Origin of the sequence: Psychrobacter immobilis (assembly GCF_904846285.1) — a bacterium.
Lineage (GTDB): Bacteria > Pseudomonadota > Gammaproteobacteria > Pseudomonadales > Moraxellaceae > Psychrobacter > Psychrobacter immobilis_D.
Genome location: NZ_CAJHAD010000009.1, coordinates 1 through 57,671, shown reverse-complemented (window position 1 = coordinate 57,671; position 57,671 = coordinate 1). Strand labels below are relative to the sequence as shown.

The window sequence follows — 57,671 nt, the reverse complement described above, 5'->3', positions numbered from 1 at the left end:
TCGGGAATCAACCCAAAGAATAGACTCATAAGTATACTCGCCCCTATCCTGCAACGACTTCAAAATCGTGAGTCACATTGACCCCGCCCTGTACCAACATCCGACTGGCTGAGCAGTATTTTTCTGCCGACAGTTTGATTGCCTTTTCTACTTGGCTTTCTTTGACATCTTGTCCTGTTACTACGAAATGCATATGAATGTCAGTATAAACCGCTGGCACGGTTTCGGCACGTTGAGCGGTCAACTCACAACGCACGTCAGTCACTTCTTGGCGCGACTTCTGCAAAATTGCCACCACATCATAACTGGCACAGCCACCTAGCCCTAATAAAATTAGCTCCATTGGACTGGCGCCTTTTTCTTTATCGGCATCAATTTGGACGTTATGCCCTGATGGTGACACACCCATAAAGGCTTTGTTTTCTTGCCACGTGACGCTTGCTTTTGACTCTGACATCTTAAATATTCCTTGTTTTAATTGGTACGATTTTGAATTCGCACGCTTCTTAATTCACATGATTTTTAATTTGTATGCTGACGGTTTTTTATTTTTTGAAAAACAATGTCTTTTAGAAAAACAACTTCTTTTGGTAGTGTAGCATAAGCCAAAACGAGATTTATAACGCCTTGCTGTTGTTAAACTTTTATAGAACACTTTAGCGTCTATTTTTTATAAAAGACCATTTCACACCGAATCTGATTATTAAGTATTTATCTTGATAGCATTATTCAAAATCATAATTTTTATAAAATCTAGCAAAAATGACTTACAAAAGTCTGCCTATAAACCACTGATTTTAAAGCATTAATCTTGTGAAACATTTTATAGCAAAATACTGTTACACATTTGGGTTGTTTCTTGGTTTAATAACGGTAATGAATCTTATTTTGTCATGGTACCGATAACAATCACCCTATAATAACTATGATTATTGTCACTGTACCTTGTCGAAATAAGCTATTTTTAAAATTTTAAAAGGGTTTAGTCATGATAGATGCAGACGGCTTTCGCGCCAATGTCGGCATCATCTTGGCAAATACACAAGGGCAGGTTCTGTGGGCAAAACGTATTGGTCACAACGCTTGGCAGTTCCCTCAAGGCGGCATCGACCGCGGGGAGACGCCGATGGATGCGATGTATCGCGAGCTCTGGGAAGAGGTCGGTTTACATCCGCGTCATGTGGATCTACTGGCGGTCACGCAAGATTGGTTGCGCTACCGCCTGCCGAAACGCTATGTGCGTCATGGGCAGTATCCTTTGTGTATTGGGCAAAAACAGAAATGGTTTTTGCTGCGCTTAGATGAGCAGAACACTCAACATATCCGCTTTGATGAGGGTAAACCAGAATTTGACCATTGGCAATGGGTCAGCTACTGGTATCCACTCGGACAAGTGATTCATTTTAAACGCGGGGTATACCGTCGCGCCTTGCAAGAATTGGTGCGCGAATTACCCCTTAAACAAGAACTGATTATTCCAGAACAAAACAACCATTTGTTGGTGGAATAATAAGCTAGAGTTTTTTTAATAGAAAATATAAAAGAGCCTGTATCAATAGATACAGGCTTTTTCGTATTTATAATTGCTAAAATTATGGTTTGATAGCGATTTTTAAAACGCCATCACGCTGATGCATAAATAAATCATATGCTTCTACAATATCGTCTAGCGCATAAGTATGAGTCACCATCTCTGATAGATCCACACGACCTGACTCAATGACATTCAGCAAACGACGCATGCGCTCTTTACCGCCCGGACATAGAGCCGTACGAATCGTATGATCGCCAAGACCAGCAGCGAAATTCGCTATTGGAATGACTAAATCCTCAGAATAAACACCCAGACTTGAAAAAGTTCCACCCGGTTTTAATATCTTGATGCATTGATTAAAGGTAGCTTGCAAACCTAACGCCTCGATACTGCTATCGACGCCACGCCCACCAGTGATTTTCATGATTTCATCAACCACATCAACTTCTGTGAAATTAAGCGTAATGTCCGCTCCTAATTTCTTCGCCATCGCTAGACGCTGATTGTTACCATCAACAGCGATAATCAGTGACGCACCTTTGAGCCTTGCCCCAGCAGTAGCACATAAGCCAATAGGCCCTTGTGCAAAGATAGCGACAACATCACCGATCTGAATATTAGCGTTTTCTGCACCCTTGAAGCCTGTCGACATAATGTCAGGACACATCAGCACTTGCTCATCAGTCAGTCCATCTGGCACTGGACATAGATTGGCCTGTGCATCAGGCACTAGCACATACTCTGCTTGCGTACCATCAATGTGATTACCAAAGCGCCAACCGCCGGTCGCTTTATAACCATGACAAGAGCATTTGCCATCGGCATCAAGATAGCCACCATCTTGTGAGGGAAAGCCATCTTGGCTAGCATAAGAGGTAAATGTTGGACAAATCGCGCCAGCGATGACTCGTTGTCCTTCTTTATAACCCATCACTGCACTACCTAGCTTCTCAATAATACCTACCGGTTCATGACCAATCGTCAACCCTTTTGCAACAGCATACTCACCTTTAAAAATATGAATATCGGTACCACAAATCGTCGTGGTGGTAATTTTTAGTAAAGCATCGTTCGGGCCGACATCAGGAATTTTCTTATCAACAATTTCAATTTTACCTGGCTCAACGAATATTAATGATTTCATCATAGTCATATCGTACTCCTTGTTAAACTGACCTCTGATTAGAGGATAGTAGGCATTCTTAATGGCGCTTAAATGACCTATATATCCAGTGTATGTCATCAGAGTCACTATTAACAGATAAATCCCTAACTATATTAGGGATTTATAATTGCCTCTATAATGAGGCTTAAATAATGACTAGAACAGCTTAGCCATAAGTCAGAGTGATATGACAATAGATAAATTACTGGTATTCTCGACTCTGTAGTTGAGCACGGAAGATAGGTTCGGCATCGATAGGACTTGGAGATTGAGTTAAAGTCAGAATACTTTGGGTGCGAGTACCGTATGTCGGGATGGTAGCATCCATGCTAAACAAAGTAATAGACTCGATATAAATAGAAGATAGTGCTCGCTCAATCTGCTTACCGACACCCGTTTCGGGTAATTTATTTTCTGGCGCTGGCGTTTTATCAGACATCACTGCAAAGGCCGCTTCTTGCCAATATTCAGGAGCGCTATTTTCAGCAATCAACGGTATGACTTCTTGTCTTAAACGGCCACGTAGGCGTTCGGTTTTAAACCACGCTTCTTCTGGTTGACCATTGGATAGCACATACAATCCAGCGTATAGCGGCGTCGGTGCATGACCACGATTATTGACAATCACCGCTTGCGCCGCATCACCAATAATAAGATTAAAACCTGCGTAATCTTGCAGGCTGATTTGCCGAGCAAACTCTATCGGGCTTAGCGTACTGGTCAAGAAATCTGTGACCAATTCACCGCGTGAGCGTTCGTCATTACTTGCCTGCACACTATCACGAAAGTTTAATACCGCCGCCCAACGTCCGTTTTGTTTATAAAAACCCTTCTGCTGCTGTTGGTGAATACCCAGCCACGTACCGCCGCTTTGCTTATCGCGCCCTGCATAAATAGGCTTATCTGACCACTGATGTAGTGGCTCTGTCGGACGCTGCAAAAACTCATCACGATTGGACAATAAAACCAAAGGCAGTTCATCAAATAACTGCCAAGCAATGGCGACGATACACATAGTTTTCCTTTTATATGATTAGTATGGGTTTCTTATTTAGCATGTGGCTATGATTTAGTATTCAAAGCTACTTATTAATTACTATTAATTGGTATTTAACTGTTTATCCGCAGGGTAACTGATTTTATACGTCGACTGCACTACCTGAGATTGTTTACTTGGTAAATCAAACTCCCACGCGACCATACCTTTATTATCATTCCAATCTTTTGTGCTAATCACTGGTGTATGTGTTGCGCTTACCTTAATACTGTCATCACTACTCACAGGCTCTGCGCCTAACACTTGCAAGCGCACGCTACGATTGTGCTGATTGGTAAATTGATAGGCTTGAGTGATGGTTTTGGTTTGTTGACGATTAAATACGCCTTTATCACCTTTTTTATCTTCATGAGTCAGCTGTTTCACAAGCAGGCTTGGATCAATACCAAAACCAATGCCCTGCTCTTTTAGGCTCTGATAATCATAGCGCGACTGTCCGACATAGTTATCATCGCGGTATAGCTGCAACGAGCCATCCGCCCAAGCAGGCGTCAAAAACGGCGCAGACGCATACCAATAAGCGGCTGTCTCGGCACTAGGCGTGCTGCGTAGCCATAGCTTACTAGTGCCAGATTGTTCATCGATAATAGTGCGTACGCGCCTGCCATCACTAGGAATACTGACACGCTGCGGCAGGCGATACTCAGTGATACCATTTTTATTTTGACTGCTCACCGTAAAGCTCGGTAGCGGTGGCATACTTTCTCCCGATGCACCGCCGCCATAACTGTCTCTCGCAGAAACGACTATTGGAGCTGCCTCCATCATAGGCGATGCATAACGGCTTAACTTAGCTTGCTCTTCGTCATATAATGACAAACGTTCGACTCTTGGTAGCTGGCTAGTCGTCGTTTGATTGGGATTAACGGTGCTTAAAATAACTGGCACATTGCTCCAGTTCTCTCCCGTTTGTTGAGCGATGACGGCAGAGGCGGTGATATTCAGCTGCTTGCTGTCTGTATTTAAGCGCGCTTGATAGGTTGGCTCCCAACTGGCACCGCGCACCTGATAATGCAGTTTAACGGTGCTTGGCATGCGACTGGCAGTGCGTACACTGACTTGGGTCACACTATTCTGTTTTGAGGTAGTACTGCCCGCCAGCAGCTGATTCAGCCCATCTTTCGCGTGCGCCTCTCGCTGCTGTAGCTCGACAATCCTTTTATTAATACTTGCCGCTTGCGTCTCTAAATCACGCGCATTATTGGCAAGGGTGGCAGTCGTATTGATTTGCGTGACCTTGGTCAAATTCTGCAAATAGGCTTTGGTTAAACGTGCTGCTTCTAATTCAGCGCTTATGTCGGCTAAGTTACTCTGCTGGCTTTTTACTGTAGCATCGCCTTGATATTGGCATTGTGCTGCTTGCTCAGCGCTTAACGTTTCGATACTGACTTCGCCAATATTCACGTTACCAGCAGCTTGAACACTGATACTATCTGGTTCGATGGTTGGCGATAAGCAAGAAAAAACCAATGTCTGCTCGCCGCTACCGCTAATTGGCAAAGTACGCGTTACACTGGCTAAGCCTTGGTAAATAGTGATGTTCTCAATATTGCTCACCGCCGCTTGTGCGCCTATAGGAACCCACAGCGTTAAGCCTGAAGCTACTACACCTAGCAAAGATAATGTCGATAAATATGGCTGCATAAAGGTTCCTTAAAAATTGAAGCGCTTTTTTTATCTTATCGGTTTTTGCCACGCTTTGCTATTCATTCAATGAACCATTCACTTATCCATTTATTTATCCATAAAATTATCATAGTGTTCGCAAGGGACGAATTTTGCTATTATGAGCTACATTCCATTATCAATAATATGATGCTCTTATGATGATTCACCCTCAGTATAATCCCGTAGCGCTATCTTTGGGTCCAGTGGAAGTGCACTGGTATGGCTTAATGTACCTACTGGCCTTTGCCGCCGCTTATGGTCTGGCTTGGTATCGCAGCACCAAACGCGACAATTGGACCACTGATATGGTCTCTGACTTGGTCTTTTATGGGGCGCTTGGTGTCATTTTAGGCGGTCGTATCGGTTATGTACTGTTTTATCAGTTCGGCGAGCTAATGCAAAACCCTGCGTATTTGTTACGAGTTTGGGAAGGCGGTATGTCTTTCCACGGTGGTTTTATCGGCGTCATGCTAGGTATGTGGTTCTTCGCGCGTAAATATAAGAAGACCACTTTTCAAGTGTTCGATTTTATCGTGCCCTGCGTGCCAACTGGTTTATTATTCGGTCGTATCGGTAACTATATCAATGGTGAATTGTGGGGGCGCGTCTCAGATGGTGGCTATAACTGGTTGACCTATTTCCCGCAAGCCGCTGCCTTTGATACGCAACAACTACAGACTAATCCTGAGCTACAAGAGTTAATGCTTGAGGTAAATGGGCAGTATTTGCTACCCCGTCACCCATCACAGCTATACGAAGCCTTTGCCGAAGGTCTGCTGCTATTTATCTTTTTATGGTGGTATTCATCAAAACCGCGCCCACGTATGGCAGCATCTGCGGTGTTCTTATTAGGCTACGGTATCAGCCGCTTTATAATCGAGTTCTTCCGTCAGCCCGATGCCGACCAAGGATTCATCCTGTTAGGCTGGATGACTAAAGGGCAACTCTTAAGCGCACCGATGATTATCGCCGGCTTAATCATGCTGATTTATGCTTATAAGCGCGGTATTTATGATTGGGGTAAGCAGTCAGCTTATTAATCCTTACTTAGCATCAATGTCTTTATTAAAAGCGATATAAAGAATTATATTAAAGATACGTTTTCACAGCGTAAAAGAGCAATTTTATGAGCAGTCATTACCACAACAGTAAAAATGAGCGAGCCTATTTAGACTTGCTACAACACGTCCTTAGTCAGGGCACCGAAAAAGGCGATCGTACTGGCACCGGTACGCTGAGCCACTTTGGCGCGCAGCTACGTTTTGACTTAGCAGATGGATTTCCATTATTAACCACTAAGAAAGTCCATTTTAAATCTATCGTCTATGAGCTATTTTGGTTTTTAAGTGGTAGCACCCACGTTGATTATCTGCAAGAAAATGGCGTGCGTATTTGGAATGAATGGGCAACGGCAGAGCAAACGGCACGCTTTAACCGTCCTGCTGGTGATTTAGGGCCAGTTTACGGTCATCAATGGCGCAATTATGGCGCTACTAAAGACGAAAATGGTATCTACAATAACGATGGTATCGATCAAATCAGCCAAGTCATTGAGCAAATAAAGAATAATCCCAATTCACGACGCTTAATCGTTTCTGGTTGGAATCCCGCTGAAGCGGAGCAAGTCGCTTTGCCGCCTTGTCATACTTTATTTCAATTTTTCGTTGCGGATAATAAGTTGTCATGCCAGCTCTATCAACGCTCAGCAGATTTATTCCTAGGTGTTCCCTTTAATATTGCCAGCTACGCTTTGCTTACCCATATGGTCGCACAAGTTTGTGGGTTAGAAGTAGGTGAGTTTGTCTGGACAGGCGGCGATTGCCATATTTACCAAAACCATCGTGAGCAAGTTGAATTACAGCTGACACGCGAGCTTTATACCTTGCCAACCTTGACCCTGAATCCTAATGTGACCGATATTTTTGCCTTTAACTATGATGATATCAGCGTCGATGGTTATGAGTCGCATCCTGCTATTAAAGCCAAGGTTGCAGTCTAATTTTCTATCGCTTTAATATTAAAAGACAATGAAAAGGATGTGTTATGAGTTATGCCAACACCGAAGTTGCCCAGATTGTGGCTATCAGTAGCAATCGCTGTATCGGCAAAGGGAATGAGCTACCGTGGCATATCTCAGCAGATTTGCAGCATTTTAAAAGCATGACGACTAAGCAAAATGACGGCGCGATACAAGGTATCGTCATCATGGGTCGTAAGACTTTTGAGTCAATGGGCAGCCGACCACTGCCAAAACGTATCAGCTTTATCATCACTACCCAACTAGACTATGCTGAGCAAAAAGGCTTGGTAGGTAGTGAAAAAGCTTATGTGATGCACAATTTAGACGATGCGCTCACTCAAGCAGCTAGCCTTGCGCATGGCGCGCATCTTGATACGATTTGGGTCATCGGTGGCGAGCGAGTGTTTAAAGAAGCGATGATGTATACCGACCGTGTCGAGCTGACGCATGTCGATACTGACATTATGGATGGCGATGCCTTTTATCCTGAGCTACCAAATGAGTTTGTAGTCGCAGAAAAATCTGAGCAAGTTCACGATGAGAAAAGCGGGCTAGATTTTAAGTTTGTGACTTATAAAAGAAAAGGCTAATTTCATTTAATTTTTATAACCTATTATTTAAAAGGAGAAGACACTTATGGAAAATTAAAAAAGCTCAGCAAAATTAATTACTGAGCTTAAAAAACTTTTATATAAGACAACTATGGAGACAAACTCCATTATTAGCTAAATATAAAGTTTTGGTTTACCTGTAGGAAGGTCCATATACTTTATAGCAAATGCTAATAAATGTCTACGTCTCCATATTTGTGAAATTATTATCATAATTATGGAGGTCATAATGACCATTTATTGTCGTTATCCTAAAGCTGTGCATGTTCGTTGGTATTTGCGCTATCGATTTAATCGTTGGGAGCGCGTTTGCGAGCACTGTCGCAGCTACCCAAACCAACAGTTAACTTTTGATTTCTAACGATTAGAGAATCTTAACTGTTCAATATTATTAATTTTAAAATGACAACAGTCTTATGGCTGTTGTCATTTTTTTATGAAAAATCTGCTTATTCATGCAGCACTTTATAAACCGTTTTCGCTAACATCGGACCAATTCCCTGCACGCCAGCCAGCTCTTGCTGTGACGCCCCAAGCAATTGCTGCATACCGCCAAAGTGATTGAGCAAATCACGACGGCGCTTTTCACCCAGCCCTGGAATTACTTCTAGTACTGACGATGAACGGCGCTTATCACGCTTCTTACGGTGCGCAGTGATGGCAAAACGATGCGCTTCATCACGAATATGCATTAATAAATGCAGCGCTTTACTGTCCATCGGCAAATCAAGCGGCTCATGATCGATAAAATGCAACACTTCCAAGCCAGCCTTACGCCCCTCACCTTTTGCCACACTAATGAGCAAGGTATCATTAAGAATACCCAACTCCGTCAGTACCTCTTTAGCGATACCCAGCTGACCTTTACCACCATCAATGAGCAACAGATCAGGCAGCGGCTGCTTCTTATAGCGGCGTGTCAGCACTTGTTTCATCGCCGCATAGTCATCACCGCCGACAATGTCATGAATCGCATACTGACGGTAATCACGGCGACGTGAGCCACCTTGATCAAAGACCACGCAGCTACCAATGGTCGCCTCGCCCATCGTATGCGAGATATCAAAACACTCTATGCGATCAATGGTTCGATCAGTCACGTCAGCTAAGACGTCTTTCAGCGCACTAAAGCGCGCATGTAATTCTAGATAATCGCCAAGCTTGGTTTTTAGCGCATTGTTGGTATTTAATTTAGCCAAGTCTAACCATTCAGCGCGGTGCTCACGGACGCTGGTTTTGATGACGACTTTACTACCAAAATGGCTCGCCAGTGCTTCACTGACCGCGACCTGATCTGGTAATTCATGACTCAACATGATTTCGGCTGGCAAGTCATCGGTTACCTGAAAGTAAAACGAGGTGATAAATGCTGATAAATTATCTGCAAGAGGCTCGCTGCTATCGACGTCGGGAAAATAGTTTTTGCCGCCGAGCACGCGCCCGCCACGGACGGTCAACACGTTAACACAGGTCATGCCTGCTTGACTGGCAATCGCAATCACGTCGGCCTCGCCTTGCACGGTATAAACGGCTTGCTTCGCTTGCACTTCGCGCAGCATGGAGAGCTGATCACGATAGAAGACCGCTTTTTCAAAATCTAGTTCCTCAGCAGAAGCTTCCATTTTTTCAATCAGCGTACTATGAATATCGCTAGAATCGCCCTTTAGGAAACGAATGGTGTTATTGACATCTTCTGCGTACTCGTCGGCTGACACCAAACCAACACAGGGTGCACGGCAACGCTTGATTTGATACTCCAGACAAGGGCGCTTACGTTGCTTAAAAAAAGTATTGGTACATTGGCGCATCTGAAACATTTTTTGCATTAAGACTAATGTTTCTTTTGCCGCATGAGCAGAAGGGAAAGGACCAAAAAAGCGACCCTTTTGATGGTTGCCCTTACCGCGCCCATAAGCCAATCTTGGATAAGGTTTATCGGCTGAAATAAACACATAAAGGTAGGATTTATCATCACGCAGTAGCACGTTATAAGGCGGACGATATTCTTTAATCAGGTTTTGCTCAAGTAGCAGCGCTTCCGTTTCACTACGGGTAATAATGGTTTCGATATTATGAATGCGCGCTACTAACGCTCGCGTCTTTGGATGGTCAATAGTCTTGGCAAAGTAGCTGTTGACGCGACTTTTAAGCGATTTGGCTTTACCGACATATAAAATATCGCCATTTTTACCGAGCATTTTATATACCCCTGGCAAATTTGGCAGGCGCTGGATTAAATGCTTAAGACGGGCTTTTTTATCGTCGACGGGACTCGATGCGGAGACATTGACCATAGAATTTCTGACTCTTAAATTAAGGCTTTAAAATTAGCACACATTAAAAATGTGAGTAATATCATCATTTATGGGGCAACAACCAGCATTTTGCAATGCTAATAATTAGCTTAGCAATAGACATAAAAAAGGCCAGCATCGAGGCTGGCTTTTTTTAGCAAACTTTAAAAATCTAGTGACGGAAATTTGGCAATAACGCTGGAATACCTGGCAACATACCGACGATTGCCATAACCCCCGTTAATATCACAAAAGTGACCACAGGAATAATCCAGCGGCTCATTTTGGTCAGATTAGCACTGCGCTCTTTTGAGCCAATTAAACCTAAGTTATCTAGTACTAAGGTAATCGACCAACCAAAGGCTGGATTGACCAAGGCTGAGGCAAAAACGACAATGGCCGCAGACTGGGTGGTTTTACCTTCGCGTGTCATCTCCATCCCTGCTTCAAGCAGCGGAATAAAGACACCGACAATCAACGCCACGCACATTACTGGTTCCCAAATGGCCAAATCCATGGGATAACCCCAAACACCGGCAATAATACAAAACAGCGCCGTTAAAATCGCACCGGCTGGAATAGGACGTTTGGCAATCGCTGCCGGCACAATATACGTGCCCCATGACGATGCAAAGTTCGCGCCGCCCAATAAAGAGCCTGCTACCTGACGAATAGATGCACTGGTCATAGTATCATCGATATCCATCAGCACGCGCTCAGTACGTTTCGGATAGCTAATTTTTTGAAAGACCTGATGACCTAAAAAGTCTGGTGACCACATAGCAACTGCCAATACCGCAAATGGCAGCACTACAATAAAGCTTTCAATCGTTGGCAAGCCTAACATCCAACCCGTATTTTCGCCCCACCAATACATCGGGTTCATATGCGGTAGACCGGGTGCCGTTTTAAAGGCGAAGGGCGCTCCCATAGCAAATGCAACTCCGCCGCCTAACAGACAGCTCAGTGGCACAGCTAGCCAACGCTTTTGGTAATTCTCTAAGACCGCATATAAGATAATCGTCAGTAGAATCACTACAAAAGCAATATGCGACATGCCAATACCTTCAGCCCACGTAAATAGGTTTTTAACTTGGGAAGTGGTACCAATAAAGCCTAAATACAGCAGTAAGCCGCCGCACACGCCTTTACTGGTCAAGTTTGCTAGCAGACTGCCGCCTTTACTGATGGCAAGTAACAAGCCAAAAGCACCGATTAGCAGACCAAAGGCCATCGGGTGACCGCCAGCAGCAACGACGATAGGAATGAGCGGAATCAGCGGACCGTGCGTACCGGCAAGGTTAGCAGTTGGTAGCAGAAAACCCGAGAATAAAATGATAAAAAATGAAACGATTAGCAGCTCATAGCGGACGTTTTCTAGGACAAAGGCATCACCTAAACCAAGCGGGCCGGCAAAGGTTGCCGCAATAGCGCCCACCATCACCACTTTACCAATGGTCGCCGCCATCGCTGGAATCGTATCTTCATACTCAAAACGATAATCACGGAACGGCAAGTTTGGACGCCAGCGTTTCGGCTGCATGATTTGTAGTTCATGATTGAGATAAGCATTACGATTTTTAAAACTAGAATTGGGCTTATGTAAATCTACATAGCTGCCTTGCAAATCTTTATCAGAAGGGATTGGTTGCTGCGGGTTGGACCCTGAGGCGGGAAGCTGTGTACTACTCATCACATTTCCTTATGTCGACTGAGATTTGAGCAGTTTTATTTACCCTAATACGGCGTAAAATAATACAGTGTAAATAAAGTCACTCAAAACAAAATGCCGCTATTGTAAGGTATCAGTAGGGATAATGCGAGGCCTTAACGATTAAAAGATACTATCCGTATCGTTATTAAAAGTATTTTTTATGACTCAGTGGTCGATAGCTAGAAAATAGTAATGAATACCCTTAAGAGATAAGCGTTATGATACTAATGGCCCTATCGTTACGCTTTAAAGCTGGTGAGCTTAGGTGTTTTTCACTATGATAAATGTCTTTTTATGGCTTATTGCTTGATAGCCATACCTTACAAACAACCATGCTTGCTGTCATATTCAACTTAATACAATAAAAACACGTTATACGATAAAAATAATCCATACGATAAAATGAGCAAAACCGAAAAATCAATAGGAAATATCAATGAGTTTACTGCCAAAAAAACTTGAAACACTAAGACGTAATGCCAAAAAGAACATCATGCCATTACTTACCCCTTATTTGCTTAAAATGCGTATTAATACTTATGCACCCTACATCGGTGCCGGTATCAAGATCGAGCATATCAATCTCGATCAAGGCTTGTGCGTCGTCAGCATGGGGCTAAACAGCTTAAATAAGAATATCGTCGGTACTCAGTTTGGTGGCAGTCTATATTCGATGGTTGATCCGTTTTATATGCTGATGCTCATGCACCAATTGGGAAGCAGCTATGTGGTCTGGGATAAAAGCTCACACATTGAGTTTGTGGCACCGGGCAACAGCAAAGTCACCGCCCGTATGAAAATCCCTAGTGATGAAATCAAAACCATTCAGGATTTAGCGAAAGACGGTGAGCCAGTATTTCGTGAATATAAGGTTGATATCGTCGATGAGCAACAAAAAATCATCGCTACCGTAACCAAAACTATTTACATTCGCCTGCGTAAATACAGTAAATCTAAAGACCAAATCAACCGTATAGACAATTTAGAAAGCTAACGTTAAGCTTAAAGCGTTCAACTAAAATAAAGCCCCACATACAAAAACCCCAATCTGGCAGTCGCACAGATTGGGGTTTTGTCTTTTTTGGTACTACCCGCTTATTTATATGATAAACCTATGAATAAGGGCTTGTATCTGATTGCTCTTTATTGCCGAATCGCATAATAGACGGCTCAGCAATAAAGTATATTTAAGCACAATGCTTAAAACCAGATACTGGATATAATCTAAGCGTCAGCTTTTGGCTTAACAACTTTAGGTGCACGCGGAGCAAGCTTCTCGCGGATACGTGCTGATTTACCAGAGCGCTCACGTAAGTAGTATAGTTTCGCACGGCGAACTGCGCCACGGCGTTTCACTTCAATGCTATCAATGATTGGTGAATGCAATTGGAATGCACGCTCAACACCAACACCGCTTGAGATTTTACGTACGGTAAACGCTGAGTTTAAACCGCGGTTACGCTTAGCAATTACAACGCCTTCAAAAGCCTGTAAACGCTCACGCTCACCTTCACGTACTTTTACTTGAACCACAACGGTATCGCCGGGTGCAAAGCTTGGGCGCTCAATCAATTGAGCATTTTCGATGACCTGAACCAATGGATGCTTGTTGCTCATGAGAGTTATCTCCTCACATTAGATAATAGAGGCTTGACGCATATCACCTGTTTGTAATAATTAATCATAGCTATTATTAATATCTTTGATTAATAATAACTACAACGTAAATGGGTTATGACAAACGGCCATTATGCTATGACTCGTTTTATTACTGCTCAAAATTTTATTTCTTAACTGTTTATTTTTTCAACCGCTATTAACGCTGCTTTTTATCTGCTTTAGCCAATGCTTTGAGCCATTTCGCTTGCTCTACCGTTGGGGTAAACGCTTGCCATAAATCTGGACGCCGCGTTTGCGTACGTTCAACTTGTTGGCTAAAGCGCCACTTAGCAATATTGGCATGATGACCTGAAAGTAGTACTTCAGGGACCGCCATACCGGCAAACTCATGCGGCTTAGTATAATGTGGACAATCAAGCAAGCCATCGACGAACGAGTCTTGCTCAGCTGACTTATCATCGCCCATAATATCAGGCAGACGACGTATCACACTATCCATCAGCACCATGGCAGGTAGCTCACCACCCGTTAAGACATAATCACCGAGCGATATCTCCATGTCGACATACTGCGACAGTAAGCGCTCATCAATACCTTCGTAACGACCACATAATAAAATCATGCCGTCATACTCAGTCATACTGACCACACTACTTTCGCTGAGCGTCTTGCCTTGTGGTGACATATATATCACCGGACAATGCTCACTATCGACACGGCAGCCATGTTGACTGGCTCGCAGGCGAGCATCCTCAATCGCTTGGGATAATGGCTCAGCCATCATTACCATGCCAGGACCCCCACCATACGGGCGCTCATCAATACGTCGATAATTATCAGTGGTATAATCACGCGGGTTGATGCATTCAATCGTGACTTGCTCCTGAGTGACTGCCCGTCCCGTGATTCCAAACTCACGAATCGTGGCAAACATTTCAGGGAAAATACTAATCACGGCAAAATACATCGGATGTCTACTTGCACAATGGATAACAGTGGCTAAATAAATCGGTGTGACTATCAACAACCTTTAATAATAAAGCCGAAGCTTATCTCACCAAAACTTGTCTTAATAATTAATTATTAACCATTACTGATTAATAATCGCTTATTAATAATCACTTGGCCATGCCACAAGCACGGTTTTCTCAGTCATATTGACTTCAATCACTGTCTGCTTATGCCAAGGTATCAGGCGCTCTTCTTTATCCAAACTGTCTGAATTTGCCGTTACGCGCATGATGTCATGGGCACCGGTTTCAAACATTTCAGTGATAGTGCCTAAATACTCGCCTTGCTCGTTCATCACGCGCAAGCTGACCAAATCCGACCAATAATATTCGTCTTCCGCTGTTTCTGGCAAAACGTTTTGTTCGACCCAAAGGGTTACCCCATTCATGGTCTCAGCAAGGTTACGGTCAGGAATTTGCTCAAATTGAGCAACAATACCTGTCCCTTGCTCACGCCAAGCCTTTACGGTCAAAGGCTTCATACCAGTAGCAGTTTTCATCCACCAAGGCTGCATATCAAATATTGCCGTACGATCATCCGTATCACTAAATACCCACAGCCAGCCTTTAATGCCATAAGGCTTTTTTAGCTGACCGATTTTCATAAGTGCACTAGCGTTTGGAACAGATGACATAACGGCTAACCTAACAATGACTAAAACAGCAATGATTAAAAACGCGGCGCTGAATACAGTTCAATCAAAAGCGATAAACGCAATCAAAAGTAATAAACAGTTAATGGCGCACCCTGGTCAGACCAGTTACGCTATGTTTTCTAAAGCCGACCAATAAACGTGAACATTACGCTATCAGTACTTAGTAGCTAAAACTTAAGCAGTTGCTTCAGTTTGAGCTACAGACTTGTTATAAGCTTTTGCTAATGAAGCAACGCGATCTGAAGGTTGTGCACCTTTAGCGATCCACGCATTGTACGCTTCCATGTTTAGGCGTACTGCTTCTTCAGACTCTTTAGCGAGTGGGTTAAAAAAGCCGATGTTTTCAATGTAGCGACCGTCACGCGCGCGGCGTTGATCAGCAACAACTACTTGATAAAATGGGCGTTTCTTGGCACCGCCCCGTGCTAAACGAATAACAACCATGTGAATTCTCTCTTTCGCAGGTATACCAAAAAGGGCATAATTATATCACAGTCTTGTTTTATTGAAAACATAAACTGTGCTTATTTAATTATTTATTAACAATAGCTTAAATAGCAAGGCATGTAAAACATAATTCATAATTCGTGGTTAATTTGTCGAGCTTGACCCCATTAAATAGGCTACCAATTCTATCGGTAAAGCCAACAACCAAATTATTTGATTATGCTATCCTATAAGCAAACGCTAAGACCAAACCCTATTATCGAACCGCATAACCAAAAAATCAGCTTAATAAAGTTTGAAATCGTAGGCTTGTCATATCGAATGAAGTTATATCTTTTATATGTAAAAACTCAATAAAAAACGCTATGTTTATAGGTGGTTCTTAAAAACTTATCTTATAAATATTTTGCTCAACCTTTTGGACTGCTATGATTACACCAAAATCGCAACCTCGACGCAAAGGTCGTCTTGCACGCTCTTACTCCAACACTTGGCTGACCACTTTAATGGTGGCGTTTATTGTCATTATCAGTGTTGGGGTGTCGATTTTGTTTTTTTGGCGTAGCCTATATTTACCCGAGCTTAAAAATCATGCGCGCTATCTGACCAGCGAATTACGCTTGATGCACAGCGTCAATCAAGACTGGAAACATGACCCTGCTGTGCGGCAATGGATTTATCAGCACTCACATGTGGTGGTGGTCAATAATCCCAGCGATTTCCCGACCATAGAAGATAAAGCCTTTGTTGGCGTGTTCACTGATGTATTGCAACGTGAAATTGGCGCACAATTGGGTCGTCCAGTAGAGGTTTATTTTAAGTTTAAACCGACGCCGCAGCTGTGGGTGCAAGACAGCCGTGATACCAGCTTTTGGGTTCGCGAACCGGTGGTATACTACTCGCAATATAGCCCAGCGCTATTATGGTTATTTTTAGTAGGTCTGCCTATTTTGACCTTGCTAACCATTATTTTGTTAGCACGCCAATTAAATCGTCCTTTGAGGTATTTGCAGCGCGCGGCGACCAACTATATTCGCTTGGGTAATGCCACTACCCTACCCACCCATAACGGGCCGACTGAAATACGCCAAGTTAATATGGCCTTTAACCGCTTATTTACCACCCTCAATCAAGCACAAAAAGAGCGGACGATTATGCTAGCAGGTATCTCGCATGATTTGCGCACTCCGTTAACCCGTATGCGTTTGACCGCTGAGATGCTACCTGATGATTTTTTTCGTGAAGGTTTGATTTATGATATCGAAGATATGGACGCCATTTTAGAGCAGTTTATCTCATTTATGAAAGACGGCTCCGATGAGCCGGTACGCTTGACCAATTTAGATACCATCTTTAATGAAATAATGGTGCAATTTGCGCCGCTGGAATTTATTTACCAGTCCGAATGTCACAAAATGGTTCCTATCCGGCCGATGTCTATTAAGCGTCTGGTTATCAATTTGGTTAATAATGCCAAGCGTTATGGCAAAGCACCGATTTATTTATCAGCGACTGTCGTACCGACCTTTATAGAAAAATTGGTGGTAGAAGAGAGCGATGTGGTGACTGAAAACGAGGTCAATAGAGAAGCAAAAGAGCAGTTGGTGATATGTGTACGAGACTGTGGTGATGGGGTCGCAGAAGACCAGTTAGAGCGCGTCATGCAACCGTTTGAGCGTGGCGAATCAGCCCGTACCACGCAAGGTAGTGGTTTAGGTCTGGCGATTGTCGACCGTATCGCGCGCTTGCATCATGGAACAGTTGAAGCGATTAATCATCCAGATGGCGGACTACAAGTTTGTGTCCGTATCCCACTCATCTCTAAAGTTGCAGGTGAGCCTTCATTGGATATTGGCAGCGATAACTCATCTATCGCTGCTGATAGTATTAATAATCCTTAAATAATAACGAATAGCAGACAAGACCAAATTCGGGCTATTAACTATTAGTGATTATAAGGATTAGAAAACTCTATTTCCTAGTACCAATGACAGGCGGAATATACTCAGCACTATTGGTAAAGGCTAAAGGTTGAGTTATTTCATCCTGCGCGGCCTTTAGCGTCTCAGTGCTGGTCGGCTGTTGTAAAAATAAATAATAACCGAGCGCTGCTGCGTTCAATACTACCAAACCACCAAATAAATACGGCATCCTTTGCTATCCTCTATTATTAAGCTGATTTCAATAAATTCAACAAACCATCAATACTCATTTAACCATCATCATAAAAAAAGACTAAGCATCAAAATCACGGGCGCTTTTCTCTTGGGTAATCTCATCGGCGGCAAGGACTTGGGTCAAAGGTTTAATTGGCCAAGTCATAACAAATCGTGCGCCGCCAAGCTCACGGCTCTCATCCACTTTCATATTACCATTAAACCAAAAGGCAATACGCGACACAATAGACAACCCTAAACCATAGCCACCTGAGGCTCGGGTGCGACTATCGTCCAAGCGTGAAAATGGAATAAAGACTTTTTCACGATCGGCTTCAGGTATACCATGACCGTCATCTTCAACACTGACAAAGGCATTGCCCTTTCTGATCCCAGCACTAATGATAATGGTACTCTCAGCATAGCGTAAGGCATTACCGGCTAAATTCTGAATCACCCGATGCAGATAACGTCTGTCGGCAATCGCTGTTACTTTAGCGTTGGGCAAGTTAGTCACTATCTTGATAGGTTTGCCTAAGGCATTGGTCTCACGCTCGATTTGCTCAAGCAATTCACGCAGATTTACTGGCTCCAAATCTAGTTTTGGCGAGCCCTCTTCAAGCTTGGCGTAAGTTAACATCTCATCAATCAAACCATTCAACGCTTCGATATCTTCATCAATATAATCGCGCTGCATAAAGCGTGAGTCTTCATCATCAGTATCGGCCAGCATGTCGACCGCAAAACGAATACGCGCCACCGGTGTACGCAGCTCATGCGATACCGCCCGCGTCAGCTCGCGTTGCGATTCTATTAATCGCTTAATATGCGCCGTCATCGCATTGAAGGTCGCGGATAAACGCGCAATTTCATCTTGCCCGATAACCTGTACGTTAATATCAAGATTGCCTTTACTAACCTCGTTAACACCCACTTGAATCAGTTGCAATTTGCGTTCGAGCGGGAAAATAAGCGCATAAACACCCAAGCTGATTAAAAACATACTGATCAAAATCATACTAATAATCAAATTCAGCGGGAACCAATTAAACAGCGGCACCGGACCAATTAAAATCGCCATATCATTTATTTCAGAGGGCACAACGACCGTAATCGACGAGTTGCTCTTACTGGTATTGGTATCTTGTAATAAGATGACCACCTCATCGCGGCGCAAACGTGCCATCTGATCAGGATCTAAATTGAGCGTATTGACTGCTCTAAACTCTAAAGGAAAAGCAAATTTCTCTTCTAACTGCGCCAAACGCGACCGTTTATCGGATAAGGTTGCATGATAAGATAAATCATCGAGTAAAAATACAGCTATCGCCCGTACTTGCTGCTCAGTCACTTGGGTGATACGCGCTGTTAAAACATTTTGATTGTCTGGTAAGCGATAATAGACATCGGCATAAACCGGTTGGTCAATATAGCGAACGACGGTATTACCTTTCTCAAAACGACGCAGCTCACTGGCATTAAAATCTATTTTATCAATCGGTACAATACTGAATTCTGCACCAAACAAACTACTAGCGTCAGACAACCAATACTCACGCTGCGATTCACTCTCTTGGTGAGCAATGCCTTCACTGACGATATGAAATGCACCCGTTGCCATGTTTTCACGGTAAGACTGGACGCGTTCTTTATTAATGGTATCCATCAATAACTGGGCAAATAATGCCACGCACAAACAGACGATTAAGAGTCCGGCATAAATACGAACAAATATACTGTGTTTAAGAGAAGAAACTAATGACATACGTGCCGTGACCAACCTAATAAAGAAAAAAGATTAATAAATGCTAAATATTTGCTGCACTATTTATATGAGACTCATTTAATTTACAGCGATAATTATCGCTCAATTAAACCACATAACGCAGCATTTAAGTTCAAAAATTAAAATTTAAACCATAAAAAACCAGCATTCAGCTGGTTTTTTATAAGAAACTTATGCAGACTAAATATTTGCATCCACTACAAAATATTAATTGCCTTCTTTAACGAACAAATAACCTTTACTACGGACGGTTTTGATACGTTTAGGGTTTTCTGGATCATCACCGATTTTTGGACGAATACGTGAGATACGTACGTCAATCGAGCGATCTTGACCGTCATATTCGATACCACGTAGACGCTCAAAGATATCTTCACGTGACAAGATACGACCAGCGTTAGAGGCTAGTAACCATAACAAATCGTATTCCGCACTGGTAAAATCAACCAGCTCATCGCCAAGGTTGACTGAACGCCCACCGTTATCGATAACCAACTCGCCGAATTCTAAACGCTGTGGCACGTCTTCAGATGGCGCGTTTTCTGAGCGACGTAATAACGCACGAATACGCGCAAGCAATACGCGTGGCTGCGCAGGTTTGGCAACATAATCATCAGCGCCCATTTCAAGACCCAATACTTGATCCATATCTTCTGTACGCGCAGTCAACATCAAAATCGGGTTATGGAAATGTGGACGAACTTCACGGCAAACCGTCAGCCCATCACTACCAGGAAGCATGACATCAAGTACGACCAAATCTGGTTGTTCGCTGACAATACGGCGAATGGCACGATTACCATCCGTTTCAATAGCTACTTCTAAACCATTCTTGACCAAATAATCTTGGGTCAACATAGCCAGACGCTCGTCGTCCTCAACAATCAAGATTCGGGGGGTGTTGTCTTCGTCATTCGTTGTCATTGTTATATCCTCTAATACATCTAATTTAAAAACAGTAAAAGTAAGAGCGGTAAATTAATAGCACCGTAACTTAATCGATCCGTAAGCTAATACAATCGATGTTTGTATAGCTGTTACAAACTTGGTAGCACAGTATACTATTAAACACACAGCTTCCTATACTATAGCTTATAGTTGGTAACAAAACCTATAAACTACCTCCATTAAAACGTTAGTTTGCGTCCAAAAATTATACCCTTTATCATCATAAAAGGGCATAAGATAAATTTTATATAATAATAGTGGTTCTCTTATAGCCTAACAATGAGGTCAAAAATCAGCAAAGTAAAAATACAAGAAAACCTGATTGGGTTTGACCCCTAAAAACGTACTTTCTAATCCCTAATATAACCATATATCACGGTTGTCGCTAGTGACTTTTCTAGCATTTAATAAAAATTGGTTTAGTTATGGATAAATGCTTAATAACCTAATAGCTTTTCAGATAGTTAATGTTTGGTTTGTAATAAATATAAAGCGTTAATTGCTAAAACGCTAGCTATTAACAAAGTAGCTATTGGAAGAACAGCCATAAAAAAACAGCCCATGATGGACTGTTTTTTTATGGCTGTCGCAAGAATTAAAGAAAGACGTTAACCTTTGCTACAAAGCATAAGACTAAGCACGGTTTTTGTACTTACGGATAGTCTGGAGCTGGGCGACTGATTCCGCCAATGATGCCAAGGCAGCATTGGTTTGTACAGTATCAGATTGGTTGACCAGCATCTGCTCAGCTTTTTTACGTGCTTCAACGATTTTACTTTCGTCAAGATTGTGCGCACGCATGGCGGTATCAGCAAGTACAGTGACCATTTTCGGTTGTACTTCTAATACGCCACCTGATACATAAATCACTTCTTCTGCACCATCTGGCGTCTGCACACGCATTGCGCCAGGCTTCAGCAAAGTAATAAGCGGGGTGTGACCTGGCAATATACCAATCTCGCCTTCGGTACCACTAGCTATTAACATGCTAATTTCGCCTGAATACAACTCTTCACGAGCACTTACGACGCGACATTGTAATGTTGCCATACTTAATTCCTTACTATTAAAGCGCGATCAAAACTGCGATGCATTACTGAAGAGTAGATATAAGGTTTATATTATACCTACTCGTTAGTTAATACGAATACAACTTACGCTGCAGAAGCCTTCATTTTTTCAGCTTTAGCAACGACTTCGTCGATGCCACCAGCCATGTAGAAGGCTTGCTCTGGTAAGCTATCATACTCACCAGCGATGATTGCTTTAAAGCTAGCAATTGTATCGCGTAGTGGTACATATTTACCAGGTGCACCCGTAAAGACTTCAGCAACGTGGAATGGCTGAGACAAGAAGCGCTGAATCTTACGAGCGCGATAAACGACTAGTTTATCTTCTTCTGATAACTCATCCATACCCAAAATGGCGATGATGTCTTTTAGCTCTTTGTAGCGCTGTAGAACTTCCTGAACACCACGAGCAACGTTGTAATGCTCTTCACCGATAACCAATGGATCTAGCTGACGCGAAGTAGAATCTAGTGGATCAACCGCAGGATAAATACCTTGTGATGCGATATCACGACTTAGTACCACAGTCGCATCCAAGTGAGCAAAAGTAGTAGCAGGTGATGGATCCGTCAAATCATCCGCAGGTACATATACCGCTTGAACTGATGTGATAGAACCTGACTGCGTTGACGTAATACGCTCTTGGAGCATACCCATCTCTTCAGCTAGTGTTGGCTGATAACCAACGGCTGATGGCATACGACCAAGCAGTGCTGATACTTCAGTACCGGCTAGTGTATAACGATAGATATTATCAACAAATAGCAATACGTCACGACCTTTGCCAGTGGCAGGATCTTTAGTATCACGGAAGTACTCAGCCATAGTCAAACCAGACAGCGCAACACGTAAACGGTTACCCGGTGGCTCATTCATCTGACCATATACCATCGCAACTTTAGATTTGCTAAAGTCTTCAGTGTTTACAACGCCAGCTTCTTGCATTTCGTGATAGAAGTCATTTCCTTCACGCGTACGCTCACCAACACCAGCAAATACAGATAGACCTTCGTGCTTAAGCGCGATGTTGTTGATCAATTCCATCATGTTGACGGTTTTACCAACACCAGCACCACCAAACAGACCAACTTTACCACCTTTAGCAAACGGGCAAAGTAAATCGATGACTTTAATACCCGTCTCTAAAAGTTCAGTACTGTTTGATTGTTCTGCGTAGCTTGGCGCTTCGCGGTGAATTGACCAGCGCTCAGAGGCTTCTACTGGACCTTCTTCATCGATAGGACGACCAAGAACATCCATGATACGACCTAGCGTACCGATACCGACCGGCACAGAAATTGGCCCGCCAGTATTAGTAACCGGTAGGTTACGCTTGAGTCCTTCAGTAGAACCCATAGCAATCGTACGTACGATGCCATCACCCAGCTGTTGCTGTACTTCTAAAGTAGTTTCGGTGCCATCAACTAGCAAAGCATCAAAAATCTTAGGTACTTCGTTACGGTTAAACTCAACGTCAAGAACCGCGCCAATAATCTGTACAATACGACCGCTACTCATTGCGTTCTCCTGGAAATTCTGTATATAGTGGGTTTTATAAAGGGTTTCAATTATGAAACAGCAGCAGCACCGCCAACGATTTCCGAGATTTCTCGGGTAATCGCCGCTTGACGCAGCTTGTTATAAACCAACTGTAAATCGTTAATTAGGTCGCCAGCATTATCTGTCGCCGCTTTCATCGCAACCATACGTGAGGACTGCTCAGAGGCAATGTTTTCCATTACCGCTTGATAGACGATAGACTCAATATAACGCCCTAGCAACTCATCAATCAATGTTTTGATATCAGGCTCGTAGATATAATCCCAGCTCAGTTCTGTTTGAATGCCGCTTTCTTCTTCGCCAAACGCACTTTCTGGTAAAGGCACCAACTGATTGACCGTTGGCTGTTGCGTCATTGCATTGACGAACTTATTATAAACCACATAGATGCGGTCTATTTTACCGTTAGTATAATCATCAAGCATCGCTTGAACCGGCGAGTTTATCTGCTCAAAAGTAGGTTTATCACCATAATCAGTCACTGCGGCAGTGACCTTGCCACCAAAGTTTTTAAAGAAACTGACACCTTTAGAACCAATTACGGCAAATTCAGCTTGTACAGACTGGTTTTGGTATTGCTGGATATTCTTTGTTAATGCTTTAAATAAATTAATATTTAAACCACCCGCTAGACCACGGTCAGATGTGATGACGATATAGCCAACTCTATTGACTGGACGGCTTACCATATACGGATGTTTATAATCGGATGAGGCATGCACCAAATGCGAAATAACCCGGCGCATACTATCAGCATACGGGCGACCCACTTCCATGCGCTCTTGGGCACGGCGCATTTTACTTGCTGCTACCATTTGCATAGCGCGAGTAATTTTCTGGGTGCTTTGAATACTGGTGACTTTGGCACGTATTTCTTTTAAGTTTGCCATAATGATTCCAATATAAGAGGGTTAAAAAGCATTGGCGCATGCAACAATATTTTAATATCAAACAGTATTTTTATTAACAATATTTCGATATATCAATATCTTATGGCATGACGCAACCATAGACCATGAGTTGTGACTAAAGTGGCGCTGCTGTATTAATAAAAGCTTATCAGACAACGCGCCACTTCATGAACTCTAAAACCAAAGCCACAACAAAACTGGCTTAACCCGTTAAATTAATAACTGTGATTTTGTTTAAAGGTCTCTAAAGAGGACTTTAAACGACCTGCGATATCATCGTTATAATTTGCAGTGTCATCAATCTCTTTCATTAAGTCAGCTTGCTCATCATGCATATAGCGTAAGTAAGCTTCTTCAAAAGAACCGATTTTTTCAACAGGAACGTCTGCTAAAAAGCCTTCGTTTGACGCATAGATAACAGCGGCTTGCTCAGAGATAGACATTGGCTGATATTGTTTCTGTTTCATCAATTCAGTCACACGCTCACCATGATCAAGCTGTTCACGAGTTGCATCATCAAGGTCTGATGCAAACTGAGCAAATGCAGCAAGTTCACGATACTGAGCTAGAGCGGTACGGATACCACCAGACAGTTTCTTAATAATCTTAGTCTGAGCAGCACCACCAACACGCGATACCGAAATACCAGCGTTCACAGCCGGACGGATACCTGAGTTAAATAGGCTTGATTCTAAGAAAATCTGACCATCAGTAATTGAAATCACGTTGGTTGGTACGAATGCAGATACGTCACCGGCTTGGGTTTCAATGATAGGTAGCGCGGTTAAAGAACCCGTTTTACCAACCACTTCACCATTGGTGAATTTTTCTACATACGCCGCGTTTACACGTGAGGCACGCTCAAGTAAACGTGAGTGCAAATAGAATACGTCACCAGGATAAGCTTCACGACCTGGCGGACGACGTAGCAATAGTGAAATCTGACGATAAGCAACCGCTTGTTTTGATAAATCATCAAAAACAATCAGCGCATCTTCGCCGCGGTCACGGAAGTATTCGCCCATCGTACAACCTGAGTACGGTGCTATATACTGTAGTGCTGCTGGCTCTGACGCTGAAGCGACGACTACCGTCGTATATTCTAATGCACCAGTTTGCTCAAGTTTACGTACAACGTTGGCGATGGTAGAACGTTTCTGACCGATAGCCACGTAAACACACTTAATGCCAGAAGCTTTCTGAGCAATGATCGCATCGATAGCCATGGCGGTTTTACCCGTCTGACGGTCACCAATGATAAGCTCACGCTGACCACGACCGATTGGAATCATGGTATCAACAGATTTATAACCAGTCATTACTGGTTGATCAACTGACTGACGATCAATAACGCCTGGGGCGATTTTCTCGACTTTGTCAGTCATTTTTGCATTGATAGGACCTTTGCCATCAATAGGGTTACCTAAAGCATCAACAACGCGACCTAGCAACTCAGGACCTACCGGAACTTCAAGGATACGACCAGTACAATAGGCTTTTTGACCTTCTTGTAGTTTTAGGAAGTCACCCAGTACTACTGCGCCAACCGAATCACGCTCTAAGTTAAGCGCCATTCCGTAGACTTCACCTTCAAACTCAATCATTTCGCCGTACATGGCATCTTCAAGACCATGAATCTGCACGATACCGTCAGATACTTTGACAATCGTGCCTTCATTCTTTGCAGTTGCACCCGCATCAAGGTCTTGAATGCGCTGCTTAATCAGGTTACTGATTTCCGCTGGATTCAATTGTTGCATTGCCTTGTTTCCTTTAATTTATGATAACCCGCCACTGACGTAAATGCTCTTATATCACGCATGCTCGATAAGCTACGTTGACGATTGGCATTAGGCCGTTAGCTGTGTTTTTAACTGTTGTAACTTGCCGCGCATCGAGTCATCAATGACTTTGTCACCGACTTTGATCGTAACGCCTGCCAAGAGACTTGGATCCACCGATTCATGAATCACTACGCTCGCATTGAGCGAAGCAGCAAGACGCGCTTGCAGCGTATCACGCTGGGCATCGGTTAATGGATAAGCAGAGGTCACATAAGCGTCAAGCTGCTTTAAGCTTACTGCCTTATGACGGCGATAATGCTCATAAACTTCAGGAAGCAGCGCCAGACGCTCTTGCTCTGATAACTGTTTAACGAAGTTACTAAATGCTACTGATACTTTTGGATAGCTGGCGTTGCTGTCTTGACGAGCCCCTTGGGTCTCACCTAATAACTGCTTAAAAGCAGAATCATTCGCGCTAGCTACTTGTGTATCATAAAGATCGACCAAAGCAGCTGACTTATGCTCAGCAGAAACAGCTGGATTGTCTAGCCAAGTACTGAACGACTTGTCATTGACAACGGTAGAGGCAATAAATAGGAAGTTTTCCCAGTCATTTACTACCCCGTTTTCATTGGCATAGTCAAACGCGGCTTTAGCGTATGGTCGTGCTAAGGTTGATAAGTCAGCCATGTTATCCTCACAATTACAGCTTCGCCGCCAGCTGATTTAACATACTGGCATGTTTTTGCACATCGACTGTGTCTTGCAAAATCTTTTCAGCACCAAGGACAGCCAGTTCGGCTACTTGGGCACGCAATGATTCACGCGCTTGATTGATTTCTTGGTCGATTGCCGCTTGTGCTTGTTGACGAATGCGCTCGCCTTCCGCTTGGGCTTGCGTTTTAGCATCTTCAACAAGTTGATTGGCGCTTTTGTTCGCTTGCTCAATTAGAGCAGCAGCTTTGGTCTTAGCCAGATTAAGCTCCTGCTGTACATCTTGCTCCGCGGTGGCCAAATCTGCTTTTGCTTTTTCTGCGGCGTTTAAGCCTTCAGCAATTTTACGCTGACGGTCATTAATTGCGCCGATAAGTGGTGGCCACACGAATTTCATGCAGAACATCACAAAGATTGCAAAAGCAATGGCTTGACCGATGAGGGTAGAATTGATATTCACGTGATCACCTCTTTGTTAATGAAAAATCAGTTTCATTGATCATATTTGATAGCCAAACTTTGGCTATGGTTAACATACAAACTTTGACTACCAAACATTTACAACTGAGCTTTCTGATTAACCTGCTAGAGGGTTAGCGAACAACAATAGCATAGCAATACCAACACCGATCATCGGAATAGCATCAAGAAGACCTGCTACGATGAACATACGAGTTTGCAACTGTGAACCAAGTTCTGGCTGACGTGCAACACCTTCTAGGAATTTACCACCTAGAATAGCAAAACCAATACCTGTACCTAGCGCACCTAAACCGATAAGTAGTGCTACTGCGATAACTGTGTAACCACCTAATACTGGATCCATGGATGTATCCTCATTTACCTATTGAATGTCTAATTAATGTTCAGTTGATGATGCAAGTGACATATAAACTATCGTCAGCATCATAAATACGAACGCTTGAAGTGTAATAATTAAGATGTGGAAAATAGCCCACGGTACTGATAACGCCCATTGAATCCAAAACGGCATTAGGGCAATCAGTATGAAAATCAACTCACCAGCATACATGTTACCGAATAGTCGTAAACCTAAAGAGATAGGCTTGGCTATCAAAGTAACAAACTCTAAGATAAAGTTGATGGGTATTAAAATAATTTGTACGATAGGATTTTTGGCACTAAACGGATGCAGTGTCAGCTCGCCAACAAAGCCGCCTAGACCTTTTTCTTTGATACTATAAAACAGAATCAATATAAAGACAGAAAAAGACATGCCAAGCGTGATATTAGGATCCGTGGTTGGCACGATCTTAAAGAACACATGATGTGGATCATGTCCCATCATTGCGCCGATTTGGCCAGCAAGCATAGGAATAAAGTCGACGGGTAGTAAATCCATCAAGTTCATTAAGAATATCCAAACAAAGATAGTCAACGCCAAAGGCGCAATCAGCTTTGAGGTACCACTATACGAATCACGAACGTTGTTATCCACGAACTCAACGATCATCTCAACCGCGGCTTGGAGTTTACCCGGCACGCCTGAAGTGACTTTTCTAGCGACCATCCAGAAGATGGCGCAGAAAACAATGCCTAGACCAATTGACCAAAGCATAGAATCAAGGTGGATTGCTTTAAAGCCCATTGCACTAGCTTCTTCAGCAGTATAGGCAACTTTCCAACCTTCGCCCGGCAGATAGCCGTACGTCCAGTTCGTTAAGTGGTGAGAGATATAGTCTGTTGTTGTTTGCTCGCCTGCCATAATGTCAGCTTCTTATTAATCAACGATTTAATCAACTACCAAAAATATGGTTGTCATCTGATGAGATTTAGCCTGTCTATCTGCCTTGCAATAAAGCAGGTAAATGAATCACGCTAACACGCTCATGTAACCAATAACATCCAACCCATAACTATCTAATTAAACTATTATTACTCATTAACCAAACTGAATAACAAAAATGTATTACCAATGCTTTATCACTGCTACTCAATACGATAGCGTGGATAAATTTTAGCTATCAAAAAAGGGCTTATGATGATTCAGTAATAGCCCTTGCATGTGTACGCAAAAATGTCATATAGGTGTTTGCTTATATCGTTTTATCACGATAAACGCTTAATACAGCGCTTGTCAGCAAGATATTTAGCTGCCTATATTAATGCAGCGTGGTATTCGTGTAAAGTCAATTATGACTTTTTTATTTAGTGTATAAATACGTTAAACGCTGTTAACGTGAGCTTACATAGCTTTGCGTCTATAATACTATCTAGATAATCTGCTTATATTTAATAACCCTGTTTAGATAAGGGGTTAGTAACCACAATTATTTGACGCTTTACGCTGATATAAACGCTGTATTCATAGTTTTTATTATAAAAACGATTTTTAGTCGTTTTATGATGTATAACAATAATCGTAGAGAAGCTGGACCGCAGGATGACAAACTAACGTTATTTATAATGCTGATGATTAAAATGATAATCGTCTATAAATACTAGCGTATATGCCACAACATCCAACTGTGACTAATCTGCATTACCATAAAACCGATAAATAGCGCAGGCGCTGATAGAGGTTGTATGGTAATAAAAATTAGGGCAAAACCAAATACAGTCAATAGCCATTTGGCCATCTGACCACGATATAGCTGGCTAACAACATGTAAGCGCGCGCGATATCCGCTGTACCAAAAGATAAAAAATGCAAATATAGCTTGAGTAGCAAAACTTAGTAGCGCACCGATAGCGGTGCTTTTAGCTACAGTAAGCTTACTATGCAACCAAATAGCATCTATGACCCAAGCAATAATAATAAGGATAAACAATATCCATGCTTGGCGTTTAAGATAGATGCCAATTTTATCTTTTTGCGTGCGTTTGGCAGGCTTGGTCATTGATATTCCTATAGCCCTATAACGTGGGGATAATGTAGCATACTTGCGACACTGTTATCCGCGAGCGGCTCACCATATAGGCATTATCTTTTAACCAAAATAAAACGCCCTTATTATAAGGAGCTAGCCGCTTTTAAGCAAGTAGAATATGCCTTTTATCAAGCATTTACTTGTTTTGCGGCGAAAACTCTTCTACAGAGTGAATAAAGTGTTGCTAATACCTCATAAAATCGTGTTTTACCTAATAATTTACCGATAATCCTTAAGGAGTTTCGCTGCATGCTTTGTTTAATAGCGTTTTTTTAACAGCTTTTTCAAACTTCATTATGTAAGTAACTATAAGTTATTCATTGAAAAGTTTATGCGATACATTGGCGAATTTGCTGTGCCATTGACTGCCAACCGCTGACAAAGTCTTTACTGTTGCTCATATCTTCCGCTTGCACCGTGCTTTTAACGGGTTGTAATTTCGCCAATAAACCTTTTGCAGGCTTACTTGGACTGACCAAACACATTTGCTTGGCTGGGCGCTGCTCATGTAGCCAGCGTAGTTGACTGGCTTTCGGCGCTAAATGATGATCGGTACTTAAGCTGCCAATCAACTGTAACTTAGCGCTGTTTTCCATATACTGATAAGCATCGTGATAGGCCCAATACGGCAAAGGTTTTTGCGCGTGGTTTGCATTGGCTGCGGCCACTGCCCTATTCATGCGCTGAGCAAATTTTTGCGCATTGGCATGATAAAGCGCTTTATATTGCGGATTGGCATGACTGTGAATGACGGCAAGCGCACGGGTAATGGCTTTTGCGTTTTCAGGATCGAGCCAAATATGCGGGTCAAGCGTGCCAGCGAGTGGTTTACCTTTAATATCACGGAGCGGATGACGTTTAAAAGCATCAAACTTAAATAAAGCAATCGAGTTGGGCGCGCTATTTAGAGTGCTGGCCAAGTTATTCTCTAAGGGTTCACCAAACCAGACCACAAACTTACTGTCCTGAATCGCTTTGATATCGCCCGGGCTGATACTACCATGATGTCCCACCTCCCCTGCTTGCAATAATTGCTTGGCAGATGGCGCACCTTCTGTGACCGCTTGGCTTAATAAAAACAGAGGATAATTACTCACACTGACCGTTGCTGCTTGCGCGCTCATCATTAACGAGCCAAATATAATGACGCCTGTCGCTAATAAGCGCTGTAAGCCCATCGGTAAACGTATAAAACTTTTAAAAAATGAAATCATAATGGCTGCTTTTAAAGGTCAATAAATAATAATAGTGCGAATAATCGTTTTGAGACGTTATTTTGATTAAAATAGGCGTATGTACCGATAGGTTCAAACGCGATATCCGCCTTTGCATATTATTATGTTATACTATAACAATATAAAAAACCATCATAAAATGCGCCTTATACTAAAGTGCCTTGTAGATATAAAGGTAATAATTATAAAAGCGCTGGGTCATTTTTAGGAGCTTGCTTCATGTCTAGTCACTCACCCGTTTGCGATCATGTACACGATGTGCAAGATTTTACGCCGTCCGATGTGAATGAGCGCCTTATGGCCGCAAAAGAGCAATGTCGCGCAAGCGGTGCGCGCTTTACGCCGTTGCGCCAACAAATATATCAGTTGGTGTTAGAAGCCAATAAACCTGTGGGTGCGTATGATTTAATCACGCAGCTGCAGCAAATGCGCCTGACCGAACCTGAAGCCAAAACTCCTGCTTCAACTAAGCAGAAAAACAGTCAGACGCCAAAAAACGTCGCACCGCCAACTGTTTATCGCAGCTTGGAGTTCTTATTAAGCGAAGGTTTGATTCATCAGCTAACCTCTATCAATGCTTATGTGCCTTGCTGTCATCCACGCGCCCAACATACGGCAGCATTTTTAATCTGTGCGCAGTGCCAGCGTGTGCAAGAATGCAGCAGTTTACCGGTGCAAGAAATCATGAGCTTTGCGCAACAAGACGTCGGTTTTATGGTGGAGCGCAGTGTCATTGAGCTCAGTGGTCGTTGCCAAGCGTGCCAATAAAATAGTTGATGGGCAATATTTTAGGTTGACGCTTTTGCCCTTAGCGATGCTTTTATCCTAATTATTGTGGTTCCATTACTCACTTATCACCAACATATCAGTACTGCCCTATGAGCCTAGCGACTTCCCCAACCAAGCCATCCTCTGCCATTAATATGAGTGATAAGACGATGAATAATGCCACCAAACTGCTGAGCTTAAGCGATATCAGCTACCATATCGGGCAGCAACGCATCCTCTCGCATATCAACATTGATATTGCAGTCAATGAAACGGTCAGCCTTATCGGTCCTAATGGCGCGGGTAAATCAACCTTGGTTAAGCTGGTTTTGGGCTTAATAGAGCCAACGAATGGACAGATAACACCGCACCAAAAGTTACAGCTCGGTTATGTGCCGCAGCGCTTTACGGTCGCGCCTATTTTACCGTTACGCGTGTGCGATTTATTGGCCCAAGCAGATAAAAAGCGCTTAACCGCTGAGCAGCGTCAATTTATATTTGAAAAATTATCCTTAACGCATCTGCTATCACGGCAAATGCTGCACCTATCAGGCGGTGAAACCCAGCGCGTATTGCTGGCGCGCGCCTTGCTAGACAAACCCAATTTATTAATTTTAGATGAGCCAATGCAAGGGCTTGACCCTGATACGGAAGTTTGGCTGTATCAGTTTATTGATGAGCTGCCGGAGTTTTTACGCTGCGCCATGTTAGTCGTTTCGCATGATTTGCATTGGGTGATGAAAGGTAGCAGGCGTGTCATTTGTCTTAATAAGCATATCTGCTGTGAGGGACAACCAAGCGAGCTTGCTATTAGTTCAGAATTTCAAAAGCTCTTTGGACATCATTATGAGCAGCCGTATGTCCATCAGCCGCACGCCTGCGAGCATCATGCCCCAAGCGAGATATAATTAACAACCAAGCTTATTCAGGCAACAACCGCCTTATTCCTTTTTATAAAAACGTTACGGATATCTATTATGACCGCTTGGTTAGCCATCATTGCCCCTGCCTGGATTGCTGGCAGTATTTTAGCCTTACTTTCTGCGCCTTTAGGTTGCTTGGTATTATGGCGGCGCATGGCATTTTTTGCCGATGCACTGGCGCATGGGACATTGTTAGGGGTAGCGTTGGCAGTATTATGGCAATTACCCATGGGTATTGGTATTGGCATTGTCAGTGTGATGGTGGTGCTAGGACTGGTGTTAATTGATGATGAGCGTTTGCCCGTCGATGCGGTGCTGGCCGTGGTTGCCGTGTCGCTACTGTGCTTAGGGTTATTAACGTTAACCCAGCTGACCGACCAGCAAGCCAATGTTTTAGGTTTCTTATTTGGCAATTTGCTCGAGCTTGATTGGGCAGATTTACCGTTGATTGCGACCAGTGTTTTGGTGGGATTGGGGTTACTTATTTATATATGGCCGGCGCAAATCAAACTGGCTACTCATGAGGCTTTGGCACGGATTCAAGGTATCAATCCGACTCGCCAGCGGCTGTTTTTTATGGGCGTATTGGCGGGGTTTTGTGCCATTGCCTTGCAAGCGGTTGGTAGCTTATTAATCAGTGGTTTATTGGTATTGCCCGCTCTGACCGCCCGTCTCTGGTCAGCATCGCCAAAACAAATGGTTATTATCGCTTTGATTATCGCCCAGCTTGGCGTCACGCTTGGCGTCTGGGGCAGTATCTGGTTTGATATCCAGACCGGACTTGCTATTGTTTTAGTCCTCGCTATTTTATTTTTTATTGCGCTGATTATCTCAAAGCTAATAGGCATAAAATCAGGTACAAAATCTCTGATGGCAAAATTCTGGTCGCCACGCCATTAAATATCCAAATATCCGGCAGCGCTTACGGCGGTCGCAGCAATTATTATCATCGTCGTAAGGAAGCTATTTACTTCGCCTTTATCGAACTTTATTTCATCAATATTGCTAGAGCTTTACTCGTCATAATGTTATAAACTTTCTCTAATATTATCAAGAATATAGTTAACGACTTTTATAATAAAATAAATGCTTTCTACGGTGTTTTGATTTAACGCGATTTTGATTGATAAGGGACTAAATCCAATGCTTAGCTATCCTGCCAGCGCCATCAGCACGCCAGACGGACAGGTAAATATTCTGCAAATCACTGATTTGCACTTATCATCCCACGTGCCTGCGGCGGTTGACGAAACCAGTAGTGAAGTGGCGATTTGCCAGTACAGCTTTGAGGCAATTATCAAACAAGCGTTAAGCGAAGATCGTCGCTGTGACTTAATCATTGTCACAGGCGATTTGGTGAATAAAGTACAAACTGAGATTTATGACCATATCTTTAAGGTGTTGCAAGCGACAGGGATTCCTTTCGCTTGTATCGCAGGCAACCATGATGTCACCGATGAAAATGACAGTGAGCTGCCATTTTTTCAGCGTGAACTGATTGCCAGACCTACCGATGAGCGCCTGCTAAGCCGACATATGATTGAGACGGAGCATTGGCAGCTGCTGTTATTAGACTCGTCCATCACTGGCAAGGTAGCAGGAGAGGTGACGACGACCGACATTGATTGGCTATGTCAGCAGCTAGAGACTTGCACGAAGCCTGCGCTCATCGCCTTACACCATCACGTGATACCGGTCGACTCTGACTGGATCGATCAGCATATGGTAAAAAATGCCGATACTTTTTGGCAACGGATGGCGGCATTTGAGCATCTGCAAGTTATTATCAGCGGGCATACCCATCAAGAGCAAGTCCGTCAGCGCCAAGGAGTGACGGTGTATAGCACGCCGTCTACTTGCTATCAGTTTCAACCTTTTGAAGATGATTTTGCTTATGATAAAAATGCCCTACCCGGATATCGTTGGTTGCAATTAGCCAACAATGGAGAGGTTGCAAGCTGGGTCGAAAGACTAGATACTTGACGACCAGTTTTATTGGCTAAAATTTGGCTAGAATAATATCGCCAGAGCCTGTATCTTATACTGTTAGACAATGTAAGAAAAATAAGCATGGTCTAAGCTTTATTTAGACAAAATTATAATAGCTAGGATGGCTAACTTGACCACAAGCTAAGTTTTCACAGTCAGGGATTTGTCTATTTATTTAACCGTAAGCATTTAAATAAATAAATTCATGACAATATACCTGACCATTGATAGGTCGCCCGCGTCCTATCGAGATAACCGTATTATTAGATCAGCTGTGTTACTTGTGTTACTAAGTGGTAAAACGTTTTATAAAGAGACAATTTATAGCGTTTGATAAATTTATAACGTCTTGTCTTTTGATATGTCGTTTTATTGAATTAATTTGAAAAAGTAGGATACCCATATGAGCACCCTGACCACGAATCCGAGTGATGTAAAGTTCACCCCTTATGAACCTGCCAAAGACGAAGAGTATATGTCTGATGAGCAATTGGCGCATTTTAAGGCAATGTTATTAGATTGGAAGCACCAACTGATTGGCGAAGCGGATCGTACCAAGACTTATATTCAAGATGAGTCTAGCGCCACGCAAGAAGAAGAGTTTGCTTTGACCTTGCGTACGCGTGACCGTGAACGTAAGCTGATTCGCAAAATCGATAAATCTCTCGCCGAAATTGAAAACGATGATTACGGTTTTTGTGAAACTTGTGGCGTAGAGATTGGTCTGCGTCGCCTCGAAGCCCGTCCAACAGCAACTCAGTGCATTGACTGCAAGACTTTATCTGAGATTAAAGAGCGTCAAAACCAAGGTGCTTAAATAAGCTGCTTAAATCCAGCTAGTTTAACAGTCATTAATACCCTAATATAAAAACGAGCGACCATTTATTGGTCGCTCGTTGCGTTTTATGTTGTTGTTTTATCTTCTTGTTTTTTATTTTCCTGCGTTTTATACGTTGCCAGTTATAGATGAACTTGATGCTTATTGACACGCCACCAACAAAATAGGCATATTTGCTAAATATCTTTTTGGCGCTATATTTATTATTCTATGTTTTTATTCTACTGATACTGCCTACTTTGAAAACCATCCATACTCCTATGCCAATTCAAATTTCAACTCCAGCCGCAGCCGCATCGTCATCACAGCCTATCGGGCGTTTTGCCCCGTCACCCACTGGTGAGCTGCATCTGGGTTCATTAACGACGGCACTTGCCAGCTTTTGTCATATCAAATCTATCGGTGGCAAGTGGCTCTTACGTATCGAAGACACTGATACTGAACGCTGCGATAGCCAGTTTACTGAGCAGATTTTGATTGATTTGGAGGTGCTCGGGCTACACTGGGATGGCGATGTCATTTACCAATCTGAACGCATTGATATTTATAATGATTACTTATCTTCAAGTCTCTATCCGCTGACTTACGGCTGTCAGTGCTCACGCAAAAGTCTTGAGCGTTATTGGGAGCGAAAAGCGATAGGAGAAAGTATTGACCCGCAGCAGGCAAACCAAAAACTTTTAAACAGACAACGCTATCCGCGCTGCTGTCTAGATGCAGGTTTTGATAAAGCGCAAAATAAGCTACGGATACAGTTGCCAAATTATCGTATGGGCTTTAAAGATGGTATTCAAGGCGTGCAATGGGATAATCCGCAGCAAACCTTGGGAGATATGGTGGTACGTCGCCAAGATGGCATGATTAATTATATTTTAGCCGCAAGTCTTGACGATGGTTTGCAAGGTGTCACGCATATCATGCGCGGTTTAGATATTTTACCGATGACCACCGCCCAAATCAGCATTATGCATGCTGCACGCTTGCCGGCTATCGATCATTGGTATCATTTGCCGCTGATATGCAGTCCTGACGGTCAAAAGCTGTCGAAACAAAACCTTGCCCAGCCGATTGATACTCGCGACCCAAGCAAGCTAATTAACCATGCTTTACAGCTATTGCAGCAGCCTGCCGTTGATAGCGATACCCCAACAAATATGCTGAAGCAAGCGATTGCACAATGGGATAATTTGCCGCTACAAAATATGCAGTCTTTAAATATGCCGAGCATTTAATAACATAGTCCTAAGCCCTAATAGAAAAAACGCCGCTATTAGCGACGCTTTTTTATAATTAATGATTAGAATGAGAATATATTAAACAATCTAAAAGTATTTATCACTTTATCATTAAATGACTTAATAATAACGACACTGGCTTTTCTCAATCTCAGGGCTTTCTTTATAAATCTTTAGTAGCACCGCCACCATCACCAAGCTAATCAACATCGATGAGCCGCCATAACTAAAAAATGGCATGGTCAAACCTTTGGTTGGAATTGCGCCCATATTCATCGCCGCATTAATAATCGTCTGTGCAATAAACACCACCGCGATACCAAAAGCGGTATAGCTCATACGCATCTGGCGACGTTTAAGCGCATTATAACTGATGCGCATCGCGCTACCGATAATGAGCGCCTCAAGTATCAAGATCATCGTGACCCCAACAAAGCCCAACTCTTCACCCGTAATCGCTAATAGGAAATCCGTATGTGCCTCTGGTAAATGCGACAGTTTTTGTACGCTTTCACCATAACCAACACCGGTAAATTGCCCACGACCAAAGGCGATTAAGCTACGTGCCAACTGATAATCAGTGTCTTGCACATCGTCAAAGGGATCCAAAAATGACATCACCCGTACAAGTCGATACTGGACGGTCGCCACCATTAATACGGCTCCGCCAACGGCGACGGCGCCGAGCGCGATAAACTGCTTATAAGGCGCGCCTGCAATATAAAATATCGCAAAAACTGTGCCGATAATAACCACAAACGAGCCAAAATCTGGCTGTGCTAATAATAGAACAGTGATTAGTCCGACCACTATCGCAATGCGTAAAAAGCCATCCCAGCCATTACGCACCTCAAATGAGCGCCGTACCACAAAGTCTGAGACAAATATAATCATTACCAATTTGGCGAGTTCTGCGACCTGAAAGTTAAAGCCGCCTAGACTTAGCCAACGCTTCGAGCCGTTGATGGGCGTACTAAACAAAGTAGCAAATAACAAGAGCCCGGTAATCGCTAACAGCATAAACTGGGTTTCAGTTCTATAAAGTCTTTTTAGAGATACTACTTTGTAAGATATACCGGCAATAAACAGACCGATAGCCATATACAAAAGCTGATTATAAAAGAAATGCAGTTCGCTCATGCCGCGACTAAGGGCAAAAGGAATAGAAGCGGAAGCCACCATCAATAAGCTAAGCACCAGCATACAGCCGACGCTCGATAATAAAGTTGCGCGCGCTGATGGCATGGACAGAACGCCATCTGAACCCGTGGCTCGTGGCGATTGAGGGGTCGAACGAAAAATAGAAGAGAGCGCCATAATTTTATATACACTAGCAAACAAAAAAACACGGCGTTTATAAAACGCCACCGTTTAAAAAATATGAAATAGATTTTATCTAACAAGATAATAGCAAACCGCTAGCAGGTAACAAACCACGACTTGTTAGCGGTTTATAACGTCAATGTTAAGGACTGACATGGCAGAATATTTCGGGTTGCTGCTTAGTTCGTCACTTGATCCGTCATTTGGTTTTCGCAAGCCTCACTGTTCATATTTGACAGTAGCAGCAATTTATAAGCAAAACAATCATTTATCAAAAAACGCCTGCCATTTTTACCACACTACACGAAACAGTATAAAAGCTGATGGTCATACTATCTAGCGACAAGCTCTTTTATAACAAGTTCTCTCACGACCAACTATCTGATGACACACTATCTTGTGGAGCATTATTTAAAAAACACTGCATTGTGAAACAGTGCTTTAAGAGTTACGTATTCAAGAAACACTGCTTCAAGAAATTTTGTCTAATCGCTTAACCAGTTGACTAAAATGCTCGCCACGGGCAGCAAAACCACTAAACTGATCAAAGCTGGCGCAAGCTGGCGATAAGAGCACCGCTTGTACTTGCGATAGGCTGCTTTCTGTGACTTGCTTAATCATCGAAAAAGCGCCTTCTAACGTCTGGCATTGATGTAATGAAACGTCATCATCACGGATGCCTGCTGCGCGTAAATGCTGCTCAATCTGTTGGCTGTCTTCGCCAATAAATAGCACTTGGCTGACATATTGATTGATGAATGGCGTCAATTCGCCAAATTGCTGACCTTTACCCTGCCCGCCTAATATTAATAATAGCTTGCCGTCTTTAGGTGCATATACCGCCCCCAAACCTTCGACAGCGGCCATGGTTGAGCCAATATTAGTGCCTTTAGAATCATTAAAATAATCAATTCCATCAACCGTGGCGACATATTCGCAGCGATGCTCAAGCCCTGTAAATGCCTGCAAGGTGTTAAGCATACTATCAAGTGGTAAACCTGCAAGCTCACCCAATGCCAAAGCTGCTTGCGCATTGAGTAAATTATGACGACCTTTAATGCGCAGTTTATCCGCCGATAGCAAACGCTCTGTCCCGCGGGCCAGATATGTCTGCCCTTCTGAGTCGGTAATCAGACCATATTGACCTTTATTAGGGGCGTGAATGCCCGTGCTCAATCTTGGCAAATTATCCGCCACTAGCGGGCGCGTCAAGGCATCTTCGCGGTTGATAACTACTGATTTGGCACCTTGAAAAATGCGATGTTTGGCTTGATGATAATCAAGCATATCGCCATGACGGTCTAAGTGGTCAGGTGACATATTAAGCACCGTTGCCACTTGCGCGCCTAAATTGGTCACGGTTTCTAATTGGAAACTTGATAGCTCGATAACGGCCAACTCCATCTCACTATTAGACAGCAGAGTCAATGCTGGCACGCCAATATTGCCGCCCACACCAACATTCACCCCTGCATCCGCCGCCATTTGTCCAACCAATGTGGTGACGGTGCTTTTAGCATTAGAGCCAGTAATGGCAATAATAGGTACGCGGCATGCTTCACAAAATAGCTGAATGTCGCTGACAACTGGAATATTTACCTCTTTAGCCGCGGCAACTGCTGCTGTCTTCAATGAGATGCCTGGACTGATGATAATTCGAGCCGCTTGTTGCAATAACTCCGCATCTATCGCCCCGAATTGACGAATCTCAACAGCAGCAGGTAACTGGTCTGCTAAAGACGGGCTCACTTGATTATCAGTCACAGCGACTTGGTAGCCTTGCTCGGTCAAATAATGCGCCACCGACAGTCCTGACTGTCCCAAACCGACCACGACTTGTAAACCACTGCCTTTATGAAGTAAGGCTTCTTTTGCGGTGCTGGCGGTCATCTCTATTCCTTCTATCTATTGGACAAACAAAATTGTGTCAAGCATCTCGATTTTAATAAACAGCTTTTATAAGCAATTTTTATAAACAACTTGCCTATAAGCTTAGCTCTATGAATACGTGCTATATAATCTGAATAAGACGTTTTAGATGAACAGCATCATAAAGCCATTACTCGGATTTCGGTACTGGTTTTTTGAGGCTTTGTGTTATTATGCGCCTGTTTTTATATTGAGTCGCTAGTGCTATAATAGCTGCCTTAATAGTAACTGCTATCGCAAATGGCTATTTTGACCAAGTGTGCAATCTAGCATTTTAGTTTAGCATGTTGTCACACGTATCGGGATATTGTCATCTTCCTTCAGCAACGATTCGTCTGGTGATAATGGTATGACAGACAATCACTGCCCTAGATTATGGCGTTTTGTCTGACAAATTAGTTATCTTCTTCTACCGCAATAGACCATCGCGGACACTTATTCATCATTTTAAAGACTGTCATCATAGTGATTATGGGTGATGGCATTTGCGATACCATTATAAAGGTCAATAAATAGTTGGTCTCTATACAATCATTTTATCGCTAAGCTTTATTGCTGAGTTAGAAATGATTGTTTTTTTTGCCTCTAACCCTATGCAGTTTACTTATGACATCTTTTTTTGGCAGTTTGCGTGAAGAGTGGTTTTCCAATATCCGCGGTGATACGTTATCAGGTTTGGTGGTCGCACTGGCCTTGATTCCAGAAGCGATTGCCTTTTCTATTATCGCTGGTGTCGACCCAAAAGTCGGTTTGTATGCATCGTTTTGTATCGCTGTGGTGATCAGTTTTGTCGGTGGGCGTCCGGGTATGATTTCAGCGGCAACCGGTGCAATGGCACTGGTTATGGTTGATTTGGTCGCTGAGCACGGTTTGCAATATTTGCTGGCCGCCACCTTATTGTGCGGCGGTATCCAAATTATCATGGGTATCTTAAAGCTTGGTAATTTAATGCGCTTTGTGTCGCGCTCGGTGGTCATTGGTTTTGTCAATGCGCTGGCGATTTTAATATTTGCTGCTCAGTTGCCTGAGCTTAATCCGATGACTGAGCGTGTCGGTATGACAGTTTATATTATGACCGCAGCTGGGTTGGCGATCATCTACTTGTTTCCACTGATTCCTAAAATCGGTCGCGTGATTCCGTCACCGCTGATTTGTATTGTTGGCTTGACCGCGGTCGCCATGTATATGAATCTTGATATTCGTAACGTCGGTAGCATGGGCGCTTTACCAGATTCTTTACCAGTGTTTTTGTTGCCTGATATTCCGCTGAATTTGAATACCTTACTGATTATCGCCCCTTATTCCATCGCGCTTGCCATCGTAGGTTTATTAGAATCGATGATGACCGCGACCATCGTCGATGAATTAACCGATACGCCAAGTGATAAAAACAAAGAATGCCGTGGTCAAGGTATCGCTAACGTGGTATCAGGATTCTTTGGTGGTATGGCAGGTTGTGCGATGATTGGGCAGTCGATGATTAACGTCAAATCCGGCGGTCGTACGCGTTTATCAACGCTCATCGCTGGCGTGGTGCTGCTCATCATGGTGGTATTCTTAAGTGATTGGGTGAGCTTGATACCGATGGCCGCACTGGTAGCAGTGATGATTATGGTTTCTATCGGTACCTTTAACTGGCAGTCTATTCGTGAATTTAAAACCCATCCGCTGTCCTTTAATATCGTTATGCTAGCAACGGTTCTGACCACCGTCTTTACGCATAACCTAGCGTACGGCGTCGGCGTTGGGGTGCTGTTATCTGCCTTAGCATTTGCCAATAAAATCGGGCAATTTTTAACTGTTTTTAGCGAATATGATGATAGCAGCAATACGCGCTATTATTATGTACAAGGACAGGTGTTCTTTGCTTCAACGACGCAGTTTTTGCAGAGTTTTGATACCAAAGAAGCTTTGGATAGCGTACAAATCGACGTCAGCCAAGCCCATTTTTGGGATGTGAGCGCCGTTGATACTTTGGACAAACTGGTCATGCGCTTGCAACGCGAAGGTATTGACGTCAAAGTGGTCGGACTGAACAGCGCCAGCCGTACCCTTATCGATCGTTTTTCGATTCATGATCGCCGAGATATTGGGCTCTTAGATTAAGTAAAACTGCATTAGTGTTATCAAGCTGAGATAAGCGCTTAGTTTATTCATCAGTAATTATATTGGTATATAAAATCAGGCTCGCTGGTTAAAGGAATGACTTTAATCAGCGGGCCTGCGTTTTTATTATTGAGATATGTGGTGCCTTTATGAGTAATTTGAAGCCAGATAGTGTGATTGCTTGCTTGGATTGTCCCAATCATGTGCAAGCGGTATTGGATGCCAGTATGTGGGCATCTGCTCGTCTGCAAGCACCTATTGGTCTGCTCCACTCCGTACCAAGTTTACAACAAAAAGCCGCCGTCGATTATTCCGGCTGCCTAAATATTGATGATGAAAATGCCTTGCTCGATCAATTTACGGCAAAAGAGCATTCAAGTAATAGCGAGCTAAAAGCCCAAGGTAAGCTGCTACTACACCAAGCGACCACTTACTGCGAGCAGCAACCTCATAAGTTTAAAACCTATACCTTGCATCGGCATGAAAGTCTGAGTGACAGCATTGATTACGTCGATGACAAGGCACAATTGATTGTCATCGGTCATCATGTCACCTGTAAATCAACCTTAAGCCAGCTTATCCGCTTAAGCCACTGCCCCATTTTGGTGACTCATGCACCATTTTTGCCCCCAACCACGGCATTGTTTGCTTTTGATAATAGCCCAACCTCGCATAAACTGCTAAATTGGCTCTGCAAAACACCACTCGTTCGCGCTTTGACAATACACATTGTCATGGTTGCCAAAGAAAATCCAGAAAACTGCGATGCGTTACGTGAAGCTTATGCGCGCCTCAAACAAGCGGGCATCAAATGTAAAAAAGCCTTGCTAGATTGCCGCGATGTGACTGTTGCCCTAAATTACTACCAAAGCAAAAACGATATTGGTATGCTGATGACCGGTGCTTTTGGGCAGCCGCGTTTGCTTGAATTACTAAAAGGTAGCGAGACAAAAAAACTACTGGGCAGCACCAAAACCCCGTATTTACTCTTCCCCAAGGCCTAAGGCTGCTCTTTTATTTGCATATAGAGGCTGAATGTTAAGCGTGATTTATCGCGCTTTTAATATTCCATTTCGCATAAACCTCTACGACTTCCTCCTGTTATACCTGCCCTTTTCTCTGCCATCATCTTTTAGCAAATCATCACATGAAATAAAGTGATAGCCTACCTAAGTGCTTAAAAAGTTGGTTATAATAAAGTGTTCGTTCACTCAACGTTAAAGGTTAATTTCCCTAACTTGTATCAATAAATATGCTATTTATCGTTATGATATAAGCGCTATTCATTGTCATTTTTATAAGTATTTTTGAGCGCCTGTGCGTAAACCTACCTACCCCCTTGAGTAGATTTGGCACAATTCTTGAAGCACTGTTTGTAAGCATGACAATAGTACGCGGCAGCAAACTGCCTCTATTAACCTGCGACATCACCCATATAAGGATTTTTTTATGAAGCTAATCACTGCGATCTTAAAACCGTTTAAGCTCGATGATGTGCGTGAAGCGCTTTCTGACATCGGTGTGAAAGGTGTCACCGTCACCGAGGTCAAAGGTTTCGGTCGTCAAAAAGGTCATACCGAGCTCTATCGCGGCGCCGAGTACGTGGTGGACTTTTTACCTAAAGTAAAAGTCGAAGTGGCAGTGATGGATGAGATGGTCGAACCTGCTATCGAAGCCATTACGCGTATCGCAAGTACTGGCAAAATCGGTGACGGCAAGATATTTGTGACCAATCTTGAGCAAGTCATTCGTATTCGTACGGGTGAGACAGGTCCTGATGCCATTTAATACTTAAGCGCCAGACCGCCTATGAATACTGATTGATAGGTCATCTCGATAGCTATATTGCATATATTCAAGGGGGAATTAACATGCAAAATCAAATCTTTGAGCTCCAGTACGCGCTAGATACGTTTTATTTCTTAATGTGTGGGGCGCTAGTCATGTGGATGGCCGCCGGCTTTACCATGTTAGAAGCAGGATTGGTACGCTCAAAAAATACCGTCGAAATCCTTACCAAAAATATCGCCCTCTTTGCCACCGCCTGTACCATGTATATGATATGCGGTTATGCCATTATGTATGATGGCACTCTGTTTTTGAGCGGTATTGCAGGCACTGAAACCTTAGTAGCAGATGCATTAGCGACCTCAGCTAAAAATGGCTTTACTGGAGACGCCGTATATTCGACCGCCTCTGATTTTTTCTTCCAAGTGGTTTTCGTTGCCACCTGTATGTCAATCGTTTCAGGTGCAGTGGCTGAACGCATGAAGTTATGGTCTTTTTTACTGTTTGCCGTTGTCATGACCGGGTTTATTTATCCATTAGAAGGTAGCTGGACTTGGGGCGGTAAAGAAGTCTTTGGTTTATATAGTTTGGGCGATTTGGGTTTTTCTGATTTTGCTGGTTCAGGTATCGTCCATATGGCAGGAGCCGCTGCCGCGCTATCGGGTGTCTTGCTCTTAGGGGCACGTAAAGGTAAATACGGTCCAAATGGTGAGATACGCGCTATTCCGGGGGCCAACTTACCCTTGGCCGCGCTTGGTACTCTTATCTTATGGATGGGCTGGTTTGGGTTTAACGGTGGTTCCGTACTCAAGCTTAGCGATATCGTTAGCGCCAATGCAGTTGCGGTGGTGTTTTTAAATACCAATGCCGCTGCTGCAGGTGGTGCCATCGGCGCACTTATTATCGCCCGCATTATATTTGGTAAGGCAGATTTGACCATGCTCTTAAATGGTGCACTAGCAGGTCTTGTCGCTATCACTGCAGAACCCTCTACACCGTCGGCGCTTCAGGCAACGCTATTTGGGATAATGGCAGGTGTCATCGTCGTACTATCTATCTTAATATTAGATAAAATCAAGATTGATGATCCAGTAGGGGCTATTTCGGTGCATGGCGTGGCAGGCTTATTCGGTATACTGCTAGTTCCTCTAACAAATCCAGCTGCTACTTTGCTCGGGCAAATTGCCGGTGCTGCAACCATCTTTACTTGGGTGTTTATAAGTAGCCTGATCGTTTGGAGCATTATTAAAGTGGTGATTGGTCTGCGTATCTCTGAAGAAGAAGAATACCAAGGAGCAGATATAGCCGAATGCGGTATGGAAGCCTATCCAGAGTTTATAAGGTAAGCTTACTATCTACGATGGTTTTATTGGGGTTCATTTTATCCACAATAAGACCATCATTAATAAAATTAGCATTTATAAAAACGTATTGATAAAAGCAGTATTGATAAAGCACTCACCAATAAAACCGTTATTAGTAAAAGTGCCACCACTAAAAATCCCGCATAACCTTTTGGTCATGCGGGATTCTTTATTTCTTATTCTTTATAAAGCTTAATCTACGTTAACAACCAAGCTTAATAAAGTAGAATTATATCAGCTTATTTCTTTTTCCACGTTTGGCTACGTGAGAATGGACCGATATAACCTTTTAGTTTTAAGGTGCTGCCACTTAGGTTAGCAGTCATGCGATAGTCTTTATTCTTTTCAGGGTCAGTAATCGTACCGCCACTGTATTTACCACCACCGTCAGCTTTCAGACCAGAGATGATCGTCATGCCAACATGCTTTTTACCTTTTTCTGAAGTCGTACTGATAAGCTTACCAGTTAGGACGCCATTAGACTCAGTGATTTTAACCACGCCTTTTGGCTGGCCTTCATCAAAAGTCTGCCAAGTAGTATTGTGTAATGGGTCAGCGGCGAATGCCATGCTTGCTAAACTGATACCGGCAACTGCTAAAGTGGTTTTTGCGAATAATTTCATAAATTGACTCCCTTCATTCAATGATTACTAGAAACGTTGTGTTTCTGATGTCCTACGCTTATCCTTTTATCAACAATCTTTTATTGCAAGCTTGCGGTTCTATCCTAAAGTTTAAGTTAGTAACCTGCATTAGTGTTTAATTAATGCTCAGTCTTATATAAAAAATCTGATCGACATAAGCGATGTCTTAACTCATTATAAGCAATTTTTAGAATTTGCCTAGTAATTTTTTTATAGTTTATTATTTCTCTAAAACCAAAAGCATATCAAACAGTTACAGGAACGGATTGTCTATAATTTTATCTGATTGGTCATCTTTTTCTTTTGACTTATCCTCAGTATTACTATATTGACTGCGGTTTTCAAATGCCAGCATAATTTTACTTGTGAGCTCGTGTAGCTGTTGTGCTTGCTCATATCCAATATCGTTAAAGACCAGATTAATGTCGCCATAAATAATAATTTTGTCTTCTTGGTTTTCGATTACCAAATCGCCAATCTGCATACTTTGGTGATTATTTGCAAATGGATCAATCATTTAGTCCTCCTTTACCTTAACAGCGCATTACACGATCTTTCAATGCTGTGTGGATTTAGTTGCATTTATGTCTGCAATTGTGCCATGAGCCAGTCAATGATTGCTAGGACAAATAGCATCCAAATTGGTTCTTCTGGGGAAGTTTCGGGCAAATCGGAGCTGTCACCTGCCTTTAAAGGCAAATCAAACGCTTGCGCTTTGGTTTGGGCGTCTAATACCGGCAAAACATCGATGCCAATCTTGGCGGTTAATTCATCAACACTAATCACTTCTATACGCTCTGATTCATCATTGGGCGCATAATACACCCCTGCTTGATTGCTTGCAGGTATGTAAACCGCTTTGAAAAAATGACTGGGTACAAGCACCCGATCGGCCAGTTGTTTGGTTTTTTTATTGGTAAACGCCACCCCTGTAATGGTGTAAACCTCACCATATTGCTGGGTTAAATAGCGCGTGGCTGACTCAATATTACGCCAAATATAACGATTGTTACGCGGTGATTGTGGCGCGATGTTGGCAAGGCTAAAACTATCGTACTGCTGGCTGCGATTGGCCATATTGCCATTGGGTGCTAAGTGCCCACGATCGTAACCGGAGCCTGAATAATCAGAGAGCTTGGCGCGCATGGATTTTGGTAGGCGGCTTTCTTCATGAAAGCTGTCTTCTCGGTCAATCTCTTTGGCTTGCTGCAAGCGCTTGCGGTCAAGATATTCTGCTGACCACAGCGGGGTGCGTGAGACGCCTGAGTACATAACGGCAAAACCGTCCATACATAGCGCTTGGGTATTATTGCTGAGCTTAGGATTAGTAAATTCAGGATAGACGCCACCATAAAACGACTGGCTACACTGGCTCAGGTCGTCCGCTTGTGCAGATGACATCCCTATTAAGACAGTGAATACTGCCATTATGATGTTATTTTTAACCTGTGCTTTATCTTTAAAAAAACTTATCATGCCACTTTCAACCATCTATACCTGTCATTACGTATGCGCTATCCTAGCAGGCAGTTAGAAATAAAGAAAGATGCGGCGCAGGCCGTGACATTTTAAATGCTATCCGCTATACTTAGGCAGCCAAAAATCTTGGTCTTGCAAAAAATGGTGAAGTGGGTGAGTGGCTGAAACCGCACGCCTGGAAAGTGTGTATACGTTCATAGCGTATCGAGGGTTCGAATCCCTCCTTCACCGCCAATCTTATAAAATCTTAGTTTTCCTACCTATTCCCAAACACTCCCACACACCTCTACAACCCTTTATAAATAACGCGTCTAGCGTTTTTTTTATGCCTGCTATTTTCCCAATTCGACCCAATGTGACCCACCTATCCTGTGGCTTGTGTTGGTCTATCTGTTGGTCTATGATTTCATTAGACCTCAAAAAGACCAACATTTAGGCTTTATGATTCAGCATTAGACCAACGTTTTTGTTGTATCTCTTGATTCATACAGCTTGTAGCCATAGGGAATAGACCAACATGTTAAGCGATAGTAAGATACGCAAGCTTAAACCTAGTGAGAAATGCACACCTTCACGTCCTGACAAATACAGTGATCAGCAAGGCTTACAGCTATTAGTACGCAATACTGGCACAAAGACATGGATAAGCGCCTATCGCTTCGATGGTAAGCAGACACGGCTAACACTTGGTACTTACCCCATCATGTCGCTTGCTGAAGCTAGACAAGCCAATACTGAGATTAAAGCGCTGCTCGCTGATGGTATCGACCCAAAAAATAAAAAGCGTCAAGACAAGCTTGCTAACATCCACGCGCAGAAATTTAATGACTACGCCTTAGACTGGCTCGCTGAGCGCAAGCGCAACGTCAAGCCTCGTACTTATCAGCAGGACTATAACCGGATGCATAAAGACGTGTTGCCCCACTTTGAAGGCATTGCACTAAAAGATGTAAGCTTTGAGGATTGTCGATCGATGGCAGATGAGATCGAAACGCGTGTAAACACAAAAGGTGAGCCACCACGTGAGGTCACTAGACGCACAATTGATCTGGTGGCTAATGTTTTAAGACGTGCCAAACGTGAGCGCATCATTGAGCAAAACCCAATCGATGATTTAAAGGCCCTCTATCCTAAAGCCAAAAGTCAGCACATGAAGCATGTGGATATCCATGAGCTACCTGCCCTACTCCAAGCTATCGAAGGCTATCATGGTCACGACCAAACCCGATTAGGTATGAAATTCTTAGCCTATTCATTCTGTCGTACCATCGAGCTGCGTATGATGAAGTGGTCACATATCGATTTTGCCAATCGCTTATGGCGTGTTGATATTGATAACCTTAAAATTGCGCGTAAGCATGTCGTACCACTGTCAGATCAAATGCTCAAAGTGCTAGAGGAAATGAAAGCCATCACGGGGCAATATGAGTACGTGTTTTATCATACAGGCATGCATCAGCCATATAGTGAAGAGTTTATCAATAATGCGCTCGATATCTTGGGTTACGCAGGCAAACAGACAGGTCACGGCTTTCGTCACATCGCCTCTACCAACCTAAACGAGCTTGGCTATATGGGCGACGCGATTGAAAAGCAGATGGCGCATGATAAAAAAAGCAGCATTCGCGCGGTTTATAACCACGCGCAGCATTTAGAAGAGCGTCGTAAAATCATGCAGGTCTGGGCAGACTTTTTAGACCTATTGAGAGACACAGGCGAGGTCGTAGACTTTCAGACAGCAAGGCAGCAAATTGAGCAGTCACTGGCAAGTAAGCAACCAAACACATTACAAAACGCTGATAAACAAGATCTGCTCAAAGCGCTATTAGAGCAAGGTATCACAGCTGATGAGCTGCAAGTCTACATTGAGAATAACTGATGTATTTAACTAATTACGAGAAGTTATTAAAGCCGTCTATCAATATGAACTTTACTAGACTCAATAAACTTTGCATTACAATCAGTTGAGCTGCATATAGAATTTATCGGCTTAGGCTCAGAAAACCAGAAAAATATATCCCTGTATTAAGTCATAACTTAGCGTAATTTTCTGTATTAGTATCGGCTGTTTCCTTAGCTTGTTTTCCATTGCTTCCTTCAGGATAAAATGGCTGTAATGTATTAACTTCTTGTTTGGGTGTAATAGTCTCAGCTGGCACATCTTCATTATCGTATGTCGATGAGCCAACCGATTCTGCATCATAATCGCTACTTAACTCTTGCTTATCTTTAGTTAGAAAAGTGTCTTCAGAAATGACCTCTCTCTCAGTATGTTCGCTTGGCAAGCTTGAGGGCTTCTCTAAAGTTATCTTATCGAAAGCCTTATATTGATTAGGGAAAGATGGGGACAGCTTAATTTCTTGATTTCGCATCTGACTATAAGCAGATTCAACTAAGTCATTCAACACTTCACGCTGTGTCTTACCACAAGCCTTAGCAAGATGCTTTAGGTTTTTCTTATTGTCACTGGTAAGATCTATACCTTGTTGTTTCTTAATTTTATCGCGATCACGCTTTTGTTTTGCATTCCAAGCCTCATACATATTGCTAATAAAGAGCATTCTATTATCAGTTTTTTCTCCGTTTACAATATCCCCCTTTTGATAAATCCAATGAGTATCAAAAACCCAATAATCTAGTGAGGCCAGAATATGACAAAGCCGCATAGCTGTATCTGTTGCTTTAAATTCAATAGCATCAGTACAAATTAAAGCCTGCCGGTATCCAAGCTTATTAGCGTTTTTGTTCCAGTCTCTGTATTTTTTCTTCTGCTCTTTATTTTGTCTCAAATTATCGAGATCATACATTTCACTCATGTATTGATACGCATAATTTATTTTAGCGCTACCATTGTTCTTATTAGTAAGCCATCGAATGTCTTTTGAATTTAACTTACTAAGAAGGTAAGCGTCTTTTAATAAATTTAAAGTTTTCTCTTTCAATTTTATTTGTGCATCGCTATCTTGATCAACAACTTTTTTATTCTGGATCAACACTCTTCTATTAAAAATAACATCATGAACAAAAACATCTATATCAGATTCTATAGATACTAAATTGCTCGGGATATTATATTTTTTTAAAACCATATTTAACCACAACGCCGCTCTTCTATCCTCGTAGAACCACTTGACATAGTAAAGCGGTATACTGTTTTCAGCACTGGCTTCTAATAATCTATTCAAATCTCTAGGACTATAAGGTCGTTGTTTTAAAATCCTTATTAGCCTTTTTTTACAGAACGAATCATCCTTCAATATAGTTCCTGTTGGTAAGTCACCTACTAATCGTAACTCATACATACACCAATACACACTGTAGATGCTAAGAGCATTGACTCTTTTTTCAATATATTTCTCATCTTCTATATTTAATACCATGCAATTCTTGTCCTGTTAACAAGCCTCTGTTTCATTATATTTTATTATATAATAATTAAAAGTAAATTGTTTTTTACTAATTCCTTATTGTTAGAATACCATTATTTTCGTCATTAAAACATCGTTAAAACGTCATTAGAACGTCGGTATAAATTTAGTATATCAAATGAATTATATAAGGTTGAGCTATAAAATCCTTATAAACTAACGTTAATGATGATCAGCTAACTCCATCTTCACCCTCTTCTCCAAGGTGCAGTAATTTACGGGGTTTTATTTTTCGTACACCCAAGGCTGCCTATATAAAACTGCTATTTTGACACCAGCAAAAGGACGGTAAGATAATATAAGTTATATTAAGGACTGCTTAACTAAGGCGGATACTATCCGCACCTAGGAATAAAAAAATACACAACCCTATAAATATATGTAGCACCCATTCAACTTTATATTCATAGGAAAACAAACCATGATCTATTCAACCGTTAATCACTCACAACTCATCTCGAACGTCGACAGACTGGTTAGAGATGTATTATTTAGTAGCATCAATTTCCAACAAATCAAAAGCCAATTGAACGAGTTCTACTACTCGTTCATGATTAGCCTTGATTCTGAATTCATATATTCAAAACCACTCCAGGCATTTATAGAAAGCACCAATATAATTATTGGTAACGATTATCCTTATAACGTCTTTTGGGATAATGAAAAGACAATGCAGTTTATTAATTTACTGTCAAACTATGAAAAGGTCATTAAGAAGGATTACAATGCGTGGCGTTATCAAAGTAATCAAAACAGCAAAAGCTTAGAGCCTAATATCAGAAACCTAATCTCAAATCATTCAAGATTGTTGTTTGTAAGAGTGGATTTAAAATACATACAAGAGATCAGTCATCACATTTCTATTCGTGATTTTGACTTTCATATGAAAAAGTTAAGAGACGCCATTCATAATGGCGATACTTGTTTTAAGCATTTACTTCATCATGCTTGGTCATTAGAACATGGTGGAGAAAATGGTGGCTTTCACTGTCATCTGCTATTGATCTTTGATGGCGCAAAACATTACAAGGACAGCTATTTGGCTGATCAAGTTGGACAAAAATGGCGAGATATTACTGAAGGCGTTGGCTATTGCTTTATCCTAAATACTAAAGAATATAAGGAAGGCCTTGCACGCTACGGCAAGCTTGGTATTGGGATGATCCATCGTAATAACTTGCAAGAAGTTGAGAATGCGGTTAATGCCGCTTTGTATTTAACCCGTCCTGATAAGCCTGATGGCAGCTATCAACGTCTTAAAGTGTCTTTACCGAATATGAATACCTTTGGGCAAAGTATGCTTAAGTAGCTTAGTAAAAGGGAGCTGATGTAGGTAAAGCATAGAGGCACAATCTCATAGCAAAATAATCTTAGATATATAGTACCCCCATGAGATAAGACAGATAGCCTCGCTTACCTGTCTGTTTAACACTCACTCATTCCATTCAAAGGTCTGCTTCATTGCAGGCCTTTTTTTATGCGCAATAAAAAAAGGAGTTCTCTATGAGACCAATCTGCCCTCACTGTCATTCATCAAACGTCACAAGTAGTCTACCTGGTGACAGTGCATCTACTATCTTTGAGCAACTGTGTTCACAATCTTCCCTTTCAGGGCTTGGTATGAGTATCTGCAAGTACTACAAAATCAATGCAACAATCGGTGTGGTGGTAGGGACTGCCATGGCTTCTGCGATCAGCTTGGCTAAAGACAAGCGACAGCAGCCACCTTTAATTACTTTATCCGAAAGACCCCGTTATTCCTGTCATACCTGCTTATCAACCTTTACGATCTAAAGCACTCATATAACCCATTAAGCAAAACCATCTAATATATCAAGGAGCAATACCATGGCACATTTAATCGAATCAATGGCGTACGTCGGCGAAACCCCCTGGCATGGACTAGGGCAAGAGTTATCCCCCAAGCAGCCTATCGAAGTCTGGGCACGTGAGGCAGGTATGGATTGGCGTATTGAGTCCTCAGACGTCAGCTACATGGCAACCAATGATAAAGGCCAAAACCTGATCATGCCTTTTGATAGCAATAAGGTGCTGTATCGCAGTGATAACTTGGAGCCGTTGTCAGTGGTCAGTCAACGCTACCAAGAAGTACAACCGAGTGAGATTCTAGAGTTTTATCGGGATCTCACCGAACAAGCTGACTTTGAGCTAGAAACAGCAGGAGTGCTTAAAGGCGGTCGTAAGTTCTGGGCACTCGCTCGTACTGGTCAATCAGCAACACTACGAGGTGGTGATGTCAGTCATGGCTATTTGCTACTAGCAACCGCTTGTGATGGGACATTAGCCACCACAGCACAGTTCACCAATATCCGTGTGGTGTGTAATAACACCTTAGCAATCAGTTTGGCTGATGGTAGTGGCGGCGTGGTCAAAGTACCGCATAGCACTACCTTTGATGCCGACAAGGTAAAACAACAACTAGGCGTGTCTGTCAGCCAGTGGGACGACTTTAACTATGAGATGAAGCAGCTAACCAACAGACGAGTGACCCAAGCAGAAGCGGCCAATTATTTAAACCGCGTGTTTAACGATGTCAAAGACGACGGCTTGATTCTGTTTAATACCGCTAAGAAGGAGAAAGAAGCGGTTCCTAATGCCCGTGCCATGAATCAGGTGATGACTATGTTTAACGGCCAAGGCCGAGGCGCAGATTTAGACTCGGCTAAAGACACCGCTTATGGCTTGCTGTCAGCCATGACGGAGTTTGTTGATCATGAACGCCGTGCTATGTCGCAGGATCATCGCCTTGACTCAGCATGGTTTGGCGCAGGGGCAAAGCTTAAAGATAAAAGCCTCGATGAAGCGCTGCGCTTAATTGCCTAGTCGCCTAATCGCATAGACACTGTATTTAACTAATGAATCAACCACGCCTTTGAGCGTGGTTTTTTTATGCCGCTAATCAAACAAAGTACCGTATTACTTATGAATAATAAATCTAACGAAGGAGTTCATCATGAACATGATCGCATTAAACAATACAACAATCATTCAGCCAAGAGCTAAGCGTGTAACCGTTAAGAGTAAGGCTTCAATCAAAGCTCGGCACAATAGCGAAGAGTTGCCAACGCCTAAAGTAGATAATAAAGCGGTTAAGCCATCTGCTAATCAATCAACCACCCCTAAGCGTTTGGTTGATACTAAAAACCTAAGCCGTGAGGACTGGCTACAATTTCGCAAGCAAGGCATTGGCAGCTCTGATGCCGCAGCTGCTTGTGGTATACATCCTTATCTATCCATGCTGGAGTTATGGATGATTAAGACAGGACGTATGGAATCAAGCGTCGATGAGAGTATTGATGGCTATTCGCCTTTGTACTGGGGCAATACGCTAGAGCCAATGGTGGCTAAATACTATCAAGAACACACTGGCAATAAGGTCAGGCGTGTCAATGCCATCTTGCAGCATCCTGATCCTGACAAAGCCTTTATGTTAGCTAATTTAGACTACGCAATCACTGGTAGTGACGAGGTACAAATTTTAGAGTGTAAAACGGCTGGGGAACATGGTGCTAAGCTTTGGAAGCATGGCGTACCGTTATATGTCACCTGCCAAGTGCAGCATCAATTAGCGGTTACGGGTAAGCAGGCTGCGCATATCTGTGTGCTGCTTTGCGGACATGAAGCGAAGATTTATAAGGTTGAGCGTGATGAGCGCTTGATTGCCTCTATTATCGAGCATGAGCGTGAATTCTGGCAATACGTGGAGACAGATACGCCACCAACCCCTGATCATAGTGAGTCCGCAGCGAGAGCATTAAAGCAGCTTTATCCAACGCCTGAGCCATCAAGCAAGGTTGATCTACGAGATGACGATGGTGCGAACAAGTTGTTCGAGCAGTTGCTTAGCTACCGTGATTACATGCAGGAACTAGAGCAGCGTCATGATCAAGTGAAGCATCAGCTGCAAAGCTTAATCCAAGATAATGAGATTGCGGTATTTTCGATGGGCGCAATTTCTTGGAAACGCTCGAAAGACAGTATTGGCTTGGATAGTAAAGCCGTTATCAAAGCCCATCCTGAGCTATTAGCTAAATTTGGCAAAACTCGTCAAGGTAGTCGTCGCTTTGTGGTCTTAAACGATTAAGCCATCAATCACTTATTAATAACCATCAATACATTCATCAACCGATCAAAGATAATCAATTAAAGTAAGCACATAACAGCCCACCTAGCACAGGTGGGCTTTTTATGGCTAACTAAAACATATGAGGAATATCACTATGATTAAAGGTCTAACGATTACTCCACCAGTTTTAGGTCGCATCAGCATTGGACGTGTCGTTCAAAAAGACGGCAAACGTCTTCCTGCTAAAGACGATCAATTCACCATCACCAGCCAAGTTCAAAATAAAGACGGCTGGATCAATCATCCACTAGACGAAAAGCTACGTGCAAATAATGACGGTAAGCTCAGACATATTCCCGTACGTATGCTGTTCAATGATCCAGAATTAAACCTACGAGCTGAGTACACGCTATTTGATAGACAAACGGGCAGACCGTTATGTGTGGGTGACGGTGAGCAGTGTCAGCGCCGCACAAGCAATGGCGTGGAAACACTGCCATGCCCATCACCTGATCGCTGTCCACTCGCGCAAGGTGGCGCGTGTAAGCCATATGGTCGCTTGTACGTTAATCTCAGTGAAGACGATGAGCTTGGTACGTTTATCTTTCGCACTACAGGCTTTAATAGCATTAGAACGCTTGCAGCACGGCTGAGCTATTTTGCAGCAGTATCAAGCAATAAGCTGTCGTGTTTGCCACTGCAACTAACCCTACGAGGTAAAAGCACGACGCAAAGCTATCGAACGCCGATTTACTTTGTGGATTTAACCTTGCGTGATGGTGTGACACTTAAAGATGCAGTACAACATGCCAGAGCGATTGATACCGAGCTAAGTGAACACGGCTTTGATCAAGCGGCATTAGAGGAAGCCGCGAAGCTTGGCTATGTGAATTCGTGCTTTGAGATTGATAGCGATAGTCTACTTGATGTGGTCGAAGAATTTTATCCAGTAGAGACTGATGATGTCAGTAGTGTTCAGCAAGGGAATTATCAAAACAGGTTAGCGACTCATAACGTGACTAGCATTGAGCAAGGATTACGGCAAAGTGTTACAGCGGTGAGCTAACGCATTCAAAGCAGATAGGTGACATAAAAAGGAGCGGATTCATTCTGCTCCTTTTTTATTACTTCAACCCAAGACTAGAGAACGGACTGTATAGGATGCCGTAAAAAAATATGGGACTCCCTCACTGTATGAGAGATGACGCTCTCATTAACTAATAAGGAGATATTCATGGAAATTTTAAACACAGGCACTCAACAAAACGTATCAACACGAAGCATGCCGCAAATACCTCGCATGCTACCGCTAAAGCAAGTCGTACATTATACAGGGCTTAGCAGCACTACGATTTACGACATGCTCGATAAAAGATCAGACCGTCACGATCCCACCTTCCCCGTTCAGGTTAAGCTAACCAAGGGACGTGTGGCATGGGTCGAAAGCGAAGTTGCTAAGTGGATTGAAAGTAAGATAGCGACTCGAGTTCATTGATACGCTATAAAAAAATAAGCTGCGTTACGCAGCTTATTTTTTTCTTTAATAGCATCAGAGCAACTTATCGATTTATATCAATGAAAGCCCCAACAGGCACGTCACCTTCAAAGTCATCGTGCGCTAAACCCTGCTTTGCCATTTGTTCAGTAATATCATCTTCAAGCTGTTGCTCTTCTGGTGTAAGCTCTTCATCTTCAAGCTGTTGGTCTTCTAATGTAAGCTTATCAAAGTCAACAATATTTTCTATATGATCATCACCGTATGGACTATCCATCGTACCTTCCTTATACTAAATGTTAGAGTGATTAGTATTAGGCGACTAAATAACTATTTCAAGTCTTTTTTTTGTACTAATTTCATGCTTAATAAACTAGGTATTCTTAACTAAGAGACAAAACCACTTTTTCTCTCTGCAACAATTTTTACTAGCTGATCAAAACTCATTACTTCTATATAGACAATATAGAAAGGCACATCATGAATAGATTTATTTACAAATAAATCGATCACTGGCAAAACGTCAGACTCAGACAGCTACTAGGCTCTTTTTAAAACACTTTAAATAGCTAAACCTAGCTAGGCTTAGCTGTTTTTAGCTATCCTTAGCTATTTGGAAGAGACCAAGACCAACCTTCAGAAACGACTAAACTGAACCGCCCCGACTTTATCGGAAGTTGATTTACTTGAGCTAGGCAGCTTCACCTAACAGATTAAGATTATTACAATACCCCTTTTCAAACTCAAAGGGTCACACATAACCAATCGTACTATGCAAACGGGTTTTATTGAACCAATCCACCCATTCAAAGGTTGCCAGTTCAACATCATTTACACCGTCCCAGCTCTGCTTTAAATAATGAAACACCTCAGATTTATAAATCCTATTAATCGTCTTAGCCAATGCATTGTTGCATGAATCACCATTGGTGCCCACAGACGCAATAATGTTCGATTCGGCAATTTTATTGGTGTAGCAGATGGATAAGCACTGAACCCCTCGATCACTGTGATGAATCACCTCCTTAGGCTTATTTCTGTCTGCTATCGCCTGATTTACCGCTGCTATATCAGTGTTCATACGACTAGATACTTTCCAGCCGACAATTACTCGTGTAAATACATTAATGATAAAAGCAGTATATACCTAGCCGCTCAATGTCTTGTAAGCCATAATGTCTCATTAATCGCTCAACTGAACCGTCCCGACTATATCGGAGACAGATCTACTTGAGTCAGGCAGCAATGCCTGACTGATTAAGATTATCCTAATAGCGCTTTTCAAACTTAAAGGGTGCCACATAAAGAATCGTACTATAGTCAGTTCTTTTTAAATAAGATACAATCGTTTTAAAACAAACGAAATGGCAGAATAACAAATGACCTATTCAGCAGATTTTCGAGCACAAGTGATTAAAAGTGTC

General features: G+C 42.6%; 55 protein-coding genes, 1 tRNA gene and 1 pseudogene (1 of these 57 running past the window's edge). 25 read left to right on the top strand and 32 right to left on the bottom strand.

The annotated features are described in order from the left end of the window. A protein-coding gene (locus JMX13_RS07295) for an MAPEG family protein (RefSeq protein WP_201611609.1) crosses the window boundary here: on the bottom strand, positions 1–29 show its beginning. Its footprint begins 397 nt before the window's first position; only the first 29 of its 426 coding nucleotides appear in the window; its start codon is at positions 27–29; the stop codon falls past the left edge of the window. A 14-nt stretch (positions 30–43) separates the two neighbouring features. Next, positions 44–457 (bottom strand): OsmC family protein, encoded by a 414-nt coding sequence (locus JMX13_RS07290; protein ID WP_201611607.1) that lies wholly within the window; start codon positions 455–457, stop codon positions 44–46. A 531-nt stretch (positions 458–988) separates the two neighbouring features. Between JMX13_RS07290 and JMX13_RS07285 the strand changes: the two genes are divergently transcribed. After that, on the top strand, positions 989–1,510 hold the full coding sequence (locus JMX13_RS07285) for an RNA pyrophosphohydrolase (RefSeq protein ID WP_201611605.1): 522 nt from the start codon (positions 989–991) through the stop codon (positions 1,508–1,510). Between the two features lie 82 nt (positions 1,511–1,592). On the opposite strand, the gene JMX13_RS07280 is transcribed toward JMX13_RS07285, so the two are convergent. The 3 genes from JMX13_RS07280 to JMX13_RS07270 form a co-directional block, all read right to left on the bottom strand. Continuing rightward, positions 1,593–2,687, bottom strand: coding sequence for an NAD(P)-dependent alcohol dehydrogenase (locus JMX13_RS07280; RefSeq protein WP_201611603.1), 1,095 nt, complete (start codon positions 2,685–2,687; stop codon positions 1,593–1,595). Between the two features lie 214 nt (positions 2,688–2,901). After that, positions 2,902–3,714 carry an NRDE family protein gene (locus tag JMX13_RS07275; RefSeq protein ID WP_201611601.1) on the bottom strand — a complete coding sequence of 271 codons (813 nt, stop codon included), beginning with the start codon at positions 3,712–3,714 and terminating at the stop codon, positions 2,902–2,904. Positions 3,715–3,798: 84 nt separating this feature from the next. Next, a complete protein-coding gene (locus tag JMX13_RS07270; RefSeq protein ID WP_201611599.1) occupies positions 3,799–5,400 on the bottom strand; it encodes a DUF4139 domain-containing protein in 1,602 nt (533 codons plus the stop codon). 179 nt (positions 5,401–5,579) lie between these two features. On the opposite strand from JMX13_RS07270, the gene lgt reads away from it, so the two are divergent. From lgt to JMX13_RS13775, 4 genes are all read left to right on the top strand, one after another. Continuing rightward, positions 5,580–6,464: a prolipoprotein diacylglyceryl transferase gene (gene lgt, locus JMX13_RS07265; protein WP_201611597.1), complete on the top strand. Its 885-nt coding sequence runs from the start codon at positions 5,580–5,582 to the stop codon at positions 6,462–6,464. An 86-nt stretch (positions 6,465–6,550) separates the two neighbouring features. Further along, complete coding sequence (locus JMX13_RS07260; protein WP_201611589.1) at positions 6,551–7,423, top strand: thymidylate synthase; 873 nt, start codon at positions 6,551–6,553, stop codon at positions 7,421–7,423. A gap of 44 nt (positions 7,424–7,467) precedes the next feature. Beyond that, complete coding sequence (locus JMX13_RS07255) at positions 7,468–8,034, top strand: dihydrofolate reductase (protein WP_201611587.1); 567 nt, start codon at positions 7,468–7,470, stop codon at positions 8,032–8,034. A 250-nt stretch (positions 8,035–8,284) separates the two neighbouring features. Continuing rightward, entirely contained in the window at positions 8,285–8,416 is a 132-nt protein-coding gene (locus tag JMX13_RS13775; protein ID WP_265088401.1) for a hypothetical protein, read from the top strand. Between the two features lie 88 nt (positions 8,417–8,504). Here JMX13_RS13775 and uvrC read toward each other — a convergent pair whose 3' ends face one another. After that, positions 8,505–10,349, bottom strand: coding sequence for an excinuclease ABC subunit UvrC (gene uvrC, locus JMX13_RS07250; RefSeq protein ID WP_201611585.1), 1,845 nt, complete (start codon positions 10,347–10,349; stop codon positions 8,505–8,507). Between the two features lie 172 nt (positions 10,350–10,521). Next, complete coding sequence (locus tag JMX13_RS07245; RefSeq protein WP_201611583.1) at positions 10,522–12,042, bottom strand: DUF3360 family protein; 1,521 nt, start codon at positions 12,040–12,042, stop codon at positions 10,522–10,524. A gap of 457 nt (positions 12,043–12,499) precedes the next feature. Between JMX13_RS07245 and JMX13_RS07240 the strand changes: the two genes are divergently transcribed. Beyond that, positions 12,500–13,057: a DUF4442 domain-containing protein gene (locus JMX13_RS07240; RefSeq protein ID WP_201611581.1), complete on the top strand. Its 558-nt coding sequence runs from the start codon at positions 12,500–12,502 to the stop codon at positions 13,055–13,057. Positions 13,058–13,287: 230 nt separating this feature from the next. Here JMX13_RS07240 and rplS read toward each other — a convergent pair whose 3' ends face one another. From rplS to rpsP, 4 genes are all read right to left on the bottom strand, one after another. Beyond that, a complete protein-coding gene (gene rplS, locus JMX13_RS07235; RefSeq protein WP_011281271.1) occupies positions 13,288–13,680 on the bottom strand; it encodes a 50S ribosomal protein L19 in 393 nt (130 codons plus the stop codon). Between the two features lie 199 nt (positions 13,681–13,879). Next, positions 13,880–14,650 (bottom strand): tRNA (guanosine(37)-N1)-methyltransferase TrmD, encoded by a 771-nt coding sequence (trmD, locus tag JMX13_RS07230; protein WP_201611579.1) that lies wholly within the window; start codon positions 14,648–14,650, stop codon positions 13,880–13,882. A 144-nt stretch (positions 14,651–14,794) separates the two neighbouring features. Beyond that, complete coding sequence (gene rimM / locus JMX13_RS07225) at positions 14,795–15,328, bottom strand: ribosome maturation factor RimM (RefSeq protein ID WP_201611577.1); 534 nt, start codon at positions 15,326–15,328, stop codon at positions 14,795–14,797. Positions 15,329–15,523: 195 nt separating this feature from the next. Then, the gene (gene rpsP / locus JMX13_RS07220; protein WP_010197931.1) at positions 15,524–15,793 is read right to left on the bottom strand and encodes a 30S ribosomal protein S16; all 270 of its coding nucleotides are present in this window, start codon (positions 15,791–15,793) and stop codon (positions 15,524–15,526) included. 431 nt (positions 15,794–16,224) lie between these two features. Between rpsP and JMX13_RS07215 the strand changes: the two genes are divergently transcribed. Then, positions 16,225–17,697, top strand: a complete 1,473-nt coding sequence (locus JMX13_RS07215) for an ATP-binding protein (RefSeq protein WP_201611575.1) — start codon at positions 16,225–16,227, stop codon at positions 17,695–17,697. Positions 17,698–17,767: 70 nt separating this feature from the next. Here the strand turns inward: JMX13_RS07215 and JMX13_RS07210 are convergent, their stop codons facing one another. The 13 genes from JMX13_RS07210 to JMX13_RS07150 form a co-directional block, all read right to left on the bottom strand. Beyond that, complete coding sequence (locus JMX13_RS07210; protein WP_201611573.1) at positions 17,768–17,947, bottom strand: hypothetical protein; 180 nt, start codon at positions 17,945–17,947, stop codon at positions 17,768–17,770. A gap of 84 nt (positions 17,948–18,031) precedes the next feature. Next, entirely contained in the window at positions 18,032–19,717 is a 1,686-nt protein-coding gene (locus JMX13_RS07205) for an ATP-binding protein (protein ID WP_201611571.1), read from the bottom strand. Positions 19,718–19,945: 228 nt separating this feature from the next. Further along, positions 19,946–20,662 carry a response regulator gene (locus JMX13_RS07200; protein ID WP_201545925.1) on the bottom strand — a complete coding sequence of 239 codons (717 nt, stop codon included), beginning with the start codon at positions 20,660–20,662 and terminating at the stop codon, positions 19,946–19,948. Between the two features lie 657 nt (positions 20,663–21,319). Continuing rightward, positions 21,320–21,736: a F0F1 ATP synthase subunit epsilon gene (locus JMX13_RS07195; RefSeq protein ID WP_079692816.1), complete on the bottom strand. Its 417-nt coding sequence runs from the start codon at positions 21,734–21,736 to the stop codon at positions 21,320–21,322. Positions 21,737–21,840: 104 nt separating this feature from the next. Continuing rightward, positions 21,841–23,274, bottom strand: coding sequence for a F0F1 ATP synthase subunit beta (atpD, locus tag JMX13_RS07190; RefSeq protein ID WP_201611569.1), 1,434 nt, complete (start codon positions 23,272–23,274; stop codon positions 21,841–21,843). A 50-nt stretch (positions 23,275–23,324) separates the two neighbouring features. Next, positions 23,325–24,206: a F0F1 ATP synthase subunit gamma gene (gene atpG, locus JMX13_RS07185; protein ID WP_201545921.1), complete on the bottom strand. Its 882-nt coding sequence runs from the start codon at positions 24,204–24,206 to the stop codon at positions 23,325–23,327. Positions 24,207–24,442: 236 nt separating this feature from the next. Continuing rightward, entirely contained in the window at positions 24,443–25,987 is a 1,545-nt protein-coding gene (gene atpA / locus JMX13_RS07180; RefSeq protein WP_079692819.1) for a F0F1 ATP synthase subunit alpha, read from the bottom strand. A 90-nt stretch (positions 25,988–26,077) separates the two neighbouring features. Continuing rightward, positions 26,078–26,701, bottom strand: coding sequence for a F0F1 ATP synthase subunit delta (locus tag JMX13_RS07175; RefSeq protein WP_201611567.1), 624 nt, complete (start codon positions 26,699–26,701; stop codon positions 26,078–26,080). A 13-nt stretch (positions 26,702–26,714) separates the two neighbouring features. Then, on the bottom strand, positions 26,715–27,185 hold the full coding sequence (locus tag JMX13_RS07170; RefSeq protein WP_079692821.1) for a F0F1 ATP synthase subunit B: 471 nt from the start codon (positions 27,183–27,185) through the stop codon (positions 26,715–26,717). A 117-nt stretch (positions 27,186–27,302) separates the two neighbouring features. Continuing rightward, on the bottom strand, positions 27,303–27,551 hold the full coding sequence (gene atpE / locus JMX13_RS07165) for a F0F1 ATP synthase subunit C (RefSeq protein ID WP_010197960.1): 249 nt from the start codon (positions 27,549–27,551) through the stop codon (positions 27,303–27,305). 33 nt (positions 27,552–27,584) lie between these two features. After that, positions 27,585–28,451: a F0F1 ATP synthase subunit A gene (atpB, locus tag JMX13_RS07160; protein WP_183621017.1), complete on the bottom strand. Its 867-nt coding sequence runs from the start codon at positions 28,449–28,451 to the stop codon at positions 27,585–27,587. Positions 28,452–29,187: 736 nt separating this feature from the next. Further along, positions 29,188–29,586 carry an ATP synthase subunit I gene (locus tag JMX13_RS07155; RefSeq protein WP_201611565.1) on the bottom strand — a complete coding sequence of 133 codons (399 nt, stop codon included), beginning with the start codon at positions 29,584–29,586 and terminating at the stop codon, positions 29,188–29,190. 359 nt (positions 29,587–29,945) lie between these two features. Further along, positions 29,946–30,794: a metal ABC transporter solute-binding protein, Zn/Mn family gene (locus JMX13_RS07150; protein WP_413786307.1), complete on the bottom strand. Its 849-nt coding sequence runs from the start codon at positions 30,792–30,794 to the stop codon at positions 29,946–29,948. 276 nt (positions 30,795–31,070) lie between these two features. Between JMX13_RS07150 and JMX13_RS07145 the strand changes: the two genes are divergently transcribed. The 6 genes from JMX13_RS07145 (at position 31,071) to gluQRS (ending at position 36,601) form a co-directional block, all read left to right on the top strand. Beyond that, on the top strand, positions 31,071–31,619 hold the full coding sequence (locus JMX13_RS07145; RefSeq protein WP_201611555.1) for a transcriptional repressor: 549 nt from the start codon (positions 31,071–31,073) through the stop codon (positions 31,617–31,619). A gap of 155 nt (positions 31,620–31,774) precedes the next feature. Then, positions 31,775–32,527, top strand: a complete 753-nt coding sequence (locus JMX13_RS07140; RefSeq protein WP_413786306.1) for a metal ABC transporter ATP-binding protein — start codon at positions 31,775–31,777, stop codon at positions 32,525–32,527. A gap of 69 nt (positions 32,528–32,596) precedes the next feature. Then, on the top strand, positions 32,597–33,442 hold the full coding sequence (locus tag JMX13_RS07135; protein WP_201611553.1) for a metal ABC transporter permease: 846 nt from the start codon (positions 32,597–32,599) through the stop codon (positions 33,440–33,442). Positions 33,443–33,685: 243 nt separating this feature from the next. Further along, positions 33,686–34,525 (top strand): metallophosphoesterase, encoded by an 840-nt coding sequence (locus tag JMX13_RS07130; RefSeq protein WP_201611551.1) that lies wholly within the window; start codon positions 33,686–33,688, stop codon positions 34,523–34,525. A 409-nt stretch (positions 34,526–34,934) separates the two neighbouring features. Beyond that, positions 34,935–35,348, top strand: coding sequence for an RNA polymerase-binding protein DksA (dksA, locus tag JMX13_RS07125; protein ID WP_201611549.1), 414 nt, complete (start codon positions 34,935–34,937; stop codon positions 35,346–35,348). A 281-nt stretch (positions 35,349–35,629) separates the two neighbouring features. Beyond that, the gene (gene gluQRS, locus JMX13_RS07120) at positions 35,630–36,601 is read left to right on the top strand and encodes a tRNA glutamyl-Q(34) synthetase GluQRS (protein ID WP_201611542.1); all 972 of its coding nucleotides are present in this window, start codon (positions 35,630–35,632) and stop codon (positions 36,599–36,601) included. Between the two features lie 123 nt (positions 36,602–36,724). On the opposite strand, the gene ftsW is transcribed toward gluQRS, so the two are convergent. Then, positions 36,725–37,921 carry a putative lipid II flippase FtsW gene (gene ftsW / locus JMX13_RS07115; protein ID WP_227686244.1) on the bottom strand — a complete coding sequence of 399 codons (1,197 nt, stop codon included), beginning with the start codon at positions 37,919–37,921 and terminating at the stop codon, positions 36,725–36,727. Between the two features lie 477 nt (positions 37,922–38,398). Then, positions 38,399–39,817 (bottom strand): UDP-N-acetylmuramoyl-L-alanine--D-glutamate ligase, encoded by a 1,419-nt coding sequence (gene murD, locus JMX13_RS07110; RefSeq protein WP_201611540.1) that lies wholly within the window; start codon positions 39,815–39,817, stop codon positions 38,399–38,401. A 645-nt stretch (positions 39,818–40,462) separates the two neighbouring features. On the opposite strand from murD, the gene JMX13_RS07105 reads away from it, so the two are divergent. The 4 genes from JMX13_RS07105 to JMX13_RS07090 all read left to right on the top strand — a co-directional run bounded on the left by JMX13_RS07105 (position 40,463) and on the right by JMX13_RS07090 (position 45,096). Further along, the gene (locus JMX13_RS07105; protein ID WP_201611538.1) at positions 40,463–41,962 is read left to right on the top strand and encodes a SulP family inorganic anion transporter; all 1,500 of its coding nucleotides are present in this window, start codon (positions 40,463–40,465) and stop codon (positions 41,960–41,962) included. Positions 41,963–42,111: 149 nt separating this feature from the next. Beyond that, on the top strand, positions 42,112–42,966 hold the full coding sequence (locus tag JMX13_RS07100) for a universal stress protein (RefSeq protein WP_201611536.1): 855 nt from the start codon (positions 42,112–42,114) through the stop codon (positions 42,964–42,966). A gap of 445 nt (positions 42,967–43,411) precedes the next feature. Then, on the top strand, positions 43,412–43,750 hold the full coding sequence (locus JMX13_RS07095) for a P-II family nitrogen regulator (protein ID WP_011514651.1): 339 nt from the start codon (positions 43,412–43,414) through the stop codon (positions 43,748–43,750). 83 nt (positions 43,751–43,833) lie between these two features. Next, positions 43,834–45,096: an ammonium transporter gene (locus JMX13_RS07090; protein ID WP_201611534.1), complete on the top strand. Its 1,263-nt coding sequence runs from the start codon at positions 43,834–43,836 to the stop codon at positions 45,094–45,096. Between the two features lie 257 nt (positions 45,097–45,353). Here the strand turns inward: JMX13_RS07090 and JMX13_RS07085 are convergent, their stop codons facing one another. The 3 genes from JMX13_RS07085 to JMX13_RS07075 all read right to left on the bottom strand — a co-directional run bounded on the left by JMX13_RS07085 (position 45,354) and on the right by JMX13_RS07075 (position 47,234). Further along, on the bottom strand, positions 45,354–45,737 hold the full coding sequence (locus JMX13_RS07085; RefSeq protein ID WP_201545882.1) for a DUF2147 domain-containing protein: 384 nt from the start codon (positions 45,735–45,737) through the stop codon (positions 45,354–45,356). Between the two features lie 274 nt (positions 45,738–46,011). Next, entirely contained in the window at positions 46,012–46,275 is a 264-nt protein-coding gene (locus tag JMX13_RS07080; protein ID WP_201545880.1) for a hypothetical protein, read from the bottom strand. Positions 46,276–46,340: 65 nt separating this feature from the next. Further along, entirely contained in the window at positions 46,341–47,234 is an 894-nt protein-coding gene (locus JMX13_RS07075) for a DNA/RNA non-specific endonuclease (protein ID WP_227686243.1), read from the bottom strand. Between the two features lie 146 nt (positions 47,235–47,380). Here JMX13_RS07075 and JMX13_RS07070 point away from each other — a divergent pair. Together JMX13_RS07070 and JMX13_RS07065 are read left to right on the top strand one after the other, a co-directional pair. Then, a tRNA-Ser gene (locus JMX13_RS07070) sits at positions 47,381–47,471 on the top strand. 283 nt (positions 47,472–47,754) lie between these two features. Continuing rightward, positions 47,755–49,116, top strand: a complete 1,362-nt coding sequence (locus JMX13_RS07065; protein ID WP_201611530.1) for a tyrosine-type recombinase/integrase — start codon at positions 47,755–47,757, stop codon at positions 49,114–49,116. 151 nt (positions 49,117–49,267) lie between these two features. Here JMX13_RS07065 and JMX13_RS07060 read toward each other — a convergent pair whose 3' ends face one another. After that, complete coding sequence (locus tag JMX13_RS07060) at positions 49,268–50,617, bottom strand: hypothetical protein (RefSeq protein WP_201611521.1); 1,350 nt, start codon at positions 50,615–50,617, stop codon at positions 49,268–49,270. 469 nt (positions 50,618–51,086) lie between these two features. Between JMX13_RS07060 and JMX13_RS07055 the strand changes: the two genes are divergently transcribed. The 6 genes from JMX13_RS07055 (at position 51,087) to JMX13_RS07030 (ending at position 56,247) form a co-directional block, all read left to right on the top strand. Continuing rightward, positions 51,087–51,974, top strand: coding sequence for an inovirus-type Gp2 protein (locus JMX13_RS07055; RefSeq protein WP_201611519.1), 888 nt, complete (start codon positions 51,087–51,089; stop codon positions 51,972–51,974). A 194-nt stretch (positions 51,975–52,168) separates the two neighbouring features. After that, positions 52,169–52,459: a hypothetical protein gene (locus tag JMX13_RS07050; protein WP_201611511.1), complete on the top strand. Its 291-nt coding sequence runs from the start codon at positions 52,169–52,171 to the stop codon at positions 52,457–52,459. Between the two features lie 54 nt (positions 52,460–52,513). Then, entirely contained in the window at positions 52,514–53,509 is a 996-nt protein-coding gene (locus JMX13_RS07045) for a DUF932 domain-containing protein (protein WP_201611509.1), read from the top strand. 130 nt (positions 53,510–53,639) lie between these two features. Beyond that, positions 53,640–54,770, top strand: a complete 1,131-nt coding sequence (locus tag JMX13_RS07040; protein ID WP_201611507.1) for a YqaJ viral recombinase family protein — start codon at positions 53,640–53,642, stop codon at positions 54,768–54,770. 136 nt (positions 54,771–54,906) lie between these two features. Continuing rightward, a complete protein-coding gene (locus JMX13_RS07035) occupies positions 54,907–55,818 on the top strand; it encodes a hydrolase or metal-binding protein (RefSeq protein WP_201611498.1) in 912 nt (303 codons plus the stop codon). A gap of 168 nt (positions 55,819–55,986) precedes the next feature. After that, entirely contained in the window at positions 55,987–56,247 is a 261-nt protein-coding gene (locus JMX13_RS07030; protein WP_223808574.1) for a helix-turn-helix transcriptional regulator, read from the top strand. Between the two features lie 64 nt (positions 56,248–56,311). Here the strand turns inward: JMX13_RS07030 and JMX13_RS07025 are convergent, their stop codons facing one another. Both JMX13_RS07025 and JMX13_RS07020 read right to left on the bottom strand, forming a co-directional pair. Then, positions 56,312–56,524 (bottom strand): hypothetical protein, encoded by a 213-nt coding sequence (locus tag JMX13_RS07025; protein WP_144297485.1) that lies wholly within the window; start codon positions 56,522–56,524, stop codon positions 56,312–56,314. Positions 56,525–56,998: 474 nt separating this feature from the next. After that, positions 56,999–57,394: pseudogene (locus JMX13_RS07020) on the bottom strand (DDE-type integrase/transposase/recombinase); the annotation flags it as partial. Between the last annotated feature and the right edge of the window lie 277 nt (positions 57,395–57,671).

Bases quoted from the DNA above. Each gene is read 5' to 3' on its own strand.
- JMX13_RS07080 (WP_201545880.1), bottom strand. From the start codon at position 46,275: ATGATTGATCCATTTGCAAATAATCACCAAAGTATGCAGATTGGCGAT.
- JMX13_RS07040 (WP_201611507.1), top strand. From the start codon at position 53,640: ATGAACATGATCGCATTAAACAATACAACAATCATTCAGCCAAGAGCT.
- JMX13_RS07060 (WP_201611521.1), bottom strand. From the start codon at position 50,617: ATGGTATTAAATATAGAAGATGAGAAATATATTGAAAAAAGAGTCAAT.
- JMX13_RS07075 (WP_227686243.1), bottom strand. From the start codon at position 47,234: ATGATAAGTTTTTTTAAAGATAAAGCACAGGTTAAAAATAACATCATA.
- JMX13_RS07175 (WP_201611567.1), bottom strand. From the start codon at position 26,701: ATGGCTGACTTATCAACCTTAGCACGACCATACGCTAAAGCCGCGTTT.
- atpE (WP_010197960.1), bottom strand. From the start codon at position 27,551: ATGGATCCAGTATTAGGTGGTTACACAGTTATCGCAGTAGCACTACTT.
- JMX13_RS07155 (WP_201611565.1), bottom strand. From the start codon at position 29,586: ATGACCAAGCCTGCCAAACGCACGCAAAAAGATAAAATTGGCATCTAT.
- JMX13_RS07270 (WP_201611599.1), bottom strand. From the start codon at position 5,400: ATGCAGCCATATTTATCGACATTATCTTTGCTAGGTGTAGTAGCTTCA.
- trmD (WP_201611579.1), bottom strand. From the start codon at position 14,650: ATGTATTTTGCCGTGATTAGTATTTTCCCTGAAATGTTTGCCACGATT.
- JMX13_RS07095 (WP_011514651.1), top strand. From the start codon at position 43,412: ATGAAGCTAATCACTGCGATCTTAAAACCGTTTAAGCTCGATGATGTG.
- uvrC (WP_201611585.1), bottom strand. From the start codon at position 10,349: ATGGTCAATGTCTCCGCATCGAGTCCCGTCGACGATAAAAAAGCCCGT.
- JMX13_RS07195 (WP_079692816.1), bottom strand. From the start codon at position 21,736: ATGGCAACATTACAATGTCGCGTCGTAAGTGCTCGTGAAGAGTTGTAT.
- JMX13_RS07085 (WP_201545882.1), bottom strand. From the start codon at position 45,737: ATGAAATTATTCGCAAAAACCACTTTAGCAGTTGCCGGTATCAGTTTA.
- JMX13_RS07025 (WP_144297485.1), bottom strand. From the start codon at position 56,524: ATGGATAGTCCATACGGTGATGATCATATAGAAAATATTGTTGACTTT.
- JMX13_RS07285 (WP_201611605.1), top strand. From the start codon at position 989: ATGATAGATGCAGACGGCTTTCGCGCCAATGTCGGCATCATCTTGGCA.
- dksA (WP_201611549.1), top strand. From the start codon at position 34,935: ATGAGCACCCTGACCACGAATCCGAGTGATGTAAAGTTCACCCCTTAT.
- JMX13_RS07245 (WP_201611583.1), bottom strand. From the start codon at position 12,042: ATGAGTAGTACACAGCTTCCCGCCTCAGGGTCCAACCCGCAGCAACCA.
- JMX13_RS07280 (WP_201611603.1), bottom strand. From the start codon at position 2,687: ATGACTATGATGAAATCATTAATATTCGTTGAGCCAGGTAAAATTGAA.
- JMX13_RS07200 (WP_201545925.1), bottom strand. From the start codon at position 20,662: ATGACAACGAATGACGAAGACAACACCCCCCGAATCTTGATTGTTGAG.
- lgt (WP_201611597.1), top strand. From the start codon at position 5,580: ATGATGATTCACCCTCAGTATAATCCCGTAGCGCTATCTTTGGGTCCA.
- rpsP (WP_010197931.1), bottom strand. From the start codon at position 15,793: ATGGTTGTTATTCGTTTAGCACGGGGCGGTGCCAAGAAACGCCCATTT.
- JMX13_RS07135 (WP_201611553.1), top strand. From the start codon at position 32,597: ATGACCGCTTGGTTAGCCATCATTGCCCCTGCCTGGATTGCTGGCAGT.
- JMX13_RS07255 (WP_201611587.1), top strand. From the start codon at position 7,468: ATGAGTTATGCCAACACCGAAGTTGCCCAGATTGTGGCTATCAGTAGC.
- JMX13_RS07205 (WP_201611571.1), bottom strand. From the start codon at position 19,717: ATGTCATTAGTTTCTTCTCTTAAACACAGTATATTTGTTCGTATTTAT.
- JMX13_RS07090 (WP_201611534.1), top strand. From the start codon at position 43,834: ATGCAAAATCAAATCTTTGAGCTCCAGTACGCGCTAGATACGTTTTAT.
- JMX13_RS13775 (WP_265088401.1), top strand. From the start codon at position 8,285: ATGACCATTTATTGTCGTTATCCTAAAGCTGTGCATGTTCGTTGGTAT.
- JMX13_RS07275 (WP_201611601.1), bottom strand. From the start codon at position 3,714: ATGTGTATCGTCGCCATTGCTTGGCAGTTATTTGATGAACTGCCTTTG.
- atpA (WP_079692819.1), bottom strand. From the start codon at position 25,987: ATGCAACAATTGAATCCAGCGGAAATCAGTAACCTGATTAAGCAGCGC.
- JMX13_RS07050 (WP_201611511.1), top strand. From the start codon at position 52,169: ATGAGACCAATCTGCCCTCACTGTCATTCATCAAACGTCACAAGTAGT.
- JMX13_RS07130 (WP_201611551.1), top strand. From the start codon at position 33,686: ATGCTTAGCTATCCTGCCAGCGCCATCAGCACGCCAGACGGACAGGTA.
- gluQRS (WP_201611542.1), top strand. From the start codon at position 35,630: ATGCCAATTCAAATTTCAACTCCAGCCGCAGCCGCATCGTCATCACAG.
- JMX13_RS07145 (WP_201611555.1), top strand. From the start codon at position 31,071: ATGTCTAGTCACTCACCCGTTTGCGATCATGTACACGATGTGCAAGAT.
- JMX13_RS07065 (WP_201611530.1), top strand. From the start codon at position 47,755: ATGTTAAGCGATAGTAAGATACGCAAGCTTAAACCTAGTGAGAAATGC.
- rimM (WP_201611577.1), bottom strand. From the start codon at position 15,328: ATGTCATCTGTTCCAAACGCTAGTGCACTTATGAAAATCGGTCAGCTA.
- JMX13_RS07105 (WP_201611538.1), top strand. From the start codon at position 40,463: ATGACATCTTTTTTTGGCAGTTTGCGTGAAGAGTGGTTTTCCAATATC.
- atpG (WP_201545921.1), bottom strand. From the start codon at position 24,206: ATGGCAAACTTAAAAGAAATACGTGCCAAAGTCACCAGTATTCAAAGC.
- murD (WP_201611540.1), bottom strand. From the start codon at position 39,817: ATGACCGCCAGCACCGCAAAAGAAGCCTTACTTCATAAAGGCAGTGGT.
- JMX13_RS07030 (WP_223808574.1), top strand. From the start codon at position 55,987: ATGGAAATTTTAAACACAGGCACTCAACAAAACGTATCAACACGAAGC.
- JMX13_RS07150 (WP_413786307.1), bottom strand. From the start codon at position 30,794: ATGGGCTTACAGCGCTTATTAGCGACAGGCGTCATTATATTTGGCTCG.
- JMX13_RS07055 (WP_201611519.1), top strand. From the start codon at position 51,087: ATGATCTATTCAACCGTTAATCACTCACAACTCATCTCGAACGTCGAC.
- rplS (WP_011281271.1), bottom strand. From the start codon at position 13,680: ATGAGCAACAAGCATCCATTGGTTCAGGTCATCGAAAATGCTCAATTG.
- JMX13_RS07100 (WP_201611536.1), top strand. From the start codon at position 42,112: ATGAGTAATTTGAAGCCAGATAGTGTGATTGCTTGCTTGGATTGTCCC.
- JMX13_RS07140 (WP_413786306.1), top strand. From the start codon at position 31,775: ATGAGTGATAAGACGATGAATAATGCCACCAAACTGCTGAGCTTAAGC.
- JMX13_RS07210 (WP_201611573.1), bottom strand. From the start codon at position 17,947: ATGCCGTATTTATTTGGTGGTTTGGTAGTATTGAACGCAGCAGCGCTC.
- JMX13_RS07035 (WP_201611498.1), top strand. From the start codon at position 54,907: ATGATTAAAGGTCTAACGATTACTCCACCAGTTTTAGGTCGCATCAGC.
- atpB (WP_183621017.1), bottom strand. From the start codon at position 28,451: ATGGCAGGCGAGCAAACAACAACAGACTATATCTCTCACCACTTAACG.
- JMX13_RS07045 (WP_201611509.1), top strand. From the start codon at position 52,514: ATGGCACATTTAATCGAATCAATGGCGTACGTCGGCGAAACCCCCTGG.
- ftsW (WP_227686244.1), bottom strand. From the start codon at position 37,921: ATGGCGCTCTCTTCTATTTTTCGTTCGACCCCTCAATCGCCACGAGCC.
- JMX13_RS07290 (WP_201611607.1), bottom strand. From the start codon at position 457: ATGTCAGAGTCAAAAGCAAGCGTCACGTGGCAAGAAAACAAAGCCTTT.
- JMX13_RS07240 (WP_201611581.1), top strand. From the start codon at position 12,500: ATGAGTTTACTGCCAAAAAAACTTGAAACACTAAGACGTAATGCCAAA.
- atpD (WP_201611569.1), bottom strand. From the start codon at position 23,274: ATGAGTAGCGGTCGTATTGTACAGATTATTGGCGCGGTTCTTGACGTT.
- JMX13_RS07215 (WP_201611575.1), top strand. From the start codon at position 16,225: ATGATTACACCAAAATCGCAACCTCGACGCAAAGGTCGTCTTGCACGC.
- JMX13_RS07260 (WP_201611589.1), top strand. From the start codon at position 6,551: ATGAGCAGTCATTACCACAACAGTAAAAATGAGCGAGCCTATTTAGAC.